The sequence below is a fragment of the Bradyrhizobium sp. Arg237L genome (assembly GCF_029990105.1).
Classification (GTDB): Bacteria; Pseudomonadota; Alphaproteobacteria; order Rhizobiales; family Xanthobacteraceae; genus Bradyrhizobium.
Genome location: NZ_JAQMIL010000034.1, coordinates 1 through 57671 on the forward strand (window position 1 = coordinate 1; position 57671 = coordinate 57671).

The 57671-nt window shown below is 64.0% G+C and carries 51 protein-coding genes (1 of these 51 running past the window's edge); 16 read left to right on the forward strand and 35 right to left on the reverse strand.

What is annotated here, in order from left to right:
* Positions 1 to 88: 88 nt before the first annotated feature.
* From OZ411_RS21230 to ltnD, 6 genes are all read right to left on the reverse strand, one after another.
* A complete protein-coding gene (locus OZ411_RS21230) occupies positions 89 to 1285 on the reverse strand; it encodes an efflux RND transporter periplasmic adaptor subunit (protein WP_282529524.1) in 1197 nt (398 codons plus the stop codon).
* Entirely contained in the window at positions 1275 to 4454 is a 3180-nt protein-coding gene (locus OZ411_RS21235) for an efflux RND transporter permease subunit (protein ID WP_282529525.1), read from the reverse strand. The genes OZ411_RS21230 and OZ411_RS21235 overlap by 11 nt, the downstream gene beginning before the upstream one ends.
* 202 nt (positions 4455 to 4656) lie before the next feature.
* Positions 4657 to 6348, reverse strand: coding sequence for a methyl-accepting chemotaxis protein (locus OZ411_RS21240; RefSeq protein ID WP_282529526.1), 1692 nt, complete (start codon positions 6346 to 6348; stop codon positions 4657 to 4659).
* Positions 6349 to 6532: 184 nt separating this feature from the next.
* Positions 6533 to 7810 carry a 3-oxo-tetronate kinase gene (otnK, locus tag OZ411_RS21245; protein ID WP_282529527.1) on the reverse strand — a complete coding sequence of 426 codons (1278 nt, stop codon included), beginning with the start codon at positions 7808 to 7810 and terminating at the stop codon, positions 6533 to 6535.
* Positions 7807 to 8589, reverse strand: a complete 783-nt coding sequence (otnI, locus tag OZ411_RS21250; RefSeq protein ID WP_282529528.1) for a 2-oxo-tetronate isomerase — start codon at positions 8587 to 8589, stop codon at positions 7807 to 7809. Before otnI ends, otnK begins: the two co-directional genes overlap by 4 nt.
* Before the next feature lie 18 nt (positions 8590 to 8607).
* The gene (ltnD, locus tag OZ411_RS21255) at positions 8608 to 9630 is read right to left on the reverse strand and encodes an L-threonate dehydrogenase (protein WP_349017026.1); all 1023 of its coding nucleotides are present in this window, start codon (positions 9628 to 9630) and stop codon (positions 8608 to 8610) included.
* Between ltnD and OZ411_RS21260 the strand changes: the two genes are divergently transcribed.
* Complete coding sequence (locus OZ411_RS21260) at positions 9618 to 10274, forward strand: aldolase (RefSeq protein ID WP_282529529.1); 657 nt, start codon at positions 9618 to 9620, stop codon at positions 10272 to 10274. The two genes, ltnD and OZ411_RS21260, sit on opposite strands and share 13 nt — an antisense overlap.
* Before the next feature lie 213 nt (positions 10275 to 10487).
* Here the strand turns inward: OZ411_RS21260 and OZ411_RS21265 are convergent, their stop codons facing one another.
* The 6 genes from OZ411_RS21265 to OZ411_RS21290 form a co-directional block, all read right to left on the reverse strand.
* Entirely contained in the window at positions 10488 to 11192 is a 705-nt protein-coding gene (locus OZ411_RS21265; RefSeq protein WP_130226579.1) for an ABC transporter ATP-binding protein, read from the reverse strand.
* On the reverse strand, positions 11176 to 11907 hold the full coding sequence (locus OZ411_RS21270; RefSeq protein WP_282529581.1) for an ABC transporter ATP-binding protein: 732 nt from the start codon (positions 11905 to 11907) through the stop codon (positions 11176 to 11178). The genes OZ411_RS21265 and OZ411_RS21270 overlap by 17 nt, the downstream gene beginning before the upstream one ends.
* A complete protein-coding gene (locus OZ411_RS21275) occupies positions 11904 to 12896 on the reverse strand; it encodes a branched-chain amino acid ABC transporter permease (RefSeq protein WP_282529530.1) in 993 nt (330 codons plus the stop codon). The genes OZ411_RS21270 and OZ411_RS21275 overlap by 4 nt, the downstream gene beginning before the upstream one ends.
* Complete coding sequence (locus OZ411_RS21280; protein WP_282529531.1) at positions 12896 to 13774, reverse strand: branched-chain amino acid ABC transporter permease; 879 nt, start codon at positions 13772 to 13774, stop codon at positions 12896 to 12898. Before OZ411_RS21280 ends, OZ411_RS21275 begins: the two co-directional genes overlap by 1 nt.
* Before the next feature lie 172 nt (positions 13775 to 13946).
* Entirely contained in the window at positions 13947 to 15191 is a 1245-nt protein-coding gene (locus OZ411_RS21285) for an ABC transporter substrate-binding protein (RefSeq protein ID WP_130580304.1), read from the reverse strand.
* A 90-nt stretch (positions 15192 to 15281) separates the two neighbouring features.
* Positions 15282 to 16100 (reverse strand): putative hydro-lyase, encoded by an 819-nt coding sequence (locus OZ411_RS21290; protein ID WP_282529532.1) that lies wholly within the window; start codon positions 16098 to 16100, stop codon positions 15282 to 15284.
* A 119-nt stretch (positions 16101 to 16219) separates the two neighbouring features.
* On the opposite strand from OZ411_RS21290, the gene OZ411_RS21295 reads away from it, so the two are divergent.
* The 3 genes from OZ411_RS21295 (at position 16220) to OZ411_RS21305 (ending at position 19443) form a co-directional block, all read left to right on the forward strand.
* Positions 16220 to 17137: a LysR family transcriptional regulator gene (locus tag OZ411_RS21295; RefSeq protein WP_130580306.1), complete on the forward strand. Its 918-nt coding sequence runs from the start codon at positions 16220 to 16222 to the stop codon at positions 17135 to 17137.
* A gap of 113 nt (positions 17138 to 17250) precedes the next feature.
* The gene (locus tag OZ411_RS21300) at positions 17251 to 18501 is read left to right on the forward strand and encodes a Zn-dependent hydrolase (RefSeq protein ID WP_282529533.1); all 1251 of its coding nucleotides are present in this window, start codon (positions 17251 to 17253) and stop codon (positions 18499 to 18501) included.
* Between the two features lie 30 nt (positions 18502 to 18531).
* Positions 18532 to 19443, forward strand: coding sequence for an NAD(P)-dependent oxidoreductase (locus tag OZ411_RS21305; RefSeq protein WP_282529534.1), 912 nt, complete (start codon positions 18532 to 18534; stop codon positions 19441 to 19443).
* Between the two features lie 91 nt (positions 19444 to 19534).
* On the opposite strand, the gene OZ411_RS21310 is transcribed toward OZ411_RS21305, so the two are convergent.
* Positions 19535 to 20614, reverse strand: coding sequence for a tartrate dehydrogenase (locus OZ411_RS21310; protein WP_282529535.1), 1080 nt, complete (start codon positions 20612 to 20614; stop codon positions 19535 to 19537).
* Between the two features lie 173 nt (positions 20615 to 20787).
* Between OZ411_RS21310 and OZ411_RS21315 the strand changes: the two genes are divergently transcribed.
* Entirely contained in the window at positions 20788 to 21561 is a 774-nt protein-coding gene (locus OZ411_RS21315; protein WP_282529536.1) for an SDR family oxidoreductase, read from the forward strand.
* A 118-nt stretch (positions 21562 to 21679) separates the two neighbouring features.
* On the opposite strand, the gene OZ411_RS21320 is transcribed toward OZ411_RS21315, so the two are convergent.
* Positions 21680 to 22525, reverse strand: coding sequence for an alpha/beta hydrolase (locus tag OZ411_RS21320; protein ID WP_130580824.1), 846 nt, complete (start codon positions 22523 to 22525; stop codon positions 21680 to 21682).
* Positions 22526 to 22629: 104 nt separating this feature from the next.
* Here OZ411_RS21320 and OZ411_RS21325 point away from each other — a divergent pair, with 104 nt between their 5' ends.
* The 4 genes from OZ411_RS21325 to OZ411_RS21340 all read left to right on the forward strand — a co-directional run bounded on the left by OZ411_RS21325 (position 22630) and on the right by OZ411_RS21340 (position 27605).
* On the forward strand, positions 22630 to 24057 hold the full coding sequence (locus OZ411_RS21325; RefSeq protein WP_282529582.1) for an amidase family protein: 1428 nt from the start codon (positions 22630 to 22632) through the stop codon (positions 24055 to 24057).
* Positions 24058 to 24304: 247 nt separating this feature from the next.
* Positions 24305 to 25627, forward strand: coding sequence for an MFS transporter (locus OZ411_RS21330; RefSeq protein WP_130580823.1), 1323 nt, complete (start codon positions 24305 to 24307; stop codon positions 25625 to 25627).
* A gap of 16 nt (positions 25628 to 25643) precedes the next feature.
* Positions 25644 to 26309 (forward strand): sulfite oxidase-like oxidoreductase, encoded by a 666-nt coding sequence (locus OZ411_RS21335; protein ID WP_130580822.1) that lies wholly within the window; start codon positions 25644 to 25646, stop codon positions 26307 to 26309.
* Between the two features lie 69 nt (positions 26310 to 26378).
* Positions 26379 to 27605 (forward strand): bifunctional alpha/beta hydrolase/OsmC family protein, encoded by a 1227-nt coding sequence (locus OZ411_RS21340; protein WP_282529537.1) that lies wholly within the window; start codon positions 26379 to 26381, stop codon positions 27603 to 27605.
* 108 nt (positions 27606 to 27713) lie between these two features.
* Here OZ411_RS21340 and OZ411_RS21345 read toward each other — a convergent pair whose 3' ends face one another.
* From OZ411_RS21345 to OZ411_RS21415, 15 genes are all read right to left on the reverse strand, one after another.
* Positions 27714 to 28718: a zinc-binding alcohol dehydrogenase family protein gene (locus tag OZ411_RS21345; protein ID WP_282529538.1), complete on the reverse strand. Its 1005-nt coding sequence runs from the start codon at positions 28716 to 28718 to the stop codon at positions 27714 to 27716.
* A 146-nt stretch (positions 28719 to 28864) separates the two neighbouring features.
* Positions 28865 to 30196 (reverse strand): phenylacetate--CoA ligase PaaK, encoded by a 1332-nt coding sequence (paaK, locus tag OZ411_RS21350; RefSeq protein WP_282529539.1) that lies wholly within the window; start codon positions 30194 to 30196, stop codon positions 28865 to 28867.
* Positions 30197 to 30216: 20 nt separating this feature from the next.
* Positions 30217 to 30681, reverse strand: a complete 465-nt coding sequence (gene paaI, locus OZ411_RS21355; protein WP_282529540.1) for a hydroxyphenylacetyl-CoA thioesterase PaaI — start codon at positions 30679 to 30681, stop codon at positions 30217 to 30219.
* A gap of 90 nt (positions 30682 to 30771) precedes the next feature.
* Complete coding sequence (paaE, locus tag OZ411_RS21360) at positions 30772 to 31851, reverse strand: 1,2-phenylacetyl-CoA epoxidase subunit PaaE (RefSeq protein ID WP_282529541.1); 1080 nt, start codon at positions 31849 to 31851, stop codon at positions 30772 to 30774.
* A 2-nt stretch (positions 31852 to 31853) separates the two neighbouring features.
* Positions 31854 to 32357, reverse strand: coding sequence for a 1,2-phenylacetyl-CoA epoxidase subunit PaaD (gene paaD, locus OZ411_RS21365; protein ID WP_282529542.1), 504 nt, complete (start codon positions 32355 to 32357; stop codon positions 31854 to 31856).
* Positions 32351 to 33127 (reverse strand): 1,2-phenylacetyl-CoA epoxidase subunit PaaC, encoded by a 777-nt coding sequence (paaC, locus tag OZ411_RS21370; RefSeq protein ID WP_282529543.1) that lies wholly within the window; start codon positions 33125 to 33127, stop codon positions 32351 to 32353. Before paaC ends, paaD begins: the two co-directional genes overlap by 7 nt.
* 108 nt (positions 33128 to 33235) lie before the next feature.
* Positions 33236 to 33523 (reverse strand): 1,2-phenylacetyl-CoA epoxidase subunit PaaB, encoded by a 288-nt coding sequence (gene paaB / locus OZ411_RS21375; protein WP_027581720.1) that lies wholly within the window; start codon positions 33521 to 33523, stop codon positions 33236 to 33238.
* Positions 33524 to 33533: 10 nt separating this feature from the next.
* Complete coding sequence (gene paaA, locus OZ411_RS21380; protein ID WP_282529544.1) at positions 33534 to 34526, reverse strand: 1,2-phenylacetyl-CoA epoxidase subunit PaaA; 993 nt, start codon at positions 34524 to 34526, stop codon at positions 33534 to 33536.
* Between the two features lie 74 nt (positions 34527 to 34600).
* Entirely contained in the window at positions 34601 to 35470 is an 870-nt protein-coding gene (paaX, locus tag OZ411_RS21385) for a phenylacetic acid degradation operon negative regulatory protein PaaX (protein WP_282529545.1), read from the reverse strand.
* 208 nt (positions 35471 to 35678) lie between these two features.
* Positions 35679 to 36449, reverse strand: coding sequence for an alpha/beta hydrolase (locus OZ411_RS21390; protein WP_282529546.1), 771 nt, complete (start codon positions 36447 to 36449; stop codon positions 35679 to 35681).
* 141 nt (positions 36450 to 36590) lie between these two features.
* Complete coding sequence (locus OZ411_RS21395) at positions 36591 to 37877, reverse strand: DUF445 domain-containing protein (RefSeq protein WP_130580811.1); 1287 nt, start codon at positions 37875 to 37877, stop codon at positions 36591 to 36593.
* A gap of 222 nt (positions 37878 to 38099) precedes the next feature.
* Entirely contained in the window at positions 38100 to 38576 is a 477-nt protein-coding gene (locus OZ411_RS21400; protein WP_130580810.1) for a phasin, read from the reverse strand.
* 178 nt (positions 38577 to 38754) lie between these two features.
* A complete protein-coding gene (locus OZ411_RS21405; RefSeq protein ID WP_282529547.1) occupies positions 38755 to 39354 on the reverse strand; it encodes a GNAT family N-acetyltransferase in 600 nt (199 codons plus the stop codon).
* Positions 39351 to 40433 (reverse strand): alpha/beta fold hydrolase, encoded by a 1083-nt coding sequence (locus tag OZ411_RS21410; RefSeq protein WP_282529583.1) that lies wholly within the window; start codon positions 40431 to 40433, stop codon positions 39351 to 39353. Before OZ411_RS21410 ends, OZ411_RS21405 begins: the two co-directional genes overlap by 4 nt.
* 11 nt (positions 40434 to 40444) lie before the next feature.
* Positions 40445 to 40828, reverse strand: a complete 384-nt coding sequence (locus OZ411_RS21415; RefSeq protein ID WP_282529548.1) for a hypothetical protein — start codon at positions 40826 to 40828, stop codon at positions 40445 to 40447.
* 176 nt (positions 40829 to 41004) lie between these two features.
* Here OZ411_RS21415 and OZ411_RS21420 point away from each other — a divergent pair, with 176 nt between their 5' ends.
* Positions 41005 to 41925, forward strand: a complete 921-nt coding sequence (locus tag OZ411_RS21420; RefSeq protein WP_282529549.1) for an alpha/beta hydrolase — start codon at positions 41005 to 41007, stop codon at positions 41923 to 41925.
* Positions 41926 to 42044: 119 nt separating this feature from the next.
* Here the strand turns inward: OZ411_RS21420 and OZ411_RS21425 are convergent, their stop codons facing one another.
* The 6 genes from OZ411_RS21425 to OZ411_RS21450 form a co-directional block, all read right to left on the reverse strand.
* Complete coding sequence (locus OZ411_RS21425; protein WP_282529550.1) at positions 42045 to 45278, reverse strand: cytochrome P450; 3234 nt, start codon at positions 45276 to 45278, stop codon at positions 42045 to 42047.
* A gap of 168 nt (positions 45279 to 45446) precedes the next feature.
* Entirely contained in the window at positions 45447 to 46439 is a 993-nt protein-coding gene (locus tag OZ411_RS21430) for an alpha/beta hydrolase (RefSeq protein WP_282529551.1), read from the reverse strand.
* Positions 46440 to 46450: 11 nt separating this feature from the next.
* Positions 46451 to 47998 carry a wax ester/triacylglycerol synthase family O-acyltransferase gene (locus tag OZ411_RS21435; protein WP_282529552.1) on the reverse strand — a complete coding sequence of 516 codons (1548 nt, stop codon included), beginning with the start codon at positions 47996 to 47998 and terminating at the stop codon, positions 46451 to 46453.
* Positions 47999 to 48072: 74 nt separating this feature from the next.
* Complete coding sequence (locus OZ411_RS21440; RefSeq protein WP_282529553.1) at positions 48073 to 48873, reverse strand: alpha/beta hydrolase; 801 nt, start codon at positions 48871 to 48873, stop codon at positions 48073 to 48075.
* Positions 48874 to 49122: a DUF6489 family protein gene (locus OZ411_RS21445; protein ID WP_282529554.1), complete on the reverse strand. Its 249-nt coding sequence runs from the start codon at positions 49120 to 49122 to the stop codon at positions 48874 to 48876.
* Positions 49123 to 49261: 139 nt separating this feature from the next.
* Positions 49262 to 50515 carry an FAD-dependent oxidoreductase gene (locus tag OZ411_RS21450; RefSeq protein WP_282529555.1) on the reverse strand — a complete coding sequence of 418 codons (1254 nt, stop codon included), beginning with the start codon at positions 50513 to 50515 and terminating at the stop codon, positions 49262 to 49264.
* Positions 50516 to 50714: 199 nt separating this feature from the next.
* Here OZ411_RS21450 and OZ411_RS21455 point away from each other — a divergent pair, with 199 nt between their 5' ends.
* The 6 genes from OZ411_RS21455 to OZ411_RS21480 form a co-directional block, all read left to right on the forward strand.
* Positions 50715 to 52307: an ABC transporter substrate-binding protein gene (locus tag OZ411_RS21455; protein ID WP_282529556.1), complete on the forward strand. Its 1593-nt coding sequence runs from the start codon at positions 50715 to 50717 to the stop codon at positions 52305 to 52307.
* A gap of 93 nt (positions 52308 to 52400) precedes the next feature.
* Positions 52401 to 53381, forward strand: a complete 981-nt coding sequence (locus tag OZ411_RS21460) for an ABC transporter permease (protein WP_282529557.1) — start codon at positions 52401 to 52403, stop codon at positions 53379 to 53381.
* A gap of 9 nt (positions 53382 to 53390) precedes the next feature.
* Entirely contained in the window at positions 53391 to 54350 is a 960-nt protein-coding gene (locus tag OZ411_RS21465; protein ID WP_282529558.1) for an ABC transporter permease, read from the forward strand.
* Entirely contained in the window at positions 54347 to 55333 is a 987-nt protein-coding gene (locus OZ411_RS21470) for an ABC transporter ATP-binding protein (RefSeq protein ID WP_282529559.1), read from the forward strand. Before OZ411_RS21465 ends, OZ411_RS21470 begins: the two co-directional genes overlap by 4 nt.
* Positions 55330 to 56325: an ABC transporter ATP-binding protein gene (locus tag OZ411_RS21475; protein WP_282529560.1), complete on the forward strand. Its 996-nt coding sequence runs from the start codon at positions 55330 to 55332 to the stop codon at positions 56323 to 56325. The genes OZ411_RS21470 and OZ411_RS21475 overlap by 4 nt, the downstream gene beginning before the upstream one ends.
* A 97-nt stretch (positions 56326 to 56422) precedes the next feature.
* Positions 56423 to 57671: the 5' portion of a gamma-glutamyltransferase family protein gene (locus tag OZ411_RS21480; RefSeq protein ID WP_130578898.1), read on the forward strand. The gene runs 557 nt beyond the window's last position; the window shows 1249 of its 1806 coding nt (coding positions 1-1249); its start codon is at positions 56423 to 56425; its stop codon lies off the right edge, out of view.

Below are 57671 nucleotides of genomic sequence, written 5' to 3' on the forward strand. Positions count from 1 at the left end.
GATGACGCAAAAGGGATTGACTGATCCAGGCCCGTTACAGAAGGGTGGGCAAAGCGCAGCGTGCCCACCCTACGAGGGGAGAGCCGCCCTACCCCTTCACGTCCTGCTTTTCGGAGGCCGTGGTCGGCTTCTTTGCGCCGCCGCCGACCACGCGGACCTGGTCGCCGTCGTTGATGCCGTCGGGCGGGGCGATGATGATGCGGTCGTCACCGGTGAGGCCGGAGGCGATCTCGATCTCCTTGCCGAGGTCGCGGGCGATCGTCACCTTCTTGAACAGGATCTTGTCATCGGCGCCGACGGTCGCAACGCGCAGGCCGTTGCTGTCGAAGATCAGCGCGCTGGCGGGGATGTGCAGCGGAATGGTGTCGCGCTGCAACGTCAGCTTCACATTGGCATAGCCGCCGGGCATCAATTCACCGTTCGAATTGTCCAGCGCAAGCTGCATGCGCGTCGTTCCCGAGCTGACATCGACGGCCTGCGAGGAGGCCTCCACCGTCGCCGTGAAGGTGCGGTTCGGATACTCCGGCAGCGTGATGACGGCCTTGGCGCCCATCTTGATCGACGGCACGAAATTCTGCGGCACGTTCACATAGACGCGCAGCTTAGAGATATCGGAGACAATGAACATCGCCGGTCCCGCATTGCCCCCGGCATTGATCAGCGCGCCGACGTCGGTGTTGCGCTCGGTGACAACGCCGTCGAAGGGCGCGGTGATCTTCTTGTACCCCGCTAGCGCTTCCAGCCGCTCGACATTGGCCTGGCCGGAATTGACGGCGGCCTTCTTGTTGGAGAGATCGGCGGTGCGCTCGTCGATCTCCTGCATCGAGACGAAGTTGGAGGCGAGCAATGACCTGCGCCGGGTCAGCGTCGCTTCGGAGAGCTTGGCGCTGGCCTGCTGGCTGGCGAGATCGGCCCTGGCCTGCAGCAATTGCTGGTCGAGGTCGGGCGCCTCGATTTCGGCGATCACCTGCCCGGCCTTGACGCGGGCGCCGATGTCGACGCTCCAGCTCGTCAGGTAACCGGACACTCGCGCGAAGATCGGGGCGCGATAATAGGCTTCCAGCCGACCCGGCAGGTCGATCGTGGGATTGAGCACCTTGGCGCTGGGCGGCGCGACCGCGACGCTCGGGATGGCCTGACTATCGGTCCATTCCTTGAGCTTGGTGCCCTGCTCCTCGCGGGCGCGGATGCCGGTGATGACGACGAGGACCAGGCCGACACCGGCGGCAAGCCCGAAAATGCCCAGTTTCCAGCGCGAGACCGGCGGGCGTTGGTCAGTGGGCATGCGACATCTCCGGTGCGGCGGCGGCGCTGGCGCCTTGCTTCTTGTGTACCATACTAAAGACGACGGGAACAAACATCAGCGTCGCGAACGTTGCAAAGATCAGGCCGCCGATCACGGCGCGGCCGAGCGGGGCGTTCTGCTCGCCACCCTCGCCCAGTCCCAGCGCCATCGGCGCCATGCCAATGATCATGGCCAGCGCGGTCATCAGCACCGGGCGGAAACGGACGAAGCCGGCGTCAAGCGCGGCGGCAATGGGATCACCGAGCTGCTCATAGCGCTCGCGGGCGAAGCTGATGACGAGCACGCTGTTGGCGGTGGCGACGCCCATGCACATGATTGCGCCGGTCAGCGCCGGCACCGACAGCGTGGTTTGGGTGGTGAAGAGCATCCAGATGATGCCGGCGAGCGCCGCCGGCAGCGCGGTGATGATCACGAATGGATCGGACCAGGACTGGAAGTTCACGACGATCAGGAGATAGATCAGCACGACGGCGCCGAGCAGGCCGAACAAAAGGCCCGAAAACGCACTGTTCATGGTCTGCACCTGACCGAGCAGCACCACCGAACTTCCCTTCGGCACGTCCTTTGCGGTCTCGGCGATCAGCGCCCGGACGTCGGTGGCGACAGCGCCGAGGTCGCGGCCCTGCGTGGTGGCGTAGATCTGCACCATGGACTGGATGTCGTATTGAGAAACGACCGCGCTCGAGGTCGAGCGCGTGATGTCGGCAATGCCGCCCAGGATCGGCGACTGTGGGTTGTTGCTCGCGGTGATCGGCAGCGTCTGCAACGCGCTCAGCGAGTCGATCTGGTATTGCGGCGTCTGCATCACGATCGAATAGGACACGCCGTTGTCCGGATTGAGATAATAGGTCGGCGCGACCTGCGAGCTGCCGGCGAGATTGACGACGAGGCTGTTGGTGACGTCGCGCTCGGTCAGCCCGACATATTGCGCGCGGGTGCGGTCGACATCGATATTGAAGGTGGGGCTGTTCGGCGATTGCTGGATGCGCGCGTCCGCAATGCCGGGAATGCGGCGGATCCGGCTCAGTAATTTGTTGGCATAGGCGAAATTGGCGTCGAGATTGGCGCCGCGGATCTGCAGGTCGATCGGCGCCGGCGCGCCGAAGTTCAGGATCTGGCTGACGATATCGGCGGGCAGGAACGCGAAGCTGATGCCGGGGAACATCCGCGGCAACTGCTCGCGCAACACCTGGACATATTCCTCGGTCGGCCTGTGGCCTTCCTTCAGCTTGACCTGGATGTCGCCGTCCTGCGGCCCGATGACGCCGGTGTTGTTGTAGGTCATGTTGATGCCGGAAATCGGCATGCCGATGTTGTCGGCCAGCGTGTCGATCTCCTCGGGCGGGATGATCTTGCGGATCGCCTTCTGCACCTCGGCGAGCTGGTTGGCGGTCTCCTCGACGCGAGTGCCGACCTGGGTGCGGACGTGCATCAGGATGTTGCCGGCGTCGACCGACGGAAAGAAGTTGCGTCCCAAAAACGGCACCAGCAGCATGGACACCGCGACGAAGCCGAGGAATCCGGTGACGAAGACGGCGCGGCGTCCGAGCGCCATCGCCAGCATGTCGCGATAGCCGCGCCGGATGCGCTCGAACCGCGCTTCGAAGCCGCGCTGGAACAGCTTGAACGGATTGCGCGTCGGCGGCAGCCCGCCTTCGTGATGCACATGCGGCTGCAGCAGGTATTTCGCCATCGTCGGCACCAGCGTGCGCGACAGGATGAACGACCAGATCATCGCGAACATCACCGCTTCCGCCATCGGCACGAACAGGAAGCGCGCAACGCCGGTCAGGAAGAACATCGGCACGAACACGATGCAGATGCAGAGCAGCGACACAAACGCCGGCGTGACGATCTGGTTGGCGCCGTCGAGAATCGACTGTTCGACCGACTTGCCCTGCTCCAGATGGTAATTGATGTTCTCGATCGTCACGGTGGCGTCGTCGACGAGGATGCCGACCGCGAGCGCCAATCCGCCGAGCGTCATGATGTTGAGCGTCTCGCCGATCGCCGACAGCATGATGATGGCGCCGAGCACCGAGAGCGGGATCGAGACCGCGATGATGATGGTCGATCGCCAGCTCCCGAGAAACAAGAGGATCATCACGCTGGTGAGCAATGCGGCAATGACGCCTTCGAAGGCGACGCCGGTGATGGCGCCGCGGACGAATACCGACTGGTCACCGATGAAGCCGATCTTCAGCGCGTCCGGAAGCTGGTCCTTGACGTCGATCACCTTCTGCTTGATGCCCGCGATGATATCGAGCGTCGAGATCGCGCCCGCCTTCAGCACCATCATCAGCACCGAGCGGTTGCCGTCGACATGGACGATGTTGGTCTGCGGCGGGTTGCCGTCGCGCACGGTGGCGACGTCCCGCACATAGACCATGGCGCCGTTGACGGTCTTGATCGGCAGATTGCCGAGATCCTCCATCTTGAGCGGCGAGTTGTTGAGCTGGATGTTGTATTCGAACTGACCGATCTTCTGCGTGCCGACCGGCGTGATCAGATTTTGTGCAGCGAGTGCATTGGCCACGTCCTGCCCCGACAGGCCGCGCGCCTGCAGCGCCGTGGAGTTGAGGTCGATCTGTACCTGTCGCTGCTTGCCGCCGAACGGATAGGGTATGGCGGCGCCGGGCACGGTGACGAGCGGCGTGCGGAGCTGGTTGATGCCGATATCGGCGAGATTCTGCTCGGTCAGCCCCTCACCTGATAGCGCGACCTGGATGATCGGCACTGTGGAGGCGCTGTAGTTCAGGATCAAAGGCGGCGTCGCGCCCGGTGGCATCTGCTTCAAAAGCGTCTGCGAGATCGCCGTGACCTGGGCGTTGGCGGTGCGGATGTCGACATTCGGCTGGAAGAAGATCTTGATGATGCCGAAGCCGTTGTAGGAATTGGCGACGATATGCTCGATATCGTTGACGGTGGTCGTCAGCGCGCGCTGGAATGGCGTGGTGATGCGCCCGGACATCTGGTCCGGCGGCAGGCCGGTGTACTGCCAGACCACCCCGATGACGGGGATGCGGATGTCGGGAAAGATATCGGTGGGCGTGCGCAGGGCAGCGAGCGGTCCGACAATGAGGAGAAGCAGCGCGAGCACGACAAACGTATACGGCCGGCTCAGCGCGATACGGACCAGTGCAACCATTGACGAGTTATTCCCCGGAACCCGTAAAATGAACGGGGGATTGGCGCCCCTACAGGCCAATTCACTTGCGTCGATCTAGCGAAAAACGGGCCAAAAGCCAACTTTGCGCGGCGCAATCCGTGTTCACATCCTCGACATAGCGCCGGGCCGGACCGGCCACGGCGTGAACCGCGGCCGGGAATTATCGCAACTAATTAAGTAATTAAGCCGCCCGTACCGATTCCAGGAACTTGCTGACCTCGACCTTGAGGCGGCTGCTGTCGCCGGACAACGCCTTTGCTGCCGACAGCACCTGTGTGGAGGCCGAACCGGTCTCGGTCGCGCCGCGCTGCACGTCGGTAATGTTGGCCGAGACCTGGTGGGTGCCCTGGGCAGCCTGCTGGACGTTGCGGGAGATTTCCTGCGTGGCCGCGCCCTGCTCCTCGACCGCCGCGGCGATGGTCGAGGAGATTTCCGACAGCCGTTCGATGGTGTTGCTGATTTCCTTGATCGCGTTCACCGAGTCCTGGGTGGCGGCCTGGATGCCGGTGATCTGCTGGCCGATCTCGCCGGTGGCTTTCGCAGTCTGCTCGGCCAGCGCCTTCACTTCGGAGGCGACCACCGCAAAGCCGCGGCCGGCCTCGCCGGCGCGCGCCGCCTCGATGGTCGCGTTCAGCGCCAGCAGGTTGGTCTGGCCCGCGATCGTGTTGATGAGTTCGACGACATCGCCGATCCGCGCCGCCGCCTTCGAGAGCTCGCTGACACGGTCGTTGGTGCTGCGGGCCTGGCCGACGGCGTCGCCCGCCATCCGCGCCGATTCCTGGACCTGGCGGCTGATCTCGGTGACGGACGATGACAGCTCCTCGGTCGCGGACGCCACCGACTGCACATTGGTGGACGCCTCTTCCGAGGCGGAGGCGACTGCGGTGGTCAATTCCTGCGAGCGCGTGGCGGTCGAGGAGAGCGTGCCGGCCGCGGCTTCGAGCTGGCTCGAGGCGGAAGAGACGGTCTGGACGATCTCGCCGATCATGGTCTCGAAATTGCGGGTGATGGCGTCGACGCGGCGGCCACGCTCGATCTTGGCTTCGGCGTCGGCGGCTGCAGCCTCGTCGGCGGCCCTCTTGGCGATCAGGGCTTCCTTGAACACCTGGAGCGCATCGGCCATCGTGCCGATTTCGGTCTTCTCACCCTGGTGCGGGACTTCGGCGGTCAGGTCTCCATTTCCGAGCGCCTGCATCGGCTTGACGATGGAAGCGATCCCAGCCGAGACGTCGCGGATCAGCAGGAAACTGACGACCGCGCCAACAAGCACCGCGGCCAAGAGGATGAAAGCGAGTATCGCGAAGGCGGAAGAGTAGTTGGCGGCGGCGTCCTCCGCAGCCTTGTCGGCGCCCGTCTTGTTGAGTTCGATGTCCTTGAGGAGAACCGCGTCGGCGTCGAGCCCGATCTTGTTCACGGTCTTGCTGTTCAGCTCATGGGCGTCATGCGGGATCTTGCCGACATCCCTGCGCGACAGCGCCATCACCTCTTCGGTGCCCTTCTTGTATCGATCCCAGGTTTCAGACCATTGATTGTAAAGCGCCCGCTCCTCCGGGGAGGTGATCATCGCTTCATAGCTCTTGCGGGCCTTTATGTCGCCCTCAACAACGGTGACCAGGGTCTTCTCCGCCGCCAACTTCTCCTCGAGCGTTTCCGAGAGCATATGCTCGCGGATCACGTTGCGGTAGGTAATGACACTGGCGCGAAGCTCGCCGAGCACCCGGACGCTCGGCAGCCAGCTCGTCGTGATGTCGACCGTATTGGCATTGATCGCCTGCATGTTGCGGACGGCGAGGAGCCCCATGCCGGTCATTGCGACGAGCAGCAGCGCAACCACGGTGATGATCTTGGCGCGGATCGAGTATTTGGCGAACATCTGAAAATCTCTTGGTGTTGCGCGTGTCGGGCGCGTCGGGTGATGCAAGGTGCTTTGGTTTGGTCTAGAAGGATGCCTTACTGGCGATCAAACCGCGCAACTTCTGAGGTCGCGTTAATTTGTCCCTCCGTAGAGTTACGGTAGGCGAAAACCGTCACTAACAAATGAACGACGCGACACGCGATCAGCGCATCAGCGCAAGCGCGTCCGAGAAAAATTGCGGGCCGCCGAAATTGCCTGATTTCAAAGCAAGCAGCATCTCACCTTTGTTCGCGCCGACCGCACGCAGCACTGGCACACCAGCGGCGATCTCGGCGCCGACGAGGAAACCTGGGATTCGCAAACGATCGACCACGGCACCTGACGTCTCACCGCCGGCGACCACCAATCGACGCACGCCGTCTTCAACGAGGCATTCCGCAATATCTGCCATCGCCTGCTCGATGGCATGCCCTGCTGCATCACGCCCATGACGGGACTGCAGAGCTGCGACTTCGTCGGGCGTGGCGCTGCTGGCGATCAGCACCGGCCCTTCGCTGATCCGGTCGCGCGCCCAGGCGAGCGCGCGATGGACTTCATCCTTGCCGGTCACGATCCGCTCGGGATCGAGATGAAGTACGGCCATGCTGCGCTCGGCATTGGCGATCTGCTGCAGTGTCGCTTGCGAGCAGCTTCCGGCGAGACAGGCGGCTGGCCCTCCGACCAGCGCCTCGGCCGTCGCGCTCGCGGCCTCCGGCCTGACTTTGCCCGAGTCAACCAGCGCCCGGGCAAGCCCGAGCCCGATCCCGGAAGCGCCGACCGAAACGTGATGATCCAGCGCCACAGTGCCGATGATGCCGAGGTCGCGGTCGAACACAGCATCGATGATGGCGGCGCCAAATCCGCCGGCGGCAAGATCGGCAAGACGCGCGCGAACAGCGTCGGCGCCACGCGCAATGGTAGCAAGGCCGACCAGCCCGACCTTGGTGCTGCTCTGGCATGCCAGCACCCGCACCAGGTTCGAGTCATGCATCGGGTTGAGCGGATGATCCTTGAGCGGGCTTTCATTCAGCGGCACCGAGCCGACAAACAAATTGCCCTGGTATACAGTGCGGCCGGTTTCCGGAAATGCCGGCGTGACCAGCACGATGTTGTCGCCGGAATCTTCGCGCAGCGCATCCATCACCGGGCCGATATTGCCGGCGTCGGTGGAATCGAAGGTCGAGCAGATCTTGAACAGCACATGCTCCGCGCCGCGGCTACGCAACCATTTCTCCGCCGCGCGCGCGCGTGCGACCGCCTGGCTCGCCTCGATCGAGCGGCTCTTCAGCGAGACCACCACCGCATCGACCTCGGGCAGAGCGAGATCGTCCGAGGGCACGCCAATCGTCTGCACCGTGCGCAGGCCGGCGCGGGTCAACGTGTTGGCGAGATCGGAGGCGCCGGTGTAGTCGTCGGCGATGCAGCCAAGCGCGAGCGTCATGCTTTTGCTCCGGCATAGGGCTTGAACCAGCCGAGGCCATCGGTGGTCTTGCCGCGCGGATTATATTCGCAGCCGACGAAGCCGGCATAACCGAGCCGGTCGAGCTCATCGAACAGGAACGGGTAGTTCAGCTCTTCGCCATCGGGCTCGTTGCGCGAGGGGATGCTGGCGATCTGGGTGTGGCCGATGATCGGCATCATCTCGCGCAGCCGCATCGTGACGTCGCCATGGATGATCTGGCAGTGATAGATGTCGAACTGCAGCTTCAGGTTCGGAATCTTCAATTCTTTGATCAGGTCGCTGGCAAAGCCGAAATCGTTGAGGAAATAGCCGGGCACGTTGCGCGGATTGATCGGCTCGATCACGACGTCGAGGCCGTGCGGCGCGAAGAACTCAGCAGCCCATGTGACGGATTTATAAAATGCCTCGACCGCCCCGCTGTCGCTCCTCTCCGCGATCCCCGCCATCAGGTGCACGCGCTTGACGCCGGTCGCCTCCGCATAAGGCAGCGCGGTGGCAAGGCTCGCCTGCAGATCGGCAAACCGGTCCGGCAGCGCCGCGAACCCTTTCTCTCCGGCCGCCCAATCGCCCGGTGGCAGGTTAAACAGCGCCTGCGTCAGGCCGTTCTTGCGCAGCCGCTCGCCGACCTCCTTCGCCGGATGGTCATAGGGAAACAGGAACTCCACCGCGGTGAAGCCGGCTTTCGCCGCGGCCTCGAAACGGTCGAGGAACGCAACCTCGTTGAACATCATGGTGAGATTGGCGGCAAAGCGGGGCATCGACGGTCCTCTTTAGTTTTATTCGCCGGGCAGCTTCGTGCCGGTGACGCGGGCGTAGATGCGCGCCACCGAGGCGTCGTCATCGCGCCCCATGCCGGCGGCGGCCGCCATCAGGAACATCTGCAGCGCAGCGGCTGCGACCGGCACCGGGAATCTCGCTGACCGAGCCATGTCCTGGATAATGCCGAGATCCTTGACGAAAATCTCCACCGCGCTGCGCGGCGTGTAGTCGCCGTCGAGCACATGCGGCATGCGGTTCTCGAACATCCAGGAATTGCCGGCGGAGGCCGTGATCACCTCGTAGACCTTGCGGATGTCGAGCCCCTGTTTGGCCGCGAACGCAATCGCCTCCGAGGCGGCGGCGATATGCACGCCGGCGAGGAGTTGGTTGATCATCTTGAACGCAGCGCCCTGCCCGGCCGCATCGCCGAGTTCATAGAGCTTGGCCGCCATCGCATCGAGCGCGGGACGGGCCTTGGCGAATGCCGCCGCGCTGCCGGACGCAAGGATGGTGAGTTCGCCCTGCGCCGCGCGCTGGGCGCCGCCGGAGATCGGGGCATCGAGATAATGCCGTCCGGTGGCCTCGAGTTGCTTTGCCAATCGCCGCGCTACATCGGGGTCCATGGTCGCGGAGGAGACAAACACGGATCCCTTCGGCAGCGTCTCGGCCACGCCATTTTCGCCGAACAGGATCGTTTCGGTCTGCGCGGCATTGACGACCACGCTGACCACGATGTCGGCGCCATCGGCGGCTTCCTTCGGCGTCGTGGCGCCCTTGCCGCCGCTCTGGACGAACCGCGCGACGCTGTCGGCGGAGACGTCGCAGCCGGTCACCTCAAAACCCGCGCGCAACAGCGAGGTCGCCATGCCTGATCCCATCGAGCCGAGCCCGATCACGGCAACGCGGGTTTTTGACTGGTCTGGCATGCGGCGGTCCCTCACATTCTTCTTGGTGTCTTGCCCCTGCGTATCACGGCTTGGCCGCCGTGCCAAAGCGTGAGACAAGGCGGGAAACGGGTATGGCTGCCATGAGCGAAACAAGGCTCCGTGAGGAAATCTGCCGCTTCGGCCGCTCGCTGTTCGAGCGCGGGCTGACGCCGGGTTCGTCAGGCAATATCAGCGTGAGGCTTGATGACGGCGGCTGGCTGGTGACGCCGACCAATGCCTCGCTCGGTTTCCTCGACCCTAGCAGGATGTCGCGGCTCGATGCTGATGGACGGCTGGTCTCGGGCGACGCGCCGACCAAGGAGGTGCCGCTGCACACGGCGCTCTACCAGACCCGCGGTGCGGCGCGGGCCGTGGTGCATCTGCATTCGACCCATTCGGTGGCACTCTCGATGCTGCCCGAGATCGACCCGCGCGCCGCGCTGCCGCCGTTGACGGCCTATTATGTGATGAAATGCGGCCAGACTGCGCTGGTGCCTTATTATCGTCCCGGCGACCCTGCGGTGGCCGACGCGATCAAGGGGCTGGCGGGCAAATATTCATCCGTGCTGCTCGCCAATCATGGACCGGTGGTTTCAGGCGACACGCTGGAGGCCGCGGTGTTCGCGACGGAGGAACTGGAGGAAACCGCGAGGCTCTATCTGCTGCTGCGCGGTCTGAACCCGCGCTATCTATCGCCCGAGCAGGTGGCGGATTTGACGAAGGTGTTCGGGCTAAAGCTGCCGGAGCACGGGCACTAGCCTCTCCGAATTCGTCATGGCCGGGCTTGTCCCGGCCATCCACGTTCTTTGCATCCGAAGAAAGAAAGATCGTGGATGCCCGGGACAAGCCCGGGCATGACGGAGAAACTATCGCTTCGTCATTGCGAGCGCAGCGAAGCAATCCATTTGTCCGCGCGTGTGGAGAGGTGGATTGCTTCGCTGCGCTCGCAATGACGGGGACAGTGGCCCGCGTCAAAGCCCCAGATAGGCCTTGCGTACGTCGGGGTTGGTGCTGATCTCGGCGGCCGGTCCCTGCATCAGCACGCGGCCGGTTTGCAGGATGTAGGCGCGGTCGGCGATCTCAAGACATTCGGCCATGCGCTGTTCGACGATCAGGACGGTCATGCCGGCGTCGCGGATGCGCTTCACCGCCTGGAAGATCTCGTCGACCAGCTTTGGCATGATGCCCTGCGACGGCTCGTCGAGCATCAACAGACGCGGGCGGGTCATCAGCGCTCGGCCGATCGCGAGCATCTGCTGCTCACCGCCGGACAGCGTCTCGGCGCGCTGCTCCAGCCGCTCCGAGAGCCGCGGGAACAATTTGAACACGAGGTCGAGCGGCTCGTCGCGGTTGGCTTCGCTGCGATAGAGATAACTGCCGAGGCGAAGATTGTCGCGCACCGACAGGCGCGGAAACAGCCGGCGGTTTTCCGGCACGAAGGCGATGCCGCCGGCGGTGATGACGTGCTGCGGCTTGCCGTCGATCCGCGCCCCGTCGAAGGTGACGGTGCCGGAGCGCGGGCGCTCGGCGCCGGCAATGGATTTCAGAAGTGTCGACTTGCCGGCCCCGTTGGCGCCGGCGACGCAGACGATCTCGCCCTTGGCGACCTCGATCGAGACGGCGGAGATCGCGACCAGCCCCTGATAGGCGGTGGTGACTTCATGCACCGACAGCATGACGATCCCCAAGATAGGCAGTGATGACCTTCGGATCGCGGACGACCTCGGACGGCTTGCCCTCGACCAGCACCTTGCCGAGGTCGAGCACGATGGCGCGGTCGACCAGCGGCATCACGATTTCCATGACGTGCTCGACCATCAGCACCGTGACGCCGGTGTCGCGCACCTTGCGCACCAGTTCGACGCCGGTCTTGGCTTCCACCGGCGTCAGGCCGGTCAAGACTTCGTCGAGCAGCAAGAGTTTTGGTTCGGTCGCAAGCGCACGGGCGACCTCAAGCCGACGCTTCTCTGATGGTACCAGGTCGCTTGCCGGCACGTCGGCACGCGCGCCGAGCCCGCAGAATTCCAGCACTTCATGCGCCTTGCGGCGGGCCACGCGCATGACCGTGTTGCGGATCAGCGCGCCGACGATGACGTTGTCGAGGACCGTCATGGTCTCGAAGCTTTTGACGACCTGGAAGGTGCGGCCGATGCCGCGCTGGCAGCGTTCCGCCGCCGCCAATCTCGTGACATCCTCGCCATCGAACCAGATCGAGCCTTGAGTGGGCGGCAGCACGCCGGCGATCAGGTTGAACAGGGTCGACTTGCCGGCGCCGTTGGGGCCGATCAGCCCGACGATCTCGCCGCGGCCGACCGAGATCGAGACGTCGCTGTTGGCGACGAGGCCGCCGAACCGCTGCCAGACGCCACGGGTTTCCAGGAGCGCCGTCATCGCACGGCCGCCTTGCGCCATAAGAACTTGGGCCATGCGAACAGGCTCACCAGTCCTCTCGGCAGCGCCAATGAGATCAGCACGATCAGCGTGCCGTAGACGATCAGGTCCACGCCGCGTCCCGAACCGCCGATGAAGGAACGGGTCAGTTCGGTCAGCGGGATCAGGATCACGGCGCCAAGCACCGGCCCCCACAGCGTGCCGATGCCGCCGAGCACCGCGGGCAGCGCCATCAGGAGCGAGAACTGGAAACCCATCACGCTCTCAGGATCGATATAGGAGACGAACTGCGCGTAGAAGCTGCCACCAACCGCGACCAGGAACGCGGACACCGCCGCTGCACCCATCTTGGAATTGAACACGACGACGCCAAGGCTTTCCGCGGCATCCGGATTGTCCTTCACCGCGCGCCACCAATAGCCCCATTTGGAATCCTCCAGCCACCAAGTGACGAACCAGGCGACGCAGGCGAGCGCCAGCGCGAAATAGAAATAGGGCAGCTTGCTGCGCGTGAACTGGAATTTCAGCCAGCTATCGCCGCGCACGGGGATGTCGATGCCGAGCGCCGCCCCAGCCCAGTCCCAGTTCTGGATCAGCAGCAGCCCGATCTCGGCGATGACGATGGTGGCGATGACGAAATAGTGCCCGCGCAGGCGGAAGCAGGGATAGCCAAGCGCCATCGCGATCAGCGCCGAGATCCCACCGCCGGCGAGCATGCCGAACCACGGCAGCACGCCGAACTTGGTGAACAGCAGCGCGGTCGTGTAGGCGCCGAGCCCGAAATAAAGCGCGTGGCCGAGCGAGATCTGTCCGCAATAGCCGGACAGGATGTTCCAGCTCTGCGACAGCGCCGCATACATCAGCGTCAGCACCATGACGTTCTGGACGTAGACGTCCTTCACGAACAGCGGCACCAGCGCGGCGACGGCCGCAAGGCAAAAGGCGACGATCAACTCGCGGCGGCGCCGCCTGGTAAAATCCTTGTCCATCACATCGACCCGAACAGGCCGCGCGGGCGGACGAAAACGACGAGCAGATAGACCGCGTAGATGCCGACCGATTTCAGCGACGGCGGCAGGATCAGCGCCGTGGTCGCCTCGACCAGGCCGACGATGATGCCGCCGGCGAAAGCACCGAACACGCTGCCGAAGCCGCCGAGCGCCACGGTGACATAGGCGATCAGCGCGAAGGACGCGCCGACATCGGGATAGACATAGAAGAAGATCGCCATAATCGCGCCGGCAAGACCAACCAGCGCCGCGCCCAATCCCCAGCCGAGCGCGAAAACGCGGTTCTTGTCGATGCCGACCAGCGCCACGGCACCGGCGTCCTCACGCGTTGCTTCCAGCGCGCGGCCGAAATCGGTGCGGTTGATGAAGAAGAAGAGCCCCGCGAAGGCCGCAATCGACACCAGCGCGCCGACGAGCTGCGGCTCCGGCAGGAAGATGCCGCCAATCGAGATGGTTTTGCCGCCGAGCCAGGAATTGGTGACGCTGCGATAGTCCGGCGTGAAGAAGAACTGCGCCAGTCCGCGCATCACGATCGCAAGGCCGAAGGTCGAGAAGATCTGCACCATGCCGGCGTTGGCCTTGGCGCGCACGGCAAAGCGCACGATCAATAGATAGACGATCGCCCCGAACACGAACAGCGCCGCCGCCACCAGCGGCGCCGACAACAGCGGATCGATCGCGAAGAACGCGAACAGGAAGAATGTCGCGTACATCGCGATCATCAGAAACTCGCCATGGGCGAAGTTCACGACGTCCATCAGGCCGAAGATCAGCGCCAGCCCGACGGCGATCAGCCCATAAAGCAGCCCCATCAGGAGGCCGCTCGCCAGCGACTGGATAATGGTCTCGGCTGTCACCGCTGTTTCTCCGCACCGACCTCGCCATTCGTCATTGCGAGGAGCGAAGCGACGAAGCAATCCACTGCTCGACCTCGTGCCGGCATGGATTGCTTCGCTTCGCTCGCAATAACGGAACGTGCGGCTGTCGTGGAATCCAACATCACAACGTTATATCCTCTGCCCGCGCCGGTTACTTCATCGGCCAGACGGCTTCGGCGACGGCCGCCTGCGGCGGGAAGATCGTAACGAACTTGCCGCCGATATATTGCAGCAGCACCGGATCGGCGTCGTTGTTCTGGCCCATGTCGTCGAACTTCACGCGCTTCCAGGGCATGATGGTCACCTCGCCCGGCATGTCGGTCGCGACCAGCGCCTCGCGGATCTTCTCGCCATCGGTGGACTTGGCGCGGTTGATGGCATCAGCCATCACGATCAGGCCCATGAACTGGCGCGACGAATAGTCGTTGAAGTCCTTGCCCGACTTCTCCTTGAACATCGCGTTGATCTTGCCGACCATCGGCCGCTTGGCGGCGAGATCGAGCGAGAAGCTGCCGCGCGAGATCACGCCTTCGAGCTTGTCGCCGACCGCGTCATACAGCGCTTTCTCGGAGAAGCCGGCGTCCTGTGCCACGATCGCATTCGGCTTGTAGCCGAGCTCGGCCATGGTCTTCACCAGGAGGATGCCGTCGGTGGTGTAGCTCGAGGGCATCAGCACGTCGGCATTACCAGCCTTGAGCTGCTGCACCTCGGCCGACAGCGACGGCGAGTTGGCGCGGTACTTGATGTCGGCAACGATCTTGTAGCCGCGCTCGCCCGCGAGCTTGGTCTGCGCGTTGCCGGAGTCGGTGCCGAAGATCGTATCCTCATGGAACAGCGACAGGGTGTTGATCTTGGTGCCCTTCTTCTTCATCGCATCGAAGAAGTCGAACATCGCGGTCGAGAACATCTCGTCATGAGGTGCTGCGCGGAAATAGAATTTCAGGCCGCGGCGATGCAGGCTCGGCGAGGAATTGTCGGCCGAGATGAACGGAATCTGGTAGCGCTCGCAGATCTGGCTGACGGTGACGGCAACCGCGCTCTGGTAGGTGCCGACGATGGCGCAGACCTTCTCCTGCGTGATCAGGCGCTCGGCTTCGGCGCGGCCCTTCTGCGGATCGGCCTGGTGATCGGCGAAGACGAGGCGGACCTTGGCGCCGCCGAGGCCGGACAGGCCCTCGCCCTTGGCGAGCGGCAGCTCGAAATCATAGTTCTTGTTGATGATGTCGGCCGCGGTCTCGAATGCCTTTTGCGCGTCGACGCCAATCTGGGCGCTGGCGCCGGACAGCGGATAGATCACGCCGATCACCACCTCACTGGTTTGCGCGCGCGCAGCGATCGGCGCGAGCGCGGCGGCAGCGGTGGCTCCAAGCAACACATTGCGGCGAGTGATCGTCATTTGCGGAAATTCCCCTTAATTGAAGCGTAGCTATCGAATGAAACGGATGAGTGTTGCGGTAAAGCCTCAAGAAATGGCAGGCGCTGCCCTTTACAGCACCGCCAATTGTTTGTTCCTGAGATCGGTGATCAGCATCAGTCCCGGCGCATGCGTGATTGCGAATGGCAGCTTTGCACTCGCGATCACCGCCTGCGGGGTCACGCCGCATGCCCAGAATACCGGGATCTCGTCGGCTTCGACCGGAACCGGATCGCCATAGTCGGGCTTGGCGATGTCGTTGATGCCGATCAGGTGCGGATGGCCGAGATGCACCGGCGCGCCGTGCACTGAGGGAAAGCGCGAGGTGACCTGCACCGCGCGGATCGCATCCGCCGGCTTGAACGGACGCATCGACACCACCATCGGTCCCGCGAACGGGCCCGCTGGGCTGCAGGCGATGTTGGTGCGGTACATCGGCACCCGCACGTTACGCTCGATATGGCGGATCGGCAGGCCCTCATCCATCAGCGCTTCTTCGAATGAGAAGGAGCAGCCAAGCACAAAGGCGACGAGATCGTCGCGCCAATGCTGCATGATGTCGGTCGGCTCCTCCACCACCTCGCCGTCGCGCCAGACGCGATAGCGCGGCACGTCGGTGCGGATGTCGAGGTCGAGGCCGAGCGCAGGAATGCTGACATCGCCGACTTCAGACATGCCGATGATCGGGCACGGCTTCGGGTTGAGCTGGCAGAAGCGATGGAACGCGCCGGCGAGCTTTTCCGGCAGGATGGCCAGGTTGCCCTGGACAAAGCCGTTCGCCACCCCGGCGGTACTCGAAGCCATCCCGTTGCGGCAAGCCAGCCGGGCCTCTCGGCTCGGAAGCATGGTGTCGGTGCCACCGGCTTGCTGCACTGCCACAAAAACAGTCATTAAATCGACCTGCCTAATATCTCAACAAGTGCAGCCAACACCAAGCGTGCTATAAAGTCTAATCTTCCTTTCTAATCGAATTCGATAAATCCAATTTATCGGATAGGAAAAAGCTTCCAATGCTTGATTTCAGGTCGATCGAAACGTTCCTCTGGGTGGTCAAGCTCGGAAGCTTCCGTGGGGCGGCTCAGCGGCTCAACACAACCCAGCCGGCGATCTCCCAACGCATCGCCCAGCTCGAACGCGAACTGGGCGTGAAGCTGCTCAACCGCGACCATCGGGTCGCCTCGCCGACGCCGAGCGGCCGGCAGATGATGGTCTATGCCGAGAAGCTGATCGGGCTGCGCTCGGAGATGATGGCCGAGATCGGCGACCGCTCCGCGATGCGCGGCGTGCTGCGGCTCGGTGTCGCCGAGACCATCGTGCACACCTGGCTGACGCGCCTCGTCAAGAGCGTCAACGAGGTCTATCCGAACCTGTCGCTCGAAATCGAGGTCGACATCACGCCGAATTTGAGCGCGCGGCTGCTCGCGCAAGAGATCGAGCTCGCCTTCGTGGTGGGGCCGCTGTCGGCGTCGGGCGTGCAGAGCCGCGTGCTCTGCGACTATCCGATCGGATTTCTGGCGAGCCCGGCGCTTGGCCTCGGCAACGGCCCGGTGGCGCGGCGCGACCTGGCGCGCTTTCCGATCATCACCTTTCCCCGCAAGACAGTGCCTTACGAAAGCGTACGCGCGGTGTTCGAACGGCCGGACCTGCCGCCGATCCGGCTGCACGCCAGCGCCTCGCTGGCAACGGTGATCCACATGGCGATCGAAGGACTCGGCATTGCCGTGATCCCGTCAGCCATCGTCGAGAACGAACTCGCCGACGGACGGCTGCAACTGCTCGATACCGACATCAAGATGGCGCCGCTCACCTTCAACGCAAGCTGGCTCACCTCTCCCGATATTGCCGCAGTCGAGCGCGTCGCCGATCTCGCGCGCCAGATCGCGCAAGCGAGCCCGTCGGTTGACGAGGCGCTGCGGGCGCGTCATTGAACAAGACAATCACCGTCATTCCGGGGCGATGCGTTAGCATCGAACCCGGAATCTCGAGATTCCGGGTTCGCCCTTCGGGCGCCCCGGAATGACTGCGAAAAGGTAACAAGCGCATGAGCCGAGCCGCATCCAACCTGCAGATCGATTCCGCCCGCCTCTGGGGCACGATTCACGAAACCGCCAAATTCGGCGCGACGCCGAAAGGCGGCGTGCGGCGGCTGACCTTGAGCGCCGAGGATAAGCAGGTGCGCGACTGGTTCCGCAAGGCCTGCGAGGACGCAGGCTTGGAGGTTCACGTCGACGCGCTCGGCTCGATGTTCGGCCTGCGCAAGGGCCGCGACATGTCGAAGCCGCCGATCGGGCTCGGCTCGCATCTCGACACCCAGCCGACCGGCGGCAAATATGACGGCGTACTTGGCACTCTGGCCGCGCTCGAAGTCGTGCGCACGCTCAACGATGCCGGCATCGAGACCGAGATGCCGATCTGCATCTGCAACTGGACCAATGAAGAGGGCTCGCGCTTCGCACCGGCAATGATGGCCTCCGCCGCCTATGTCGGCGATTTCACCACTGACGACATCCTGTCGCGCAGGGATGCCGAGGGCGTCACGGTCGGCGAGGCGCTTGACAGCATCGGTTATCGCGGCACGACGCCGGTCGGCACGCAAAAATTCTCGGGCTTCGTCGAGTTGCATATCGAGCAGGGCCCGATCCTAGAAGCCGAGAACAAGACCATCGGCGTGGTCGATTCCGGCCAGGGCGTCTTGTGGTACGACGGCAAGATCACCGGCTTCGAGAGCCATGCCGGCTCGACGCCGATGCCGCTGCGACGCGACGCGCTGGCGACGTTGTCGGAGATCGTGCTGGCGATGGAGAGCATCGCGAAGAAACTCGGTCCGAACGCGGTCGGCACCATCGGTGAAGCCGTAATCGCAAACCCCTCGCGCAACGTCATTCCCGGGGAGATCGCCTTCACGGTCGATTGCCGCAGCGCCGATGCCGCGATCATGGACGCGCTGGACAAGGATTTGCGCGCCGCGATTGCCGAGATCGCCGCGCGACGCAAGGTCGAGGTCGCGTTGGATCTGGTCTGGCGCAAGCCGCCGACGCATTTCGATCCCAAGCTGGTCGACGCCGTCGAGAACGCCGCGACGCAACTCGGCTATTCGCACCGGCGCATCACCTCGGGCGCCGGCCACGACGCCTGCAACCTCAACACGGTGATGCCGGCAGCAATGGTGTTCGTGCCCTGCAAGGACGGCATCAGCCACAACGAGCTCGAGGACGCAACGCAAACCGATTGCGCCGCCGGCGCCAACGTGCTGATGCATACGGTGCTGGCGCTCGCCGGCGTCGCGTCCTGATCGGTCCACCAAGCAAGACGGAGAAGTGCTGTGCGCGGGGTTTTTGTCGACGCCAATGAATCGCTTGCGGTGATCTTCGAGCGGCTGGAAAAACCCGGCGACCCCGAGGTGCGCGTGCACCGCGATCCGGACGTCACTTCCGACCAACTGCCAAAAGTGCTCGACGGCGCCGAGATCGCCGTCATCGACCACACCGCGCTGCCGACCGACATCGCGAAGCAATGCATCGGGCTCAAGCACGTTGTGTTCCTCGGCACCGGCGCGCGCAGCTACATGAATCCGGAGGAGCTCGCCGAGCTCGGCATCTCCGTGCATCTGATCAAGGGCTATGGCGACACCGCCGTGGCCGAATCTGCTGTTGCGCTGATGTGGGCCTCCGCGCGCGTGCTGGCGCAGATGGACCGCGAGATGCGCGCCGGCAATTGGCTGCGTGAGGACGGCATGCAGCTCACCGGCAAGACGCTCGGCCTGATCGGCTTCGGCGGGATCGCGGCTGAAGTCGCGCGCATCGCGCAGGGATCGGGAATGCGCGTGATCGCCTGGAACCGCTCGCCGAAGAGCTATCCGGGCGTCGACTTCGTCGATCTCGACACGCTGCTCGCGCAGAGCCATGTCGTGTCGCTGCATCTTCTGCTCAACGACGACACGAGGGGCTTCATCACCCGCGAGCGCATCGCCGCGATGAAGCCGGGCGTCATCTTCGTCAACACCGCCCGCGCCGCCATCGTCGACGAAGCCGCGATGATCGATGCGCTGAAGTCAGGCCACATCCACCACGCCGGCCTCGATGTCTTCACCGTCGAGCCGCTGCCCGCCGATCATGCGCTGACGAAACTGCCGAACGTGACGCTCTCGGCGCATTCCGCCTTCCGCACGCCGGAGGCCAGCGAGAACCTCCTGCAAGCAGCGTGGGAGCATTGCCGGCGCATCGTGAAGTCGTAGTCGCGTAGTCGTAGGGTGGGCCGCAGGCGAGATCGGGGCCTCATGGTTCGAGACGGCGCGAAGACGCGCCTCCTCACCATGAGGAGCCAGCTCAATCCACCATCTCAGCGACCGCCTTGCCGCAAGTCTCCGTGTCGGCATTGCCGCCGAGGTCGCGGGTACGGAGCGTGCGTTCGGCGAGCGTCCGCTCGATCGCGCCGACCACCGCATCCGCGGCCTGCTTCTCGCCGAGATGCTCCAGCATCATCGCGCCTGACCAGATCATGCCGATCGGATTAGCGATCCCGTGCCCGGCGATATCGGGCGCCGAGCCGTGCACCGGCTCGAACACCGACGGGAAATCGCCTTCCGGATTGATATTGCCCGACGGCGCAATGCCGATGGTGCCGGTGCAGGCAGGTCCGAGATCGGAGAGGATATCTCCGAACAGGTTGGAGCCGACCACGACGTCGAACCAGTCCGGATGCAGCACGAAGTTCGCGGTCAGGATGTCGATGTGGTACTTGTCCCACTTCACCGACGGATACGTCTTGGCCATCGCCTCCACGCGCTCGTCCCAATAGGGCATGGTGATGGAGATGCCGTTCGACTTCGTCGCCGAAGTCAGATGCTTCTTCGGCCGCGACTGCGCCAGATCGAAGGCGAATTTCAGGATGCGGTCGACGCCGATGCGCGTCATCACCGTCTGCTGCGTCACGAACTCGCGCTCGGTGTCCGGGAACATCCGGCCGCCGACCGATGAGTATTCGCCTTCGGTGTTCTCGCGCACCACCCAGAAGTCGATATCGCCGGGCTTGCGGTTCGCGAGCGGCGACGGCACGCCCGGCATCAGCCGCACCGGGCGCAGGTTGACGTATTGGTCGAACTCACGCCGGAACTTGATCAGCGAGCCCCACAGCGAGACATGATCCGGAATCTTGGCCGGCCAGCCGACCGCACCGAAATAGATCGCGTCGTGCTTGCCGATCTTCTCCTTCCAATCGTCAGGCATCATCTGGCCGTGCTTCGCGTAATAGTCGTAAGAGGCGAAATCGAAATGGTCGAACTGGACGGCAACGCCATGTTTCTTCGCGGCGGCCTCGAGCACGCGCAAGCCTTCGGGCATGACTTCCTTGCCGATGCCGTCGCCGGGAATGACCGCGATCCGATACTGTTTCTTTGCGTTGGCCATGAAGAACACCCTTGTGATTTGCCCGGCTTGAGGCGCCGTCTATTCTCGAGCCCTGCAATGGACCAAACTTCGCCTTGGCGCAACGCTGCAGTGCAATGTTGACCGCCGTCCCACCTGCCGCCTACCAATTTCGCCGACTTTTTCCAATCCTCTCCAGCACAGCGAGTATTGCCATGGACCTGCATCTGCGCGGCAAGCGCGTCTTGATCACCGGCGCCTCCAAGGGCATCGGCGCGGCCGCCGCCGAGACCTTTGCCGAGGAAGGCTGCCATCTGCTGCTGGCCGCCCGCAGCGGCGACCAGTTGAAGGCGCTGGCCGACCGCCTGCGCTCGGTCCACCAGATCGATGCCGCCACATCCGTCGTCGACCTGCGCAAGCCGGAGGATCTGACGCGATTGGCAAGAGAGGCTGCCGATATCGACATCCTCGTCAACAACGCCGGCGATATCCCCGGCGGCTCGATCGACAAGATCGATGAGGCGACCTGGCGGCACGCCTGGGAACTCAAGGTGTTCGGCTATATCAACCTCACCCGCGCGATCTACGCGCAGATGAAGGCCCGCGGCGGTGGCGTGATCATCAATGACATCGGCGCCGCCGGCGAGAAGTTCGATGCCAACTACATCGCCGGCAGCGCCGGCAACGCCGCGCTGATGGCGCTGACCCGCGCGCTCGGCGGCAAGAGTCTCGCCGACAATATCCGCGTCGTCGGCATCAATCCCGGTCCCGTCGGCACCGACCGGCATGTCACGCTGCTCAAGACCCGCGCCAAACATCAGTTCGGCGACGAGAACCGCTACAAGGAATTCCAGAAGAGCCTGCCGCTCGGCCGCCCCGCCCACGCGCGCGAGATCGCCGACCTCATGGCGTTCCTCGCGTCCGACCGCGCGGGTTATACGTCGGGCGTGATCTACACGGTGGACGGCGGCATCAGTGCGGGGTGGTGATGGATTCGATCGTAGCCTGGGTGAAGCGAAGCGCAACCCGGGACACCTGCGTCTGCGATTACGAGCACCCCGGGTTACGCTTCGCTCCACCCGGGCTACGGCCAATTCGCGATGACGCCTATGGAGCCTCGCACAACCGCCGGATCAGTGCTGTGATCCGCCCGTTCGGCGACATCATCTCGTCCATGATTGAAAAATGATCGGCGCCGGGAATCTCCTCATACGTCACCGGCAAACCATAATCGGCGCGATGCCCGGCGAAATCGGCGGTCTGCTTGCGCAAGAGCGGCAGTTCGCCGCTGCCGACCACCAGCGACAACGGCTTGAGCGGCCCGCCGGCCTGTCGCATTGGTGAATTGCGGTGGGAGGCCGCCTCGTCGAGCCCGAGCTTGACGTTGAGATAGCTCATCCGGATCGGCTCGAGGTCGTAGATGCCACTGATCGCGACCCCGCCCCGGACATGCTGATGCGACAGCGCCATTGCGGTCAGATGACCGCCGGCCGACCAGCCGGAGACGACGATGCCATTTTCGGCCGCTCCCAGCGCCGGCAACTGCTTGGCGAGGAAGTCGGTGCCGGCGTGGATCTCGGCGACGATCTCGTCGAGCGTCGCCTCCGGCGCGAGCGTATAGCCGATCAGCGCGACATTGATGCCATGCGCCATCGGTCCTTCGGCCATCACCGTGAAGAACTCCTTCGACCGCATCTGCCAGTAGCCGCCATGGATGAACAGCAGCGTCGGCGCGCGCTCGCCCGCTTTCAGGAAATCGATGCGGTTGCGCTCGCGCGGGCCGTAGCGGAGATCGATGTGATTGGGATAGCGCTTGCGCAACTCCGCAGAACGCTCCCCCCACCCTCCGACAATATCACCGCTGCCTACAACTGCGGCACCGTTGTTCAAACCGCGGTCACGCTCCTCCTGGCTCATGGCGCGCCAATCGAGCGCAGAGAAGGGTGTCGTCATCAGCAGGTCTCCGGTTCCGGCCATTCCCCAGCACGTTTCCACTTTGCCGGAAAATGGTCTAGAGCACTAGCTCCCTCCGCTGTTACGAACTGCAATCAATGGAGATGCAAGTGACGGATCAAGGCCTGGTGCGGGAGAGCGCCTGCACAGTCGTCGACAAGTTGCGGGCGGGCGAGGTCACACCGCTCGACCTGCTCGACGTCCTGGAAAAACGGATCGCCGAGGTCGACGACAAGGTCAACGCGCTTCCGATCCTGTGCTTCGACCGCGCGCGGAGGCACGCCGAAGCGCTGATGCAGAAGCCGGCTGCCGAGCGCGGTCTGCTCGCGGGCCTGCCGGTGCCGATCAAGGATCTCACCAACGTCGCTGATGTCCTCACCACGCAGGGATCGCCGATCTTCAAGGATACCGTCGCCACCAGGTCCGACATCGTCGTGACACATCTGGAAACGAATGGCGGTGTGGTCTACGCCAAATCGAACACGCCAGAATTCGGCGCCGGCGCCAACACCTTCAATGAAGTGTTCGGCGCGACATTGAACCCTTGGGATACGTCGCGCTCGGCATCCGGCTCTTCCGGCGGAGCGGCGGTCGCGCTTGCGACCGGAATGGCGTGGCTTGCCCACGGCACCGACATGGGTGGATCGCTGCGCAATCCAGCCAGCTTCTGCGGCATCGTCGGAATGCGGCCCAGCATCGGCCGCGTCGCCCACACGCCGAGCGCCATGATCGATCGCAACCTGACCGTTCACGGCCCGATGGCGCGCAACGTCGAGGATCTCGCGCTGTTGCTCGATGCCATGAGCGGCGAGTACGCCGCCGACCCGCTGTCGTTGCCGGCGCCGACGACGTCGTTCCTCTCAGCGACGCGCTCCGGCAAGAAACCGAAACGCATCGCCTATTCGCCCGACCTCGGCATCACCCCCGTCGATCCCGAAGTCAGGGCGGTCACGCGGAAGGCGGCGGAACGCTTTGCCGAAGCAGGCGCCATCGTCGAGGAAGCACATCCCGACCTTAGCGAAGCCCATGAATGTTTCCACGTGCTGCGCGCTTTCGACTTCGCCGTCACCAAGGCGGCGCTGCTTCGCACCAAGCGCGACCTGCTCAAGCCGGAGGTGATCTGGAACATCGAGGAAGGCCTGAAGTTGACGGTCGAGCAGATCGAGCGCGCCGAGGCCCAGCGCGTCGCCATGACGGCACGCACCCTCGAATTCTTCGGGACCTACGACCTGTTGCTGACGCCCGCGACCATCGTCGCGCCGTTCCCGATCGAGAACCGCTATGTCGCCGAATGCGACGGCAAGATGTTCGACAATTACGTGGAGTGGCTCGGCATCGTCTATGCGATCACACTTGCGTGTTGTCCGGCGCTGTCCCTGCCCTGCGGCTTCACCACCTCCGGCCTGCCGGTCGGACTGCAGATGGTGGCGCCGCCGCGCGGCGAGGCCAACCTGCTCGCCGGCGCCAAGGCGCTGGAGGATATTTTGGGCGTGCGCGGCACTACGCCGATCGATCCAAGGGCGGCGAGGTAGGCTTTCGTTCCACGCTACTGTGCTCTCCCCTCATCCTGAGGAGCCGCGAAGCGGCGTCTCGAAGGATGAGGCCACCGGCCGGGCCCCATGGTTCGAGACGGCGCTTGCGCGCCTCCTCACCATGAGGGGAGGCGCCCATCGGCAATTGCGCTGACGACATTCGACATGCTACGCGGGCCGCGGCCGCTCCTGATGCCGTGAGAAGTGTCGGGCCGGTTGATCAAATTGCCGTGCGTGGAGTTCCAATATGACAGATCAGGCCGCTGGGATCGCCGACGAGCCCCTCGACATTCGTGACGTCGAACGTCGCATCAAGGCGATCTTCATCGGCTCGGTCGGCAATCTCGTCGAGTGGTACGACTTCTACGCCTACACCGCTTTCGCGCTGTATTTCGCGCCGGCGTTCTTTCCCGGCAACGATCCGGTGGTGCAGCAGTTCAACGCAGCCGTGATATTCGCCGCGACTTTCCTGATGCGGCCGCTCGGCGGCTGGCTGTTCGGCTTCATCGCCGACCGCTATGGGCGGCGGCTGTCGCTCACGGTTTCCGTGGTCTGCATGTGTTTCGGCTCGCTGATCATCGCGGTGACGCCGACTTACGCCACGATCGGCTTTGCTGCGCCCGCGATCCTCGCGCTGGCGCGCGTGATCGAGGGCCTCAGCCTTGGCGGCGAATATGGCGCGAGCGCCACCTATCTCAGCGAGGTCGCCGACGCCAAGAATCGCGGCTTCTATTCGAGCTTCCAATACGTCACCTTGATCGGCGGCCAGCTCACCGCGATCATCGTGCTGCTCTTGCTGCAGAAGGTGTTCTTGACGCCGGAACAGCTAAAGGACTGGGGCTGGCGAATTCCCTTCGCGATCGGCGCGGCGCTTGCCGTGATCGCAGCGGTGATGCGGCGCAGCCTGCAGGAGACCGACGCCTTCGAGGAAGCAAAGAAGGTGAGCAAGCCGACCGGCTCGATCACAAAACTCCTGAACTACCCGCGCGAACTGCTGCTGGTGGTCGGGCTGACCGCGGGAGGCACCGCGGCGTTCTACACCTTCACCACCTATATGCAGACCTTCGTCAAATTGTCGGTGGGCCTCACCGAGGACCAGACCACGTTCGTGATCTTCGGTTCGCTGATTTTCGCGACCATTCTGCAACCGCTCTACGGCGCGCTGTCCGACCGCATCGGCCGCAAGCCGCTCCTGATCTTCTTCGGCGTGGTCGGCACGCTCGCGACCGTGCCGATCCTGACCGCGCTGAAGGACGCCAAGACGCCGTTTATCGCGTTCCTGTTGATCTGCGCCGCCTGGATCTTCACCGCCGGCTACACGTCGATCAACGCCGTGGTGAAGGCCGAACTGTTTCCGACCAATGTCCGCGCGCTCGGCGTGGGCCTGCCCTATGCGATCACGGTGTCGCTGTTCGGCGGTACGGCACCGGCGATCGCGCTCTATTTCAAGAGCCTCGGGCACGAACAATGGTTCTACTATTACCTCAGCGGCATGATCTTCCTCTCGCTTCTGATCTATGCAACCATGCGCGACACCAAGCATGAATCGGCGATGCATCGCCACGAGTGACGCCAAAGATTGACCAATGGCTGACGACCAGGAGCCGCCGCCGGAAAGCAAGCTGACGCGCAGCAAGGAGCGCTGGGCACGCGAGGGCCGCTTCCTCACCGGCAGGATCTCGCGTCCCGAGGAGCAGCGCCTGCCGCCCGGCCAGCATCTCACCCGCGACTGGCCGACGCTCGATCTCGGACTGACGCCGGAGATTGCGCGCGAGCGCTGGCGGCTCGACGTCTATGGCGCCGTGGAACATCCGGTGTTCTGGGATTGGACGCAGTTCACCGCGCAGCCGCAGTCGCAATTCGTCTCCGACATCCATTGCGTCACCACCTGGTCACGCTTCGACAATCAGTGGCAGGGCCTTGCGACCCGCGATCTCTTGGCCGCCTGCGAGCCGCATGAGGATGCGCTTTTCGTGGTGCTGCATTGCTATGACGGCTACACCACCAATCTCGCACTGGAGGATTTTGCCGCCGAGGACGCGCTGCTCGCCCATAGCTGGTCAGGCAAACCGCTGACCGAGGAGCATGGCGGCCCGGTGCGGCTCGTGGTGCCGCATCTCTATTTCTGGAAAAGCGCCAAATGGCTGCAGGGGATCGAATTCCTCACGCGGGATGCGCCGGGCTATTGGGAGGTCCGCGGCTATCACAACCGCGGCGATCCCTGGAAGGAAGAACGTTACTCGGGTGATTAGCCATTGATGGCGCCATTCCTCGCCTCTCCCGCAGGGAGAGGTGAAGGAAAAAAGCGATGGAGGGTAGCCGTGCCGACTGAACGCTTCCAATTCGCAAGCTCGGAAGGACACCAGCTCGCCGCCGCGCTGGATACGCCTGACGGCGAGATCAACGCTTACGCGCTGTTTGCGCATTGCTTCACGTGCGGCAAGGACGTGCTGGCGGCCAAGCGCATTGCGGTCGCGCTTGCCGCCAAAGGCATCGCGGTGCTGCGCTTCGATTTTACGGGGCTCGGCTCCAGCGAAGGCGATTTCGCCAATTCGACCTTCTCCTCCAACGTCGTCGATCTCGTTCGCGCCGCCCATCATTTGCGCGAAACCCGGAAAGCGCCAGATCTCTTGATCGGCCACAGCCTCGGCGGCGCTGCGATCCTCGCCGCTGCCGCGCAGATCCCCGAGGCGAAGGCCATCGTCACCATCGCCGCGCCCTCCGATCCCGCCCACGTCACCCATTTGCTCAAGGACCGCGTCGAGGACATCCGCGAGCAAGGCGAAGTCGAGGTCTCGCTCGCCGGCCGGCCGTTCCGCATCAAGCGCGAATTTCTCGACGACATCGCCGAGCAGAATCTGCTGGCGCAGGTCGCGAAGCTGCACAAGGCGCTCTTGGTTATGCACGCACCGACCGACGATACCGTCGGCATCGAGAACGCCACCAAGCTGTTCATCGCGGCCAAGCATCCCAAGAGCTTCGTCTCGCTCGCCGACGCCGATCATCTCCTCACCGACAAGCGCGACACCACCTATGCCGCCGATGTCATCGCGGCCTGGTCCGAGCGCTATATCGGGCAAGCGGTGCGCGAGACCGCCGTTGATCTCACTGAGGCGCCGCGCCGTGTCGTGGTGCGCGAGACGCGCAACAGCAAATTCCAGCAGACCGTCACCGTCGGCCCGCACCGATTGCTGGCGGACGAACCGGCCGCCGTCGGCGGCGAGGACTCAGGCCCCGGCCCTTACGATCTCGTGCTCGCGGGACTTGGCGCCTGCACCTCGATGACGATGCGCCTGTACGCCGACCGCAAGGCGCTGCCGCTCGATCGTGTCACGGTGACGCTGACGCACAGCAAGATCTACGCCAAGGATTGCGAGGAGTGCGAGACGCGCGAAGGCATGCTCGACCAGATCGATCGTGTCATCAAGATCGAGGGCCGGTCGCTCGACGACGACCAGCGCAAGCGGCTGATGGAGATCGCCGACAAGTGCCCGGTGCACCGCACGCTGACGTCGGAGGTGCGGATCGTGACGAAGGCGGCGGATTGAGAATCTACATTGGCGTCATTGCGAGCGAAGCGAAGCAATCCATGCCTCCACTTGCTGAGGCATGGATTGCTTCGTCGCTTGCGCTCCTCGCAATGACGGCATCAATCATCAGGGCCGCAGTATGACCCTGTCGCGCGACGAGCCGGCCACGGCAAGGAACGCGGCTTTCGCCTGCTCCAGCGGATAGATCGCGCTCGCCTTGATCGGAAATGGCTTCAGGTGGCCGCTCGCAAATCCCGGGCCGAGTTCACGCAGCACCGCGCCGGTTGCGATCGACGACAGGCCCAGCGTGTCGATACCCACATAGGTATGCTGGCCGCGATAGAATTCGAGGATATTGAACTGCACGATGCGGTCGACAGCCGCGATCAGGATCTGCCGTCCGCGCAGCGCCAGCGATTTGTGCGCGGCCTGGAAATAGGGATCGCCAACCGTGTTGAAGACGATGTCGGCGCCCTTGCCACCGGTGAGCTCGCGCACGCGCGCCGCTACATCGGTGCTTGAGGCATCGATCATCTCGACCTTCGCGTTGCTGTGTCCTTCATAGGGCTCGCTCTTGCGCGCCACGCCGATGACACGCGCGCCTTGCCAGGTCGCGATCTGCACCGCGGCTTGCCCGACCTTGCCGTTGACGCCCAAGACCAGCACGGCCTCACCGGGCTTCGGCAGGCCGGCGCGGCGAAAGCCCTCGATCGCCGTGACGAACGGCACGCCGATGCCCGCGGCCTCCTCCCACGAAATGCCCTTCGGCTTCTCCACCACCGCCTCGGACTCGACCGCGAGATGCGTGGCATGCGTGCCGTCGCGGCGAATGCCGAGATCGCCGGACGAGCCGAACACCTCACGCCCGACCCACCCCTCGGGCCCGTCGATCACAAGGCCGGCATAGTCACGCCCCGGCGTGCGCGGAAACACCGCGTAAGGCATCAGTCCGGTCGCGGCCTTCACGTCGGATGGATTGACGGCGGCAGCCTTGATCTCGATCAGCAGTTCGTTCGCCGCGCGTGACAGCGCATGCGTTTCCACGGTCGGCGCAAGCGCGGCGGGGTTATCGGCTTTGGCTAGCAGGCGAACGCAGCGGGCTTGGACTGTTTGGTTGTTTGGTATCGGCATCGAGATGTCGGTCCGTTACGGAGGTTTGGCGGTAGCAGCACCGTCATTGCGAGCGCAGCGAAGCAATCCATATCTCCACAAGCGGCGCGATGGATTGCTTCGCTCCGCTCGCAATGACGGGGGAAGAGCGGCCGCTACGCTGAGAGTTACCCCCTCGGCCGCTTGTCGTAAACCCGTTTGGCCTTGCCGAGCGAGCGCTCGAGGGTTTCGGGGGCGACGGCTTGAACGCGTGCGGTGATGCCGATTGTGTTCTTGATGAAGATCGAGACTTTCTCGGCATGCGCGGCAAGGCCGCTGCCGTCCCAGCTTTCGGGGCGGGCTTCGGCGAGCACTGTCATCTCGTCCATGCGGCCTTCGCGCGAGAGTTCGATGATGAAATGGCCGCCGCACCAGTCAGTCGCGAGCAGCGCCTCCTCGATCTGAGTGGGGAATACGTTGACGCCGCGCAGGATGATCATGTCGTCTGAGCGTCCCGTGACCTTCTCCATCCGCCGCATGCCCGGCCGCGCGGTGCCCGGCAGCAGGCGCGTCAGGTCGCGGGTGCGGTAGCGGATCACGGGAAAGGCTTCCTTGGTGAGCGAAGTGAAGACCAGTTCGCCCTTCTCGCCGTCGGGCAGCACTTGTCCGGTCTCGGGATCGATCACTTCAGGATAGAAATGATCCTCCCAGATGTGCAAGCCATCCTTGCTCTCCACACATTCCTGCGCGACGCCGGGGCCGATCACCTCGGACAGGCCGTAGATGTCGGTCGCGTCCATATCGAAAGCGTGCTCGATCTCGGCGCGCATCGCGTTGGTCCAGGGTTCGGCGCCGAAGATGCCGAACTTCAGCGACGATTGTCGCGGCTCGAGCCGCTGCCGCCTGAACTCGTCCAGGATCGCCAGCATATAGCTCGGCGTCACCGTGATGATGTCGGGCCGGAAGTCGTTAATGAGTTGCACCTGCCGCTCGGTCATGCCGCCGGAGACCGGCACCACGGTGCAGCCGAGCTGCTCGGCTCCGTAATGCACGCCGAGCCCGCCGGTGAACAGGCCATAGCCGTAGGCATTGTGGATGATCATGCCGCGGCGACCGCCGGCAGCACGGATCGAGCGCGCCATCACCTCCGACCAGATGTCGATATCGGCCTGCGTGTAGCCGACTACGATCGGCTTGCCGGTCGTGCCGGAGGACGCATGGACGCGCACCAGTTTTTCGCGGGGCACCGCGAACATGTTGAACGGGTAATTGTCGCGCAGGTCGGTCTTGGCCGTGATTGGGAATTTCGCGAGGTCGGAAAGCTCGCGGAAATCGGACGGATGCACGCCGGCCGCATCGAAGGCGCGCTTGTAATGCGCGACGTTGTCATAGGCATGCTGCAGCGACCAGGCCAGCCGCTTGGTCTGCAGCGCTATAATTGCATCGCGCGAGGCGCTTTCGGCCTCGTCCATCTCAGCGCTGTAACCACTTCCCGTCGACTTGAGCTTTGGCATGGCCATGGCGCGTTTCCTTCGATCGTCTATTTTTGCTTGGTCTCGTTGTCCGCTGTCGGCAGCCAGGTGCCGCCGATCACGCGGGAATGGCCGCGGAATTCGGCGATCACATCATCGCCTGCGGTGACGCGGACGTCATAGATTCCGGATCGTCCGCTGCGCGAGATCTCGCGCGCCGTGGCGATCAGGCGGTCGCCGAGCCTGCCGGGCCTGATGAAAGTGATGCTGCCTTGCGCGGCGACGACGCGTTCATTGTGGCTGTTGCAGGCGAAGGCAAAGGCGGAATCGGCGAGCGTGAAAATGAAGCCGCCATGGGCGATGCGCTGGCCGTTGACCATGTGCACCCCAATCGTCATCGCAAGCGTCGCCTGCCCCGGCTTGATCTCAACGATCTCCATGCCGAGGCCCTTGCTGGCGTCGTCCTCCTTCCACATCGCCTTGGCGCAGGCGCGCGCAAGATCTTCAGGTGAAAGCGTGGCCTTGACGTTCACGTTCAACTCCCTGTCTCCGGGCCCGTTGAATGGACCTCTTGGCATTATTTGTGAGACGCACTGCCCTGCGTGTCAACGCGACTTAAAGCTCTATACGTGGTCGTAATCTACGACGACCTTGTCCGAGCACGGCCGCGCCTGGCAGGTCAGGATGAACCCGGCCTGCAATTCCCAGGGCTCCAGCGAATAATTCAGCTCCATCTCCGCCTTGCCCTCGACGAGCTTGGCGCGGCAGGTCGAGCACATGCCGCCCTTGCAGGCGAAGGGCAGGTCGATGCCCGCGCGCAGCGCCGCGTCGAGGATGGCCTCACCATCCGCTACCGGCACCTCGCGGCGCTTGCCGTCGATGATCAGTGAGGCCATCGCCTTCGGCGGCGCGCCCGGCTCCACGATCTTTTTCGGCCGCGGCTTGCCGCCGAACTCGGAGACGAAACGCTCGACGTGGATCTTGTCATCGCCGAGGCCAAGTTCACGGCAGGTTACCTCGATCTCTTCGCTCATCCCGATCGGGCCGCAGATGAAGACGTGATCGACACTTGCGGCCGGCACCAGCGAGCGCAACAGCACCCTCACCTTCTCGCCATCGAGCCGGCCATGCAGGATCGGGATATCCTGCTCCTCGCCTGAGATCACGTGGAACAGCGAAAACCGCTGCATGAAGCGATCCTTCAATTCCTCCAGCTCTTCGAGGAACAGCATGCCTGAGGTCGAGCGATTGCCGTAGAACAGGAAGAAGCGGCTTTGCGGCTCGCGCGCCAGCACGCCCTTGATGATCGACAGGATCGGCGTGATGCCGCTTCCCGCGGCAAAGCCGACATAGATCCGCGCCTCCTCCGGTGCCGGCGCAACGCCGAAGCGGCCGGTCGGCGTCATCACGTCGAGCTCGTCGCCGGTTTTAAGGTCTTCGGCGGCCCAGTTCGAAAACGCGCCGCCATCGACCTTTTTCACGGCGATGCGCAGCTCGCCATCATCGGGGCCGGAACAGATCGAATAGGATCGGCGCACTTCCTCGCCGTCCAGCATCGTGCGCAGGGTCAGGTATTGGCCGGGCGCAAAGCTGTAATCGCTTGCGAGCTCCTTCGGGATCGCAAACGTCATCGATATCGCGTCCGCCGTCTCGCGGCGCAAGTCGTGGACGGCAAGGCGATGGAAGCGGGGTGCGAGCGACATGGTCAATGACACTTGAAGTAATCGAACGGTTCGCGGCAGCTCCTGCAGCGCCACAGCGCCTTGCAGGAGGTCGAGCCGAATTCGGACAGGAGTTCGGTGTCTTCGGAGCCGCATTGCGGGCACGCTACGTGCTGCTGGCCGAATAGCGCGCGGCGCGAGCTGCCGGGCAGCGGCGGCGCAATGCCGTACTCCTTCAGCTTGCGGCGGCCGTCCTTGCTCATCCAGTCGGTGGTCCAGGCCGGTGACAGCACGGTGCGGATTTTCGGGCTGCGAATGCCCTCGCGCTCCAGCGCCAGCTCGATCTCCAGCGCGATCATGTTCATGGCGGGGCAACCGGAATAGGTCGGCGTGATCGCGACCTCGACCTGCCCGTCAAGAACGGCGACATCGCGCAGCACACCGAGATCGGCGATGGTCAGGACGGGAATTTCGGGATCGACCACCTGCGCAGCCGCGTCCCAGGCGCGCCGGCGCAGATCGGCGTCGCTGATGACCGCGGTCACCATGTCGCCCCCGGAAACGTTCGCTGCAGCGACTGCAATTCGCTAAGGAGATGGCCGAGATGCTCGCTGTGCCGGCCGCTGCGGCCGCCCTGCTGCATCCAGTTGCTCTGGGGTAAGCGAAGCGTCGCCTCGTTCACCACAGTGGTGATCGTCTTCAGCCATTGCGGATGCAGCGGCGCCGGATCGACCGCGATACCGGCGTCGATCAGGCCGTGCTCGGAGCCATCGACGGAAAACATCTCGCCGGTGAAGGACCAGAGATCATCAATCGCGGTCTGCGCGCGGTGATGGCTTTCCTCGGTGCCGTCGCCGAGCCGGATGATCCATTCCGACGAATGCCTGACATGATAGGCGCTCTCCTTCTCGGATTTCGCCGCGATCGCCGCGAGTGTCGCATCCTTCGACTGCATCATCGCACGCCAGTAGAGATCGGCGAAGGCAGCATGGAAGAACTGCCGCACCATGGTGCGTGCGAAATCGCCGTTCGGCTGCTCGACCAGGAGGAGATTGCGGTACTGCCTGACGTCGCGCAGATAGGCGAGCTTGTCCTCGTCGTTGTCCTTGCCCTCGACCCTGGCGGCGTAGGTATAGAGCTCGCGCGCCTGTCCGAGCAGATCGAGCCCCATATTGGCAAGCGCCATGTCCTCTTCCAGCGTTGGCGCGTGTCCGCACCATTCCGACAGGCGGTGGCCGAGGATCAGCGCATCGTCGGCGCGCCGCAACGTGTAAAGCACGAGCGGCGTTTCGGAGATTTCAACATTTGCAACGGCCATGGCGATCCACCTGCTTGTTCACTCGTCATTGCGAGGAGCGAAGCGACGAAGCAATCCACGTCTCGGCAAGTGGCAACATGGATTGCTTCGCTTCGCTCGCAATGACGGCTACATATGCCCGACTTCCTCGGGCACGTCGTAAAACGTCGGGTGCCTGTAAATCTTCGACTCCGCCGGCTCGAACATCATGCCCTTCTCGGCCGGGTCGGAGGCAGTGATCGCGCTCGACGGCACCACCCAGATCGAGAGGCCCTCGCCGCGGCGGGTGTAGATGTCGCGCGCGGCCTGCAGCGCCAGCGTGGCGTCGGCGGCATGCAGCGAGCCGACATGCTTGTGCGCAAGGCCGTTGCGGCTGCGGATGAAGACTTCCCATAGCGGACTATTCGGCGTGGCCATCTCGGCCTCCCTATTCGGCTGCCTGTGCGAACTGCCGGCGCTTGCGCTTTTCGGCGTAAGCAGCCGCCGCCTCGCGCACCCAGGCACCCGCGTCATGCGCCTTGCGACGCGCCGCGAGACGATCGCGGTTGCAGGGGCCATTACCCGCCAGCACCTGCTTGAATTCCTCCCAGTCGATCGGGCCCGGCACCCAGTGGCCGGCTTCGTCCTGCTTCATCTTGGGGTCGGGAATGGTGAGGCCCAGGAATTGCGCCTGCGGCACGGTCGCGTCGACGAATTTCTGCCGCAGCTCGTCGTTGGAGAAGCGCTTGATCTTCCATTTCGTCGAGGTGTCGCTGTGCTGGCTCACCTTGTCGGGCGGGCCGAACATCATCAGCACCGGCCACCACCAGCGGTTCAGCGCATCCTGCGCCATTGCCTTCTGCTCGTCGGTGCCCCGGCACAGCGTCAGCATGATCTCGAAGCCCTGGCGCTGATGGAACGACTCCTCCTTGCAGACGCGGATCATCGCCCGTGCGTAAGGGCCGTAGGAGCAGCGGCACAGCGGGATCTGGTTCATGATCGCCGCGCCGTCGACCAGCCAGCCGATGGTGCCGATGTCGGCCCAGGTCAGCGTCGGATAGTTGAAGATCGAGGAATACTTGGCCTTGCCCGTCAGCATCGCGTCGACGAGCTCTTCGCGCGAGGTGCCGAGCGTCTCGGCGGCGGCGTAGAGGTAGAGCCCGTGGCCGCATTCGTCCTGTACTTTTGCCAATAGCGCAGCCTTGCGGCGCAGTGTCGGCGCGCGCGTGATCCAGTTGCCCTCAGGCAGCATGCCGACGATTTCGGAATGGGCGTGCTGGGAAATCTGCCGCGTCAGCGTCTTGCGATAGGCCGCGGGCATCCAGTCGTTCGGCTCGATGCGATCGTCGGCATCGATGCGCGCCTGAAACGCGGCGGCGCGCGCCGCGTCCTCGATATTGCGGTCATCTGCGTCAGACGTATTCAGCGCCTGCGTGTACATGGCCGACCTCCCGAATTTTATTGTCCTTGATCTATATCAAAATTCCAATTCTTGCAAGTATTTTTGTAACATATTCACGCATCGTCAAACCGCCGCGAAAGTTCCACGCTGGGCTTCGGCAACGGCCCATTCTCAGTGGTCGCATGCCGGTCAAGCCATTGTTCGGACAAGGCAAGCACGCCGCGATAGATTTCGCCGCAGAGCTTTCGCGCTGCACTCCCCGGCCAATCCCTTGGCAACAGCGCGGTCGGCAGCAGCGGATCGCGCAGCACCACGCGGCGGTAGTAATGGATCAGGAGGATGCGGGCGGTGAAAGCGTCGGCATCCGTGAGTTCCTCGCCGCGCACAAGCCAGCCGCGCAGCGGCTCGAACGTCCTGATGAATTTCTGATACGCATCCGCGGTGCGATCGAGCGGCCAGCTCTCGCTGAGCAGTCGCCGTCCGTTCTCGTCTTCGGCCGAGACTTCCAGACGGATGGCGCTAGAGGCCTCCTCCGGGATTGGCACGCCCGACGGCGCGACCCACACGCCCGGCAGCGGACTGCCGAAGCCGGCGTTCTTCAGCGCCTCGCGCGCGGCGTCGCGATCCTCGCCATTGCCGATCAGCAGCAATTCGAAACGCCCGGTCCAGTCCGACGGCGGCGGGTCATAGATATGCCTGGTCGCGGTGTCGAAGGTTTGCCGCCCTTTCTCATTCAGTCGGTAGAAGCTGTTGCGGCCGACCTTGTTGCGCTCGACCCAGCCGTCGGCGGCGAGCCGCGACATCGCGGTTCGCACCACGCCGCCGTCGATGTCGAGGAAGGCGAAGAAATCCAGGAGCGTGCCGAGCCACACGCAGCCGCCGCGCGGCACGATGGCGTCGCCGAACACGGTGATGACGATGGAGCCGGTGCGCGACGGTTCGCGCTTCAACTGGTCGATGATGCGGTCAAGCGGCTGCGGCATGCGTCCACGCATACCGCGTTTCGCGCGGGTGCGACAACGTTGCTTGTGGTGGGCGGTGGGGCTTCATCCTTCGAGACGGCCGCTACGCGGCCTCCTCGGGATGAGGTCTGGCAAAGGCGCAAGCTGTCAGCCCCTCATGGTGAGGAGCGCGGAACGCGCGTCTCCGGACGATGCTTCGCATCGCCTTGAGAACCATGAGGCCCGGAATCTACCGGTTCGGATCAGGATAAACCATGGCGCGCCAGCCGCTCCGATCGAACGGCGCCCACTCCCCTTCGCGCTGCGCCAGACGATCGGCGACGGCGTAGACGGCGGCGGGATGGTGGCCCATGCCGCAATGGCTGCTTTCGACCTCGATGCTTTCCGACATCGCCGAGGCTTGTTCGCGGCAGCCCTGCCAGGCGCAGATGCCATCGGTGCGGCTGAAGATCGCCGAGGTCGGCACCGGAGGCGCGCCGGCCAGCGATCCGCCGAAGCGTGGATCCTCTTCTTCGGCGCGGCGGCCGCTCGCGATCTCGTAGACGCGCCAGGCGTTGGTCGATTTCGGCCCGGCGGCGAATGGGCTGCCGAGCGTGATCACCTGGCGCACGCGCTCGGGCATCATCTTGGCGAGCTGGCGCGCATAGAGGCCGCCAAGGCTCCAGCCGACGAGCGAGACCTTGCGGCCATGGCTGTCGTTCATCTCCTCCAGGAGATCGACCATCCCCTGCTGCACGCCCGTACGCAGGCCGAGATTGCGGCCCTGACGCCAGCCGCTCACCGCATAGCCCTTGCTGCTCAGGAACTCGCGCAGCGGCCGCGTCGAGAGATCCGATGCGACAAGACCGGGCAGCACCAGCACCGGATGACCATCGCCGCGCGGCGCGAGGCTCAACAGCGGCAGGGCGCCGAGGAAGGCGCCGAGTTCATGGATGGCGCGCCCTTCCAACAGCATCAGCGTCCTGGACGGCGGGCGAAGCGTCTCTGCGGCAAGGGACATGCTATCTCCTTCGCGCCGGCCTTCGCGTTGCAGCAGCCGGCCAATGGATCAACGGGCAATTAAAGCTAGGGAAACGGCCTTCTTCTTTCAAGCGAACCAGATCACACAGATCACAACAAAAACGCCCGCGTGCCCGATCTGTCACACGAGCCGCAGCAGGTATTCGATGGTGTACAGGATCAATCCGGCAAGGCCGCCGATCAGCGAGCCGTTGAAGCGGATATATTGCAGGTCCCTGCCGACATTGATCTCGAGCAGAGAGATCAATTGCTGCATGTCCCAGGCCTTCATCTGATCGGCGATGAAGGTCGAAACGCCGCTCTTCTGGTCGGCGACCACCGTCCGGAGGATCGCGACCAATCCCTCGTTGATCTCGGCGCGCAACTCGGCGTCGCCAGCCAGCGCCTCGCCCGCCTCCACGAACATCCTGGCGAGATACTGCTGCAGCACCTGCGTCTCTCCCGAGGCGCTGCGCTCGATGAAGTCCTTCAGGTTCGACCAGATGTTGCGCGCGAGGCCTTCCAGCTCCGGCCGCGCCAGCAGATCGCGCTTCAATCGGTTGATGCGATCGGCAAAGGCGCGATCGCTGCCGAGCCGCTCGACGAACGACAGCAGCATGCGGTCGAACTCGCCGCGGAACGGATGCTTCGGATCGTCACGGACTTCCTCGAAGAATTTCGTCGCGGAAGCGATGATCCGGTTCACGACAAATTTGTCGGCGCGGTAGAGTCTCAAGAGCGTCGGCATTTCCGCGCGGACCTTGTCGCGGATGACAGCCATGGTCTCCTTCGTCGTCAGCGTCTGGTGCAGGACGCGCAGGATGTCGTCGAGCAGGCCCTCGTGCTTTCCCTCCTGCACAAAGCCGCGTAGCGTGCCGGCGGCAAGCGGCGCCAGATCGATCGCCAGCAGTTGCGCGGTGACACGGCGGCTGACGAACTTCATCAACCCCGAATTCTCCGTCGCCGAAAACGCCTCCGGCAAAAGGCCCAGCACGAAGCGGGCGAGATCGGTCGAGCGCTTGCGGTCGCGCAGCCAGTCGGCGATGAAGGCGCCGAAATCGATCTCGCGCAGCTTGGCCTCCACCGGCCCTGCTTCGAGGAAATTCTTCTCGATGAATTCGCCGAGCTTCTCGGCGATGCGGCCCTGATTGCTCTGGATGATCGCGGTGTGCGGGATCGGCAATCCCAGGGGACGCTTGAACAAGGCGACCACCGCATACCAGTCGGCGAGCCCGCCGATCGTGGCAGCCTCTGCAAACGCCGCGATGAAGCCGAAGACGGGATGCACGGGCAACAGCGCTTTCGCGACGAGGAACAGCACGAACGTCGCAGCTAACACCCCGGTCGCCAGCCACTTCACGCGCCGCAACTCCGCCGCGCGGATCGCGTCGGCGGGAGTGGCGATGGTGAAGGTGGCGGGAAGGGTCATGACGCTTTCGCGCAAAGATTCATGTCGAGACACAGTAGCCGTCATTGCGAGCGAAGCGAAGCAATCCATGTCTCAAGGCGGGAGAGATGGATTGCTTCGTCGCTACCGCTCCTCGCAATGACGGAGAGCGCAACATCGACGATGTATGGAAACGGAACTCAAAAAAGAAGGCCCGCAACCGGCGGGCCCTTCGGAAAACCAAAGTTGGTAGGCTTGACGCAATCAGGCGGTCTTGGTGTAGACCTTGGCGAAATTGTCCTGCGCGGACTTCGCACCTTCGGTGACGAGCTTGCCGACATATTCGGTCGCAGCCTTGGTCCGCGAGACGAACACTTCGCCGCGCGCACGCACCAGGTCCGACTGGATCTGCACCGCTTCGTTCAGCGACTTGGCGGAAGCCAGCTTGTCGATACCGTTGAAGAACGCTTCCGCGTCCTGATAGAACGCCTCCTGGATATTGCGGCTGATCTTGGCGGCCTCGGAAACCGAACCGGCAACGGCGGATTCGATCACGGCGGTCACCTTCTCCGAGCCGGCGTGCAGGTCGGCGGCGCGAACCTTGGCGGTCTCGGCCTGCTTCTTCACGAACTCACGCGCGGCTTCCGGCACTTCCAGGTTCTGCAGCTTGCTAAAAGCTTCAGTCACAGGCGCAAAGGCCTGCTTGACGCTATCAAAAACGGAATTGGTCTCAGTAGTCATAGGGTCTCTCCATCCTCGGTTAGAGCTATGGGCTCACCCCGTCCAAATCTGGCCCAGGGCGTCATCCTTATGCCATGGTTAATGGTGCATCGCAATATATATGTTGCAATGCAATATCACAAATCCGTGAACAGTGAAAATATCAGGCGATCTGCCCGTACGGCGGGCGGCAGGCTGGTCAAACCTGCGGCTCGACCGCCCCGGGCAGGCCGTAGGCCTCCATCTGTGCCCGAACCTGCGCCACATTGTGCCCGAGCACCACGATGTCGTGGGTCGCGCCGGCGGCATCCCGGACATGGTCGCGCAGCAGCGCCTCGGCCCGGAAGCCGAGGCCCTCGAACAGGGCAATCGCGCTCCGCTGGTCGACCGTCATCTGCACCGAGAGCTTCTCGAGGCCAGCGCTGAGCGCAATGGCAAAAGTCTCCTGCGACAGCGCCCGCCCCGCCCCCTGCCCGCGGACGTCTGGCGATACCACCATCCGGATCTCGCCGACATGGGGCGACCAGGAGTGGCGGTCGCGCACCAGCGTGCCGCAACCGACCACGACGCCATCCCGCAGCGCGAGCAAGCTCACGATGTCGCCGCGGTCGATCTCGTTGAGCCACGCCGATAGCACTTTCGGCTCGCTGATGTTGCGCGGCAGGAACAGCAAATCATGCGTCGGCAGCTTTTGCGCGAAAGCCAGCACCGCGGCTTCGTCGGCGCGCGACATCAGGCGGAATTCGATCTCGCCGGCCTCGGTCTTGACGCGCCGTGGATAGGAACGTGTCTCACTCATGTCGATCGCATCCCCAGCCAGGAATCCAGTTTCGGCCACAGCCGCTTGATCGCATTGGCGCCGGCAACGAGGCTGACATGGCCACCTTTGAGGGCCACCTCCTCCTTGTCGGTCGAGCCGACTTTCGCGATCAGGTGTCGCGCCGCCTCATAAGGCACGATGTGATCATGCTCGGCGACCGCGTGCAGGATCGGCACCTTGACGTTCGCAAGCTTCGCCGCGCGCCCGCCGACCGACATGGCGTCGTTATAGAGCTTGTTGTCCCACATCAGGTCCTTGGTGATGGTCCGGAAATAATCGCCGGCGAGCGGCAGCGTGTCGGTCGCCCACCGGTCGAACATCCGGTACGACTTCACGAACTCGTCGTTCCAGATGTTGTCCCAGAGCTGCACCTGGCTTGCCGCGCGCGAGGCCGGCCGCAGCATCTCGAACGACGACAGGATCAGTTCGGGCGGCATGTTGCCGACGCTGTCGATCAGGCGGTCGACGTCGAAATAGCGCCGGTCGGAGAAGTTCGAGAACAGCGTCATCTCGCGGAAGTCGATCGGTGTGGTGAAGCAGATCAAATTCTTCATCGGCCCGTCGTGGAAGATCGAGCCATAAAGCAGCGACAGCACGCCGCCGAAGCAATAACCGATGACGGAGACATCGGTCTCGCCGGAATCCTGCTGCACCCGGCGGACGCAGTCCGGAATGAAGTCGAGGACGTAGTCCTCCATCCTGAGATTCTTCTCTTCCGGCTTCGGCGCGGTCCAGTCGAGCATGTAGACGTCGTAGCCGCGCTTGAGCAGGAATTCGATGAAACTCTGGCCGGGCACCATGTCGAGGATATAGCCGCGATTGGTGGTGGCCATCACGATCAGGACCGGCACGCGGTAGATTTCGTCCGCCAGCGGTCGGTAGTGGTAGAGCTGCATGGTTCCGCGGCTGGCCAGCACGTCCTTTGGCGTGGAGCCGAGCGCAGGGCCGGAGGTCGACAGATATTCGACGCCCTTGATGCTGCGCTGGATCGCGCGCTGCACCTCAGACTGAATGCGCTCCGCGATCGACGCTGCATCGATCCCCAAGGACGCATCCATTGAAGGCGCGTTCATTTTTGCGCTTTCTCCGCAGGCGGACGTTTGGTACGCGGCGGCCACGGCTTGCTGGCTGTCGCGCTTTCCGCATTGCCTGCGCTGCGGTTCATCTGGCTCAGCATCGCCTTGATCTCGTTGAGCTGGCCCTCGATCGATTGCAGGCGCTCGGCCATGCCGACGAGCTGCGCCCGGCTCGGCAGGTTCATGCTCACGAGATACTTCTCCATGAACTCGACGAACTGCTTCTGCGCACCGGCCGCGACGCCGCCGGCCTGGTTCACCAGCCGGCTGAATTCCGGCGTTCCCATTGCCTTGTTGGCGAAGGAATTGAATCCCTTTTCCATCTCGCCGATCATCGTCTGCCAGATAACGGCGGGATCGTTGCCCTTGTCGGCCATTGGCGCTCTCCCAAATGGTTACGAGCGCTTGCCACGCCTCTCTTTGCTCTCCATACCACACCGTTGCAGGCAGCCGGTCAACCCAGGTTGACATTGGACGCCGCGCCAGAAAGCTTCTGCGCCGCGGCAAAGCGTGGCATAGAGTGGTTGCTCGAGAACCCAGCCGAGGACGCCCCGTGACCACCCTCGCCCACCGGCCGCCGCAGATGATCCGCGCCAATGGCATCGACATCTGCTACGAGATCTTTGGCGACGAGAGCGCCGAACCGATGCTGCTGATCATGGGGCTCGGCGCCCAGATGATCCATTGGGACGACGAATTCTGCGAACAGCTTGCCGCGCGCGGCTTTCGCGTGATCCGCTTCGACAACCGCGACATCGGCCAATCCGGCAAGCTCACCGGCGGCAAGCGGCTGACGGCGTTCGAAATGCTGAGACTGCGTCTGTTCGGGATCCCCGTCGCCGCACCCTACAGACTGATCGACATGGCCAAGGACACCGTCGGCCTGATGGATGGGCTCGGGCTGAAGTCAGCGCATCTGGTCGGCGCCTCCATGGGCGGCATGATCGCGCAGGAAGTCGCGATCTCCTTTCCGCAGGCGGTGCGCTCGCTCACCTCGATCATGTCGACGACAGGCAATCCGAAGATCCCGCCGCCGACTCGCGAGGCCGGCGCGGTACTGATGGCGCCGCCGCCAAGGACGAAGGACGAATTTGTCGAGCGCTTCGCCAAGACCTGGAAGATCCTGCGCGTCGGTTCCTTCCCGGAGGACGAGGCGCTCGATCGTTCGCGGGCGCTGCGCACCTATGAACGCGGCCTCAATCCCGCCGGCGTCGGCCGCCAGCTCCGCGCCATTCTCGCCTCCGGTAGCCGCAAGCAACGCCTGAGCGCGGTGAAAGCGCCGACGCTCGTCATCCACGGCACCGTCGATCCGCTGGTGCACCCGGCCGGCGGCAAGGACACCGCGGCGTCGATCCCGGGCGCTAAGCTCCTGATGATCGACGGCATGGGTCACGCATTGCCGATCCCGATGTGGCCGGAGATCATCGACGCCATCGACCAGCACGCACATGGGGCTGCGGCAAAGGCGGCGTGACGTCGAATTGTCGGTACCGACCAAGCTGCGTAGGGTGGGCAAACCGAAGCGTGCCCACCGTCCAGCATTCTACCCGCAATGGTGGGCACGCTTCGCTTTGCCCACCCTACAAGTCGCGGCTATCCGCCTGCCCAGACGTCGAGCACGTAGCGGTTCTTCGCGCCGAGGTCCTCGATCCAGCGCGGGGCCGCGTCGGCATTGTCACCGTTGTGCTCGCGATGGATCGACATCAAGGTCGCCTTGACGTCCGGCTCCATTTTGCTGCCGTCGCCGCAGACATAGATGATCGCGCCCTTCCCGATCAGGTCCCAGACGCGGTTCTTCTGCGCGGCAACCAGGTCCTGCACGTAGGTCTTGGAGCCGTTGAGGCGCGAGAACGCGGTGTGCAGCTCAGTGACGCCATCGGCCGCGAACGCCTTCAGCTCATCGGCATAGATGAAATCCTGATCGGGATGGCGGCAGCCGAAGAACAGCATTGCCGGCCCGAGATTGGCGCCTTGCGACTTCCGATGCGCGCGCTCCTGCAGGAAGCCGCGGAACGGCGCCAGGCCCGTGCCGGGGCCGATCATGATCAGCGGCACCGACGCATCGTCCGGCAACCGGAAGCCGGCCTTGGTCTCGCGCACGGTGGCATGAATGGTGTCGCCGACGCGGCGGCCGGAAAGATAGTTCGAGCAGATACCCTTGTAGATGCCGCGGCCCGAACTTGCCGGCGCCTCCACCACGCCGACAGTGACGCTGCAGCGCGCGGGATCGCCTGACGGCGAGGACGAGATCGAATAGTAACGCGGCGCCAGCAGCGACAGCATTTCGAGATAGATGTGGAACGGCAATTCGCAGGCCGGATGTTCCTCCAGGAGATCGAACACCGATTTGCACTTGCGCATCACCTCGCTGCGGTAACGTTCACCGGATGCGTCGTCATCGCCGACATAGGCGAGCAACTTTGGCTTCGTGACCGGGCAGCGCGTATGCTCGGCCATGATCTGGATCTGCTTGCGGGTTGCGACCTGCTGCAGTTCCACGAATTCGGTGAGCAATCGCCCGACCGAGATCGCATCGCCGACCGGCAACTGCGCGCGGCGGCCTTCCGCCACTTGCAGCCGGATCTGGTCCGCTGGCAGGAAGCCGAAGCGGCGCGCGACCTGGTCGACCAGCGTCGGATCGTTGCGCGGCACCACGCTCAAGTGATCGCCGACGCGGTAGGCGATGCCGGGCGGCAGTTGAACCTCGATGTGCCGCGTCGAACGCTCGGACGGGTTGGCGCCGGATTTGTTCTGCAGCTCGGCATTTTCCAGCACCTTCATCGCCACCGCGCCGCCTTGCGCCACGATGGTGTTGACCGAGGTCGGCGCCACCGGCTCGACTGCATAGAGCGGCTCGTCCTCTGGCGTGCGGGTGAAGTTCCAATCGATCCCGAATTCCCTGGTCGCGACCTGCGCGGCGGCCGGAAACCATTTCTGGAACTGACCGTCGAGATCGGCGCGCGCATCGCCCTCGCCGCGCGGATAGACGGCGCGCGCGCCGTGCGCGGTGAGCTGCTCGTCGATCAACCGCGGCACCGACTGGTACGTCGCCGCCCAATCGCTGTTGCCGCAGCCGAACACCGCGTAGCGCACGCCGGCAAACGCGTCCTTCGGCAGATCGCTGCCGAGCCATTTGACGAAATCCGTCGCGTTGTCCGGCGGCGCGCCGTTGTAGGAGGCGCAGATGATCAGGACGCCGCCTTCCTTCGGCAGCTTGCCAACATAGTCGTCGAGCGGACCGAGCCTGGTGTCGAAGCCATTGACCTCGGCGAGATCGGCCATCCGCGTCGCCAGTTCCTCGGCCGAGCCGAGATTGGAGCCGTAGAGCACCAGCATCGGCGTGTTGTGCCCAAGACGCGGTTTCGGCCGCGGCGTCCTTGGCGCGGCCGATGCCGCCGCATCAGCCCCAGCGAAGGCGCCGCGTTCCCTGTCCTCGCGCGTGCGCACCTTGATCTTGAAGCCCTCGGGCTTGATCGTCAGCGTTTCCTTCAGATGCATCTGGTAGCGATGAACGTCGATCAGCTTGAAGCGCTGCAGGATCATGCCGAGCGCGAGCGCCGCTTCATGCATCGCAAAGCCGCGGCCGATGCAGGCACGCTGGCCGTTGCCGAACGGCTTCCAGGCATTGATCGGGCGCTTGGCCTCGGCCTCGCGGCTGAAATTCTCGGGATCGAAGACGTCCGGCTTCGGTCCCCAGACGCTGGGATCGCGGTGCAGCGCCATCACGAGGACAGTGATGAAGGTATTCTTCTTCAGCTTGTACTTGCCGCCGATGGTCTCATCCTGCAGCGGTGCGATGCCATAAGCGGGAGCTGGCGGCCATAGCCGCAGCGACTCTTTCAGGATCTGCGTGATGTAGGTGAGCTGGGTGACCTGCTGATAGGTCGGCTTGGCGTTGATATCGGGGCCGAGCACGCGGTCGACCTCCTCATACGCCTTCTTCAACACCTCGGGGTGTTTCAACAGCGCATAGATCGTGCTCGACAGCAGGCCGCTCGTGGTCTCATGGCCCGCGATCAGGAATGTGTTGATCTGATAGCGGATGTTGACGTCGTCGAGCTGCTCGCCGGTGACGCGGTCGACGCCGGTCATCATCGCGGCCAGCATGTCCTTCTGGCCCTCGCCGGCATCGTCCTGGCTCCGCCTGCGCTCGGCGATGATCTCGTCGACCATCCTGTTCATGAAGGCGACGTCCTCAGTGAGCGTCTTGCGCCGCTTCTGCATCCACAGCCGTTCCAGCGGTAGGCCGCGGGTCATCATGATGGTCTCGAGCGAGCGCACCAGCGACTCCACGAAGGGATGGTAGTCGCGGCGATAGAACGAATTGAAGCGGTAGTCGAAGCCGCAGAGCCCGATGGTGTCGAGCGTCAGCGCCGTCATGTCGTGGACGACGTCGATCTCCTCGTCGGCGTTGAGGCGCTCCCATTTCTTCACGAGCTGCTCGGCGATATCGACCATGCTCGGATGGTAGGACTGCATGGCGCGGTTGCCGAACGGCTGCAGCAGGATGTTGTGCGCCTTGCCCCAGTTCGGCTCCCTGGTGTCGGCGGTGAACAGGCCGTCGCCGCCGACCGCGCGCACGCGCCGCAGCGAGCCGCGCACCGCCTTGTCGAAGCGTTTTTCGTCGGAGAGCTCGTCGACGAGGTCGTGGCCGGAGACGATCACGAGCGGGGCGCCCATCATGTCGAGCCAGTAGATCGGCCCGAGCTCCTTGGCGAGCCGCACCAGGTGCTGCACCGGCGCGGCCGAATCCAGCGACAGCATGTTGCCGACCACGGGCATGGTCGGCGGATGCGGGATCGGACTCAGTCGGTTGCCGGATGCCATGTGGGGAATGTCTCCTGATCTCGCCTCGATCTCATCCCGTCATTCCGGGATGCGCGGAGCGCAGGCCCGGAATCCATCGGGCCGCATGCGCAGGCGGAGAAATGGATTCCGGGCTCGATGCTGGCGCATCGCCCCGGAATGACGATCGGAGTTGCTTGATGCGCGCGTTCACCCAAATCGCCTTCTACGCCATTCGATCAACTTGGCGCTGACTTCTTCCGGCTTCTCCTGCTGCGTCCAATGGCCGCTGTCCCTGACCAGGTATTTCTCTAGGTCCGGGATGAGCTTGTCCATGCCGTCGGCCGAGGACGGCGGCAGCACGGCGTCGTTCTCGGCCATGATCATCAGCGACGGCACCCGCACGGTGTGATCGAGCCCTTCGGAGCGTTGCCAGTTGCGCGACATGTTGCGGTACCAGTTGATGCCGCCGGTGAAGCCGGTCTTGGTGAAGGCATCGACGAACACCTGTTTCTCTTCCGGCGACAGGATCGGCGTGCGTGGATCGTGCGCGGCATCGTAATTCGCGATCATCTGCGGGAAGGCCAGGTTGAGCCGCGGCGAGGCGCCGACGCCGGCCACGACCTCTTCGGCAGGAGCATCGGGCCGCCGCGCCGGCTTGCGCATGAATGCATCAAAGGTCTGCTCGACCCGGCTGCCGAAGATCTTGTCCGGCTCGTGCGCGGGATCCTGGAACTGGACGATATACATGTGCTCGCCGAACCGCTTGCGCAAAAGCTCGATCGGATCGGCCCAGGCACGGTTGGTATGCGGGGTATTGATGCCGACCACACCGGCGACACGGTCGGGATACCGAAGCGGCATCTGCCAGACGACGAAGCCGCCCCAGTCGTGACCGACGAAGATGGCCTTGTCGATCTGGAGATGATCGAGCAGGCCGACGAGATCGGCGGTCAGTTGCTCGATATCATAGGCCTCGACCGGCTCCGGCCGGTCGGTTACGCCATAGCCGCGCTGATCCGGCGCGATCGCGCGGATGCCGGCTTCGCTCAGCGCCTTGATCTGGTGGCGCCAGGAGAAGGCGAGCTCCGGCCAGCCGTGGCAGAGCACCATCGGCGGCTTGTCGGTCTTGGGTCCGGCTTCATAGAAGCCCATGCGGATGCTGTTGGTCTGGGCGAATTGCAGCGGGGGCATTTCCATCATCGAGACAATCCTTATTCAGCGGCGCTCTTGGTCTCGGCTGGCGGCGGCACGAACGCCGCCTCCAGCGCCTCGAATTCGGGTGGCAGCATGTCGCACAAAACCTGCACATGCGGAATGATGTTGGCACCGGCGACGAAACCGAAATCGAGCTGGTCGCGATAGCTCTGCACGGTGATGTTGAGTGCAAGGCCGTGGGTCGCGATCGACACCGGGAAAATATGCAGCAGTTCCGCGCCGGCGGCGTAGAGCGTCTGTCTTGGCCCCGGCACATTGGAGACGGTGATGTTCGCCGCCGGCGGCAGCACGTTCGATAGGTCCGAGCGGCTGTAGAGCAGCGCCAGGATCTGCACCAGGATCGGCGCGCCCAGCATCGAGACATTGGAGACCTGCGGCATGAAGGCCCGCAGCGGATGCGACATCTCCTTCGCCTTGGTGGATTGCGCGATGATCGCCTCCAGCCGCGCCTTGGGATCCTCGATGTTGGTCGCGATCGAGCAGATCATGCCGAACACCTGGTTGTTCGACTCGGTATTGCCCTCCTCGCGCAGTGAGATCGGCACCGCCGCCGTCAGCGACTTGTTCGGCAGTGCGCCCTGGCTGATCAAATGGCGGCGCACCACGCCGGAGGCGAGCGCCAGCACCACGTCGTTGAGCTTGCCGCCCGCCGCCTTTGCCACCGCCTTGGCGCGCGACAGCGAGACCGACGTGCCGGCGAAGCTGCGCTCCGAGGAGATCGCCTTGTTCAGGATGGTCGGCGGCGACACCATGCTGGCGAGGCTTTCGCGCGATTTCGGATCCGAGACCTTTGTCATGACCTCCGACACGCTTTTCAGCATCGCCGGCACGCTGCTGGCGAATTTGATCGCGTTCTCGATCTGGAACATGGCGTTGTCGAACAGGATCGAGCCGAGATCGCTCTTGCCCGAGCGCGGCAGCTCGATCGTCCTTGGCGGCGCCGCGGCATCGAATGGCTGGGTCCAGAGCTGCTGATAAGAATCGATCAGGTTGGCTGCGATGTCGCGTGGTTCTTGCGCGACCTTCCGCGCGGTCGGCGGGTCGACCTTCCTCGGGATCGGCGAGATGTCGTAGATCATGCTGGTGAGCGCAGCACCCGCGCCGCCATCGATGCAGGCATGATGCATCTTGGAATAGAGACCGATCTCGTTGTTCTGCATGCCCTCGAAGACATAGAACTCCCACAAGGGCCGGGCGCGATTGAGCAGCTTCGCGTGGATCCAGCCGACGAGGCGCTCCAGCGTGGCGCGGTCATGCGGCGCCGGCAGGCTGCCGCGGAAGATGTGGCGGTCGATGTCGAACTGATCGTCCTCCACCCAGGAAGGGTGGTCGATGTCGAGCGGCGCCTTCTCCAGGCGCGACTTCAGGATCGGCGCGATGTGCAATCGCGAGGCGATCATCGCCTTGAAGTCTTCGAAAAAGTCGCCCTTGTAGTCGTCGGGCAATCGGAAGATCGCCATGCTCCCGACATGCATCGGCATTTCCGGCGTTTCCAGATAGAGAAACGACGCGTCCAGCGACGACAGTTTCTTGGCGTCGGCCATGGCTCCCTCCCGGTGATTGTCGTGCGGCGCCTTGATGGCGCTCTCATTCGGACGGCCGCTTGCTGCGGCGTCGATCAGGATTGTGCCTGTTCCGAGGGTGGATAGGCAATGGCAAAGGGGCCGGACCGATCAAAATGCCTGAACTCGCCCTCCGCCTGCGCCAGGCGGTCGGCGACCGCCCAGAGCGCCGCGGGATTAACGCCGAGCCCGATATGGCTTGCGAGCAGCACCTCGATATTTTCGGCCGTTGCCGACGGGCGCTGCACGCTGGTTCGCCAGTTCACGATGCCGTCGGCGCGCGAGTAGATCGAGGTGGTCGGCACCGGCATGTCGCCGGCGATCGCCTGCCGGACCTCGGGAATGTCATCCACGCCCTCGCCTGTCAGCGCCTCGTAGAGCCGCGTCGCGTTGGTGGCGCGGATATCGCCGGCAAAGGGGCTGGCGAGCGTGATGACGGAGCGCACCAGCTCCGGCGCGTTCAGCGCCAAGTCACGCGCATAGACGCCGCCAAGGCTCCAGCCGACGATGCTCACCTTGCGCCCGGTGGAGTCGCTGATCCGCTGCAACAGATCGCGCAGCGACGCGCGCATCCGCCTGAGGCCGCCGACATTGCGGCCCAGGCTCCAGGCATAGGTGTCATAGCCGAGCGCCTTCAGGTACCGCCGCATCGGCGCCATCGACAGGTCGCTCGCCAGGAAACCCGGCAGCGTCAGCACCGGATGGCCGTCCCCTTTCGGCGCGCGCATCAAGAGCGGCAGCAGCAGGAGGCTCGAATTGAACTCGAACAGGCCCCTGCCCTCGGCCAGCATCAGACAGATGTTCGGTGGACGCAGCCGGCGTTCGCTCTCCTCACGGCTGCCATCCACGGCCGTCATCTATTTCCTGTCCTTCTTCGAGGTGCTGCCGAGGCCGGCCATCGCCACGAACATGTCTTGGAAACGCTCGGCCAGTTTGGGATCGAGCCAGCTCTGCATCAAAGCTTCCGGCGAGACTTTCTCGATGTTCGAGGTCATCTGCTGCTGCAGCTTTTCCATGACCGCCATCTGCATCGGCGCGACATCCGGCAGGCCGAAGAACTGCCGGGCTTCGAGCGGCGTGCAATCTATTTCGACGTTGACCTTCATGACCGCTCCTCAATGCAGTTGACGCATGACCCGGGAATCGATTCTTCGAACGGATCATGCCGTGGTGCAGTATCGCCGCGAGAGGGCTTGTCACGCAAGCGGGACGATGGTGGCAGGCGGCAGGCGTCGCCTGCCAGGGTCAACCAAAGCGCTCCACCGCAAACGGCTTCGCATCCGCAAACGGCGTCTCGCCGGTCATCATCTCCGCAAGCAGCCGGCCGCTCACGGGCCCGAGCGTCAGCCCGTGGTGCTGATGGCCGAAATCGAACCAGAGCCCGGGGTGGCGCGGCGCCTTGCCGATCACCGGCAGCATGTCGGGCAGGCAGGGCCGCGCGCCCTTCCAGGGCTTGGCCTCGACGGGATCGCCGAGCGGAAACAGGTTGCGCGCCCGCGGCACCGCCCGCTCGACCTGGACCGGGGACGCCGGCGCGTCACGATGGGCGAACTCGACGCCGGTGGTCAGCCGGATGCCGCGGTTCATCGGCGCCAGACAATAACCGAGATCGGAATCGAGCACAGGATGATTGAGCACGGCATTGCCGCCCGGCTTCAGGTGCAAATGATAGCCGCGCTTGACCTGAAGCGGGATCGAATAGCCGAGCAAGCCGAATACCTGGTCGGACCACGGGCCCATCGCGACCACCACCTCGGGGGCAGTCACACTGCCCTCGCTGATTGCCACGCGCCATCGTCCGCCGGATTGTTCGAGCGTGCGGGCGTCGCCGACAAAGAAGCGGCCGCCCCTGCGGCCGAACAGCGCGGCATAGGCCTTTGCCAACCCGCCGGGATCGGCGACCGAGCCCGGCGCCGGCGAATATACTGCGCCAGCGAAGTCACCCGACAGGTTCGGCTCGCGCGCGGCGATGCCCTTGGCATCGAGGACTTCGTTGGTGACGCCATATTGCTTCGCACGCTCAGTATCGCGCACGGCCTTGGCGAAGGTCGCCTTGCTGCGATAGAGTTTGATCCAGCCGGTCTTGCGCAGCAATTCCGGGACGCCGGCTTCTGCAATCAACGCCTCGTGCTCGATCAGGCTCTGCCGGATCAGCGGCATCTCGGCGAGCGCGCTGTGCAACGCACCCTCAGCCGAGGAGGCAAAATAATAGCGCGCGAGCCATGGCAGGAAGATCGGCAGGTCGGCGACGCGGTAGCGCACCTGCGGCGCGCGGTTCAGCGCATAGCGGAGGAGCTCGCCGAAATCCCGCGGGAACATGTAAGGAAAAACCGAGGCGCATTCGATGATGCCGGTGTTGCCGTAACTCGTCTCCTCGCCAGCGGCATCGTGCCGGTCGACGAGGACGACATCGCGGCCTCGTTTTTGCAGATGCAAGGCGGCACCGACACCGACCATGCCAGCCCCCAGGACAATGACGTCGGCCCTTAGTTCCGCCATCCTTACTCCGAAAGTTCAATGTCACGCGCACGCCCAACCGCCAGCGATGGTCAAGCTAATCATTGCGGCACGGCTGCGCAAACTCATCTCATCTTCTACGGGAAATCGCGCTTGCGCACCCGGTAAACTTTGGCAACATTGGCATGCAATATCCTACCAACAGCGCGCATCGCGGGACCAAGACGGGGAACAGGTTCAAATGTCGGTACGTCATCATCTGCTCGCGGCAATAAGTCTTGCCATCGTCGCGACGACGACACCTGTTTCGGCCCAGACGCTGCGCTACGCCAATCAGGGCGATCTCAAATCGCTGGATCCGCATACGCTGAACGAGACGACCACCCACGCCCATCTCGGCCAGGTCTATGAAGGCCTCACCGCGCGCGACAAGGATCTGAAGATCATCCCGGCGCTCGCCGAAAGCTGGGAGACGCCGGAGCCTACCCGTTGGCGCTTTCATCTGCGCAAGAACGTGAAATTCCAGAACGGCGATCCCTTCACCGCCGACGACGTGGTGTTTTCTGCCGACCGCGTCCGCGCCAAGGGCTCCAATCTGCAGACCCGCATTCCCGCCGACGCCAAGGTCGTCAAGGTCGACGACTACACCGTCGATTTCATCCTGACCTCGCCCAATCCCATCCTGAATTCGCAATGGGATACCTGGTACATCATGGACAAGAAGTGGGCCGAGGCGAACAGCGCCACACAGCCCACGCCGGCATCAGCCACAACGCCGAGCTTTGCCTCGCTCAACGCCAACGGCACCGGGCCTTTCATGATCGAAAGCCATCAGCCCGGCGTGAAGACGGTGTTCAAGGTCAATCCGAACTGGTGGCAGAAGCCCGAACACAATTTGAAGGAAATTGTCTTCACCCCGATCGCCTCCGATGCGACCCGCGTCGCCGCGCTGCTCTCGGGCGAGGTCGACATCATCGAGCCGGTTCCGATCCAGGACATCTCGCGCGTCGATTCCAGTCCGAACGCGCAGGTGCTGAAGGGTCCGGAGATCCGCACCATCTTCCTCGGCATGGACCAGAGCCGTGATGAATTGCTCTACTCCAACATCAAGGGCAAGAACCCGTTCAAGGACATCCGCGTCCGCGAGGCCTTCTACAAGGCGATCGATATCGAACTGATCAAGAACCGCGTGATGCGCGGGCTGTCGACGCCGTCGGCGCTGATGGTCGCGCCGCAACTGTTCGCGCTGTCGAAGGATTTCACCCGTCCGAAATTCGATCCCGACGGCGCCAAGAAGCTCCTGACGGAAGCCGGCTATCCCGACGGCTTCGAAGTCACCATGGATTGCCCGAACGACCGCTATGTCAACGACGCCGCGATCTGCCAGGCCGTGGTCGGCATGCTTGCCCGCATCGGCGTGAAGGTGAACCTGCTGGCGCAACCGAAAGCGCAGTATTTTGCAAAAATTCTGAAGCCCGGCGGCTACCAGACCTCGTTCTACATGCTGGGATGGACGCCCGGCACGCTCGACTCGCACAATGTGATGTATGACATCATGGGCTGCCGCGACGATCCGAAATCGGCGCGCGGGGAGACCAATCTCGGCGGCTACTGCAACAAGGAATTCGATGGCATCGCCGACAAGGTGCTGCAGGAGACCGACGCCGCCAAGCGCGACCAGTTGATCAAGGCCGGCTTCGAGATCGCGATGAAGGACTGGGCCTACATCCCGCTGCATCAGCAGGCGCTGGCCTGGGGTGTCTCGAAAAAATTGAAAGTGGTGCAGCGCCCGGACAACCAGGTGCTGCCCTACTGGATGGTCAAATCGGAATAAAGCTTCGTCACTCCAAGGTCCCGGCAGCCCCGCGCTTCCGGGACCTTTTGCTTAGTGGCTGGAAATCGCCAACGCTTCGGGTGAAAGAAAGAGATGCTCGCTTTCACGCTTCGCCGCGCCGTTCAAGCCATCGGGGTAATGATCGCCGTCGGGATCATCGCCTTCGCGATGTTCCGTTTCGCCGGCGACCCCGTCAGCCAGATTGTCTCGATCGACACGCCGGCGGCCGAGCGCGAGGCGGTGCGCAAATCGCTCGGGCTCGATGATCCCGTGCTGATCCAGTTCGCGCGCTATTTCGTCAACGCCGCGCAGTTCAAGTTCGGCGTCTCCTATCAGTTCCGGCAGCCGGTCTCGACGCTGCTCGCCGAGCGGCTGCCGGCGACGCTGGAGCTTGCGATCTGCGCCACGATCTTCGCGATGGTGTTCGGCATCCTTATGGGCGTCTATGCCGCGCTCAGGCGCGACACCCTGCTTGCCAAACTATGCCAGGCGGTCTCGCTGATCGGCATCTCGCTGCCGACCTTCCTGATCGGCATCCTCTTGATCTACCTGTTCGCAGTGACGCTGGGCTGGCTGCCTTCATTCGGCCGCGGCGAAGTGGTGCGGATCGGCTGGTGGACGACCGGCCTGCTCACGGTGTCCGGCCTCAAGGCGCTGATCATGCCCTCGATCACGCTCGGCCTGTTCCAGATGACGCTGATCATGCGGCTGGTGCGCGCGGAGATGCTGGAAGTGCTGCGCACCGACTATATCCGCTTCGCCCGCGCGCGTGGACTGACCACGCGCGCGATCCATTTCGGCCACGCGCTGAAGAACACGCTGGTTCCCGTCATCACCGTAGCCGGCCTGCAGTTTGGCTCGGTTATTGCATTCTCGATCATCACCGAATCCGTGTTCCAGTGGCCGGGCATGGGATTGATGTTCGTGCAGGCGGTGCAAAACGTCGATATCCCGATCATGGCGGCGTATCTTCTGATGGTCTCGCTGATCTTCGTCACCATCAACCTGGTGGTCGACATTCTCTACACCATCGTCGACCCGCGCCTGCGCGCCACCGTTAGCCGACCGGCCTGAGGCAGAAGAATGTCCGACGGCGTTGTTCAGCAACACACCAAAACCGCGCATTCCGGCGTAGGCTGGTTCCGACGCGCCGTCGACAGCGACCTGTTCTATTCCTTCCGCCGCTCGAAGCTGACGATGCTGGCGGCCGCGGTCACCGTGCTGTTCTTCCTGCTCGCGATCCTTGCTTCCGTGCTCGCCGTGCAGAACCCGTTCGACCCGGCGCAGCTCCAATTGATGAACTCACGCATCTCGCCGCTCTGGACCGCCGACGGCCAGAGCCCGTTCTTGCTCGGCACCGACGAACAGGGCCGCGATGTGTTCTCCGCCATTCTCTATGGCTTGAGGATTTCGCTTATCGTCGGCGTGCTCGGCGTCGTCTTCGCCGGCGCAATCGGGATCACGCTCGGGCTGATCGCGGGTTATCTCGGCGGCGCCGTCGACGCCGTGATCATGCGGATCGCCGACGTGCAGCTCACCTTCCCGGCGATCCTGATCGCGCTGATCGTCAACGGCGTCGCCAAATCCGTGTTCGGCAACCGGCTCGATCCGACGAGCATGCTCGCCGTGCTCGTCGTCGCGATCGGCCTAAGCTTCTGGGTGCAATATGCCCGCACCGTGCGCGGCTCGGTCATGGTGGAGAAGAACAAGGATTATGTCGCCGCCGCGCAACTGATCGGCCTGCCCGCGCCCAAGATCATGCTGCGCCACGTGCTGCCCAACACGATGGGCCCGATCCTCGTCATCGCCACCATCAACCTGGCGCTCGCGATCATCACCGAGGCGACGCTGTCATTCTTGGGCTCAGGCATGCCCGACACCATGCCCTCGCTTGGAACGTTGATCCGGATCGGTAACAACTATCTCTTCGCCGGCGAATGGTGGATCGTCGCCTTCCCCGGCATTGCGCTGGCCGGCTTGATCCTCTCGATCAACCTGCTCGGCGACTGGCTGCGCGACGCGCTCAATCCGAAGCTCCGATGACCGTGCCTGTCCTCTCCGTGCGTGACCTGAAGGTGGAGTTCGTCACCCGCCGCGCGACGTTGCGCGCGATCGACGGCGTCTCCTTCGACATCGCCAAGGGCGAGGTGCTGGGCGTGGTCGGCGAATCCGGCGCCGGCAAGTCGGTCACGGGCCTTGCCGTCATCGGCCTGATCGATCCGCCCGGCCGCATCTCCGGCGGCGAGATACATCTCTCGGGCATGCGCATCGATCACTTGCCACCGGAGGAGATCCGGCGCGTGCGGGGCAAGCGCATCGGCATGATCTTCCAGGATCCGCTGACGAGCCTCAACCCGCTCTACCGGATCGGTGACCAGATCGTCGAGACCATCCGCACCCACACCAACCTCTCCGAAACCGCCGCGCGCAAGCGCGCCGTCGACCTGCTCGCCGAGGTCGGCATCCCCGCGCCGGAAAAACGTGTCGACGGCTATCCGCATGAATTTTCCGGCGGCATGCGCCAGCGCGTCGTGATCGCGCTCGCGATCTGCGCCGAGCCGGAACTGATCATCGCGGATGAGCCGACGACCGCGCTCGACGTTTCCGTGCAGGCGCAGATCATCGCACTGATCAAGCGGCTCGGCCGCGACCATGGCACGGCCGTGATGCTGGTGACCCACGACATGGGTGTGATCGCCGAGACCTGCGATCGCGTCGCGGTGATGTATTCCGGCCGCATCGCCGAGATCGGCCCGGTGCAGGACGTCGTGCGCAACCCGCTGCATCCCTATGCCAAGGGCCTGATGGGCGCGATCCCGACGCTTGCCGGCGAGGACAAGCGGCTGGTGCAGATTCCCGGCTCCATGCCGCGATTGTCGGCGATTCCGCCGGGCTGCCCGTTCAACCCGCGCTGCGCTTTTGCCTTCGACCGCTGCCGGGTCGAGCGTCCCGAACCAACCCGCCAAGGCGCGCAGGCCGTCGCCTGCCATCTCTACGACCACGCCGCGAAGGAGAGTGCGGCATGACATCGTTCATCGAGGTCAACAATCTCCGGCGCGTGTTCGACGTGTCAAAGCCGTGGCTCAACCGCGTGCTCGAAGGCGGCCATCTCGAATTCCTCAGGGCGGTCGACGGCGTCACCTTCGATATCCGCAAAGGCGAGACCTTTGCGCTGGTCGGCGAATCCGGCTCCGGCAAGACCACGGTGGCGCGGATGGTGGTCGGGCTGTTGCCACCGAGCTCGGGCGAGGTCGTGATCGACGGCGTCTCGATGACCGATCCGAGGCAGGCGCAGGCGCGCCAGCGCTTGCGCCGGCGCATCCAGATGATCTTCCAGGATCCCTATGCGAGCCTCAATCCGCGCTTCCGGGTCGATGCCATCGTCTCGGAGCCGATCCGCGCCTTCGACCTGATCCAGGGTGAACGCGACATCCGCGCCCGCGTCGGCGAGTTGCTGTCGCTGGTCGGGCTGCATGCCGATGACGGCCTGAAATACCCGCACGAATTCTCCGGCGGCCAGCGCCAGCGCATTGCGATCGCCCGCGCGCTCGCCTCGGAAGCCGAGTTCATCGTCTGCGACGAGCCGACCTCGGCACTCGACGTCTCCGTGCAGGCGCAGATCCTCAACCTGATGCGCGACCTGCAGGACAAGTTCGGCCTCACCTACCTCTTCATCAGCCACAATCTTGCCGTCGTGCGCCACATGGCGAGCCGGATCGGCGTGATGTATCTCGGCCGCATCGTGGAGGTCGCGGAGGGCCGCGCGCTGTTCAATCATCCGCGCATGCCCTACACCAAGATGCTGCTTGGCGCGGTCCCTGATCTCGGCATGAGCGGCCGCCAGCGCATTCCCGTCAAAGGCGAAATCCCGAACCCGATCAATCCGCCGCCGGGATGCGCCTTCAACCCGCGCTGCCCGCTCGCGTTCGATTTATGCCGCCAAAAGGCGCCGGAGCTGATCGACGGCGTCGCCTGCCATGCCGTCAACTCCCCGGCCGAGGCTGCCGCGCCCGCGTGATCACATGGATGCGAGGTAGCCATGCCGGCCGCGCCGTTGGCAGCAGCGTCCGCCTGTGATCAAGTGCGCCCGCACAAAAAACAACTGGTGGCGAGCCATGGGCAACATCAATCCCGATCCGTTCACGACGCGTCCCGAGATCGAAGGCACGTTCGGCGTCGTCACCTCGACGCATTGGATCGCGACCGCGGTCGGTATGGCCACGCTGGAAAAAGGCGGCAACGCCTTCGACGCCGGCGTCGCCACCGCCTTCACGCTGCAGGTGGTCGAGCCGCACCTGAACGGTCCAGGCGGCGACGTACCGGTCATCGTCCATGACGTGAAGCGCGGTAAGACCGAGGTGATTTGCGGCCAGGGTCCCGCGCCGGCGAAGGCGACGATCGCGCATTATCGCAGCGAAGGGCTGGAGATGGTGCCCGGCACCGGCCTGCTCGCCGCCTGTGTGCCCGGCACGTTCGAGTCCTGGATGCTCCTGCTGCGCGATTACGGCACGCTCAAGCTACGCGACGTGCTCGAGCCCGCGATCGCCTATGCCGGCGAAGGCTTTCCGCTGGTCGAACGCGCCTCCGCCACCATCAAGATCGTGGAGCAATTGTTCCGGAAATACTGGACGACCTCGGCCGAGGTCTATCTGCCCAACAACGAGGTGCCCAAGCCCGGCACGATCTTCACTAACAAGCGCCTTTCGGAAACTTACGCCCGCATCCTGAAAGAAGCGGAAAGCGCCGGCAGCGACCGCGTCGCACAGATCGAGCGCGCGCGCCAGGCGTGGTCGAAGGGCTTTGTCGCCGAGGCGATCGACAAATTCTGCCGCACCCAGGAAGTGATGGACGTCTCCGGCTCGCCGCATCGCGGCGTGCTCTCGGCCGACGACATGGCACGCTGGCAGCCCACGATCGAAGCGCCCCTGACCTACGATTACGCCCGCTACACCGTGTGCAAGGCCGGCGTCTGGAGCCAGGGCCCGGTGATGCTGCAGCAACTCGCTTTGCTGAAGGGTTTTGACCTCGACGGCCTCGATCCCACCAGCGCCGATTTCATCCATCTGCAGATCGAATGCGCCAAGCTCGCTTACGCCGACCGCGAGACATTCTACGGCGATCCGAACTTCACGGATATCCCGATCGAAACGCTGCTGTCGGATGCCTATAATGACGAGCGCCGCAAGCTGATCTCGAAGGACAAGGCTTCGCTCGACTTCATTCCCGGTTCGGTCGAAGGCTTTGGCGCGGTGGTGAAGCTGCGCCGCGCCGAGGGCCATCGCGAGGCGGTCGGCGCGATGGGCGCGGGCGAGCCGACGGTCGGCCGCTTCGGCGAGGTGCGCGGCGACACCGTGCATTTCGACA

Excerpts from the sequence above, each read along its gene's own strand:
- OZ411_RS21230 (WP_282529524.1), bottom strand. The coding sequence starts at position 1,285 with ATGCCCACTGACCAACGCCCGCCGGTCTCGCGCTGGAAACTGGGCATT.
- OZ411_RS21235 (WP_282529525.1), bottom strand. The coding sequence starts at position 4,454 with ATGGTTGCACTGGTCCGTATCGCGCTGAGCCGGCCGTATACGTTTGTC.
- OZ411_RS21240 (WP_282529526.1), bottom strand. The coding sequence starts at position 6,348 with ATGTTCGCCAAATACTCGATCCGCGCCAAGATCATCACCGTGGTTGCG.
- otnK (WP_282529527.1), bottom strand. The coding sequence starts at position 7,810 with ATGACGCTCGCGCTTGGCTGCATCGCCGACGACTACACCGGCGCCTCC.
- otnI (WP_282529528.1), bottom strand. The coding sequence starts at position 8,589 with ATGCCCCGCTTTGCCGCCAATCTCACCATGATGTTCAACGAGGTTGCG.
- OZ411_RS21260 (WP_282529529.1), top strand. The coding sequence starts at position 9,618 with ATGAGCGAAACAAGGCTCCGTGAGGAAATCTGCCGCTTCGGCCGCTCG.
- OZ411_RS21265 (WP_130226579.1), bottom strand. The coding sequence starts at position 11,192 with ATGCTGTCGGTGCATGAAGTCACCACCGCCTATCAGGGGCTGGTCGCG.
- OZ411_RS21270 (WP_282529581.1), bottom strand. The coding sequence starts at position 11,907 with ATGACGGCGCTCCTGGAAACCCGTGGCGTCTGGCAGCGGTTCGGCGGC.
- OZ411_RS21275 (WP_282529530.1), bottom strand. The coding sequence starts at position 12,896 with ATGGACAAGGATTTTACCAGGCGGCGCCGCCGCGAGTTGATCGTCGCC.
- OZ411_RS21285 (WP_130580304.1), bottom strand. The coding sequence starts at position 15,191 with ATGACGATCACTCGCCGCAATGTGTTGCTTGGAGCCACCGCTGCCGCC.
- OZ411_RS21290 (WP_282529532.1), bottom strand. The coding sequence starts at position 16,100 with ATGACTGTTTTTGTGGCAGTGCAGCAAGCCGGTGGCACCGACACCATG.
- OZ411_RS21295 (WP_130580306.1), top strand. The coding sequence starts at position 16,220 with ATGCTTGATTTCAGGTCGATCGAAACGTTCCTCTGGGTGGTCAAGCTC.
- OZ411_RS21300 (WP_282529533.1), top strand. The coding sequence starts at position 17,251 with ATGAGCCGAGCCGCATCCAACCTGCAGATCGATTCCGCCCGCCTCTGG.
- OZ411_RS21310 (WP_282529535.1), bottom strand. The coding sequence starts at position 20,614 with ATGGCCAACGCAAAGAAACAGTATCGGATCGCGGTCATTCCCGGCGAC.
- OZ411_RS21315 (WP_282529536.1), top strand. The coding sequence starts at position 20,788 with ATGGACCTGCATCTGCGCGGCAAGCGCGTCTTGATCACCGGCGCCTCC.
- OZ411_RS21320 (WP_130580824.1), bottom strand. The coding sequence starts at position 22,525 with ATGACGACACCCTTCTCTGCGCTCGATTGGCGCGCCATGAGCCAGGAG.
- OZ411_RS21325 (WP_282529582.1), top strand. The coding sequence starts at position 22,630 with ATGCAAGTGACGGATCAAGGCCTGGTGCGGGAGAGCGCCTGCACAGTC.
- OZ411_RS21330 (WP_130580823.1), top strand. The coding sequence starts at position 24,305 with ATGACAGATCAGGCCGCTGGGATCGCCGACGAGCCCCTCGACATTCGT.
- OZ411_RS21335 (WP_130580822.1), top strand. The coding sequence starts at position 25,644 with ATGGCTGACGACCAGGAGCCGCCGCCGGAAAGCAAGCTGACGCGCAGC.
- OZ411_RS21345 (WP_282529538.1), bottom strand. The coding sequence starts at position 28,718 with ATGCCGATACCAAACAACCAAACAGTCCAAGCCCGCTGCGTTCGCCTG.
- paaK (WP_282529539.1), bottom strand. The coding sequence starts at position 30,196 with ATGGCCATGCCAAAGCTCAAGTCGACGGGAAGTGGTTACAGCGCTGAG.
- paaE (WP_282529541.1), bottom strand. The coding sequence starts at position 31,851 with ATGTCGCTCGCACCCCGCTTCCATCGCCTTGCCGTCCACGACTTGCGC.
- paaD (WP_282529542.1), bottom strand. The coding sequence starts at position 32,357 with ATGGTGACCGCGGTCATCAGCGACGCCGATCTGCGCCGGCGCGCCTGG.
- paaC (WP_282529543.1), bottom strand. The coding sequence starts at position 33,127 with ATGGCCGTTGCAAATGTTGAAATCTCCGAAACGCCGCTCGTGCTTTAC.
- paaB (WP_027581720.1), bottom strand. The coding sequence starts at position 33,523 with ATGGCCACGCCGAATAGTCCGCTATGGGAAGTCTTCATCCGCAGCCGC.
- paaA (WP_282529544.1), bottom strand. The coding sequence starts at position 34,526 with ATGTACACGCAGGCGCTGAATACGTCTGACGCAGATGACCGCAATATC.
- paaX (WP_282529545.1), bottom strand. The coding sequence starts at position 35,470 with ATGCCGCAGCCGCTTGACCGCATCATCGACCAGTTGAAGCGCGAACCG.
- OZ411_RS21390 (WP_282529546.1), bottom strand. The coding sequence starts at position 36,449 with ATGTCCCTTGCCGCAGAGACGCTTCGCCCGCCGTCCAGGACGCTGATG.
- OZ411_RS21395 (WP_130580811.1), bottom strand. The coding sequence starts at position 37,877 with ATGACCCTTCCCGCCACCTTCACCATCGCCACTCCCGCCGACGCGATC.
- OZ411_RS21400 (WP_130580810.1), bottom strand. The coding sequence starts at position 38,576 with ATGACTACTGAGACCAATTCCGTTTTTGATAGCGTCAAGCAGGCCTTT.
- OZ411_RS21405 (WP_282529547.1), bottom strand. The coding sequence starts at position 39,354 with ATGAGTGAGACACGTTCCTATCCACGGCGCGTCAAGACCGAGGCCGGC.
- OZ411_RS21410 (WP_282529583.1), bottom strand. The coding sequence starts at position 40,433 with ATGGATGCGTCCTTGGGGATCGATGCAGCGTCGATCGCGGAGCGCATT.
- OZ411_RS21415 (WP_282529548.1), bottom strand. The coding sequence starts at position 40,828 with ATGGCCGACAAGGGCAACGATCCCGCCGTTATCTGGCAGACGATGATC.
- OZ411_RS21425 (WP_282529550.1), bottom strand. The coding sequence starts at position 45,278 with ATGGCATCCGGCAACCGACTGAGTCCGATCCCGCATCCGCCGACCATG.
- OZ411_RS21430 (WP_282529551.1), bottom strand. The coding sequence starts at position 46,439 with ATGATGGAAATGCCCCCGCTGCAATTCGCCCAGACCAACAGCATCCGC.
- OZ411_RS21435 (WP_282529552.1), bottom strand. The coding sequence starts at position 47,998 with ATGGCCGACGCCAAGAAACTGTCGTCGCTGGACGCGTCGTTTCTCTAT.
- OZ411_RS21440 (WP_282529553.1), bottom strand. The coding sequence starts at position 48,873 with ATGACGGCCGTGGATGGCAGCCGTGAGGAGAGCGAACGCCGGCTGCGT.
- OZ411_RS21445 (WP_282529554.1), bottom strand. The coding sequence starts at position 49,122 with ATGAAGGTCAACGTCGAAATAGATTGCACGCCGCTCGAAGCCCGGCAG.
- OZ411_RS21450 (WP_282529555.1), bottom strand. The coding sequence starts at position 50,515 with ATGGCGGAACTAAGGGCCGACGTCATTGTCCTGGGGGCTGGCATGGTC.
- OZ411_RS21455 (WP_282529556.1), top strand. The coding sequence starts at position 50,715 with ATGTCGGTACGTCATCATCTGCTCGCGGCAATAAGTCTTGCCATCGTC.
- OZ411_RS21460 (WP_282529557.1), top strand. The coding sequence starts at position 52,401 with ATGCTCGCTTTCACGCTTCGCCGCGCCGTTCAAGCCATCGGGGTAATG.
- OZ411_RS21465 (WP_282529558.1), top strand. The coding sequence starts at position 53,391 with ATGTCCGACGGCGTTGTTCAGCAACACACCAAAACCGCGCATTCCGGC.
- OZ411_RS21470 (WP_282529559.1), top strand. The coding sequence starts at position 54,347 with ATGACCGTGCCTGTCCTCTCCGTGCGTGACCTGAAGGTGGAGTTCGTC.
- OZ411_RS21475 (WP_282529560.1), top strand. The coding sequence starts at position 55,330 with ATGACATCGTTCATCGAGGTCAACAATCTCCGGCGCGTGTTCGACGTG.